We start from the raw sequence: 54,997 nt of genomic DNA, 5'->3' as shown, positions 1-54,997 counted from the left end.
CCCAGCGGTGGGACCCTGCTGATGGCTGAGGCGCGTGCACCGCGGGCATCCGCTGAAACCTTGGGGGTGCAGGTGGCCGAAGACCTTCTGGGCCAAGGTGCCGCCGCCATTCTCAAGGAAGTCTATGGTGAGGCCGGGCATCCGTGAGTTCGTGGCGCCTGTTGCTGACCCGTCCTGAAGAGGACTGCGCGGCGCTGGCCCACACGCTGGCCGCGGCCGGCATTGCCAGCGAGTGCCTGCCGTTGCTGGCGATCGAGCCGGTGCAGATGGATGCTCAGCAGCGTCAGCAGCTTGCCGGCCTAGGGCAGTACCAGGCGATGATCGTGGTCAGTAAGCCGGCCGCCAGGTTGCTGCTTGCGCAGCTTGCTCAAGCAGGGCTGCAGCCGCCCCCAGCTGGTTGGTTCACCGTAGGTCAAGCCACGGCGGCGGTGTTGCAGGCTGCGGGGCTGTCGGTGGCTTTCCCTGCACAGGGTGACGACAGCGAAGCCTTGCTCATGCTCCCGGCGTTGGACCAGGCTATCAAGGGTCCCGCACCCCGTGTCCTGATCGCCCGTGGGGTAGGAGGTCGCGAACTGCTGGCCGAGCGTCTTGCAGAGCAAGGTGCTAGTGTCGATTATCTGGAACTGTATCGTCGTTGCCTGCCGGTATACCCGGCGGGCACGCTGGTGGCTCGCATCGAAGCGGAACGCCTGAACGGCGTGGTGGTCAGCAGTGGGCAGGGTCTTGAACACCTGCAACAGTTGGCCGCTGCCGATTGGCCGCGTGTGGCTCGCTTGCCCTTGTTCGTGCCGAGCCCCAGGGTCGCCGAGCAGGCCAGGGCCGCAGGGGCACAACAGATTGTGGATTGTCGTGGCGCGAGTGCCACGGCCTTGCTGGCAGCCGTGCAGCGCAGCGCTGCACCTGCCTCTTAAGGCGCTAAGCTCAGAGCGACGCGCCCCCATGCAAAGGATGGATACGTGAGCGAAACTGTCTTGTCCCACAACGATCAGCCGTCGGCGCAGGAGCCGACGCAACCCGTCACCCCGCCACCTGCCAAACGTTCCGGCACAGGCCTGGCCTTGCTGGCATTGTTAGTGGGTGCCGCCGGGGTCGCAGTGGGCGGGTGGGGTGTTTGGCAGGTGCGGCATCTGCAAGGCAATGAGCTGAGCCAACGTCAGCACCTTGAGACGCTGAGCCAGCGTGCCGCTGCTCTGCAGCAGCGCGAGCAACAGATCAGTGCCCAGTTGGCCAGCCTGCCGGCAGCCAGCGAACTGGAAGACCGCCGCCGCCTGGTGGCGCAGTTGCAGGGTGACCAGCAGCGCCTGAGCCAGCGCCTGGAAACCGTGCTTGGCGAAAGCCGCAAGGAATGGCGCCTGGCCGAGGCCGAGCACCTGTTGCGCCTGGCTACTTTGCGGCTTTCGGCCCTGCAGGACATCACCAGCGCCAAGGCCCTGGTCGAAGGCGCAGACGAAATTCTGCGCGAGCAAAGCGACCCTGGTTCCTTTGCCGCCCGCGAACAGTTGGCGCGTAGTCTGGCAACGCTCAACAGCACCCAGCAACCGGACCGTACCGGGTTGTATCTGAAACTGGCGGCCCAGCGAGAGTTGGTGCAGCACCTCAACGCCCAGTCGCCGGAGTTCGACAGCGATGCCGATGCCCTCGGTGCCTTGACCGCCGATGGCGATGGCGCCAGCCGCCTGGCGCAGTGGTGGGCGGAGATTTCCAAGTACTTCCAGATCGATTTCAACGCCGACGACAATGTACGTCCGTTGCTGGCCGGGCAGTCGCTCAACCAGTTGCGCCTGGCCCTGAGCCTGACCATCGAGCAAGCCCAGTGGGCTGCGCTCAATGGCGACGCCAAGGTCTACACCCAAGCGCTGGATGACGCGCGCAGTGTGCTGGTGGCCAATTTCGACGCTGACAACCCGCAGAGCAAGGCCATGCTCGAAAGCCTCAATGCGCTGGCCGAGCAACCGGTGTCGGTGGTTACCCCGGACCTCAGTGAAAGCCTGGCGGCGGTGCAGGCGTATATCCAGCGCCGCCACCTGCCTGCCGAGGGCGAGGGGGGCAAGCCATGAAGCGTGTGTACCTGCTGGCCGTGCTGGCGATTGTGATCGCCGCGGCACTGGGCATCGCGGTGGCCAAACACAGCGGCTACGTGCTGGTCTCCTACGGTGGCTTCCGTTACCAGTCCGGGCTGTGGGCGGCGCTCGCGGCCCTGGTTGCCGTATTTGTACTGTTGTGGCTGCTGCGCTACCTGGTCGGGCTGGTGCTGACGTCCAGTGGCGTGGTCAACCCGTGGTCGCGACGTAACCGCAGCCGTCGCATTCGCATCGCGATCGAGCAGGGCCAACTGGACCTCGCAGAGGGCCGTTGGGCCAGCGCCCAGCGCCACTTGCACCGCGCAGCCGAGGCCGAACGCCAGCCATTGCTGTATTACCTCGGTGCCGCACGGGCGGCCAATGAACAGGGGCGTACCGAAGACAGGGACAACCTGCTCGAGCGTGCACTGGAGCGTCAGCCCCAGGCGGAATTGGCGGTCGCCCTGGCCCATGCGCAATTGCAGATGGACCGTGGCGAAAGCGACGGCGCCCTGGACGCCCTGCTGGCCATGCAGGAGCGGCACCCGCACAACAACCAGGTCTTGCGCCTGTTGCAGCGCCTGTATCTGGAGCGCGGCGACTGGTCGGAGCTGATCCGCCTGTTGCCTGATTTGCGCAAGGGCAAAGTGCTGCCGGCCGAGGAGCTCGCTGCACTGGAGCAGCGTGCCTGGGGTCAGAACCTGGGGCTTGCGGCGACCCGTGGCGACGATGAGCAAAGCGCCCGTCAGTCGTTGGAGCGGGCCTGGCAACAGCTGACTGCGGCCCAGCGTCAAGAGCCCCGGTTGGTGCTGGCTTATGCCGAACAACTGCGCCAGGTTGGCGCTCAAGGCGAGGCCGAGCAGGTATTACGTGCCGCGCTCAAGCGTGATTACGAAAGTCACCTGGCGCGGCTCTATGGCCTGGTGCGCGGCGATGATCCGGCGCGCCAACTGCAAACAGCCGAGGGCTGGCTCAAGGCGCACCCACAGGACCCGAGCCTGTTGCTGACGCTTGGGCGTCTGAGCTTGCAAAACCGCCTTTGGGGCAAGGCGCGCGATTACCTGGAAAGCAGCTTGCGCATGGAGCGCAACCCAGAGACCTGCGCTGAACTGGCCCGGCTGCTGGCTAGCCTGGGGGAGACCGAGCGCAGCAACCAACTGTTCCAGGAAGGCCTGGGCCTGCTCGATGAGCGTTTGTTGGCCCTGCCATTGCCGCAGGGCGTGCGCGCCTGAGAGATCCCATGAGCCCGCGCTGAGGGCGGGCTCATGGGGTGTTTGAGGCGTCTCGCGATCCCTGCGTTATTCTGTAATACCCTTCGCAAGATTTTTCCCACATTGCGATTGGAAATTTCTGCTACCCCTCAGTGACTTATCTCCCCTGTAGTGCCTTGAAACAAAGCACCTCTTTCCTCTACCGTTCCAAGCCACTCAATTTGCCCCGGGACCACCACCTTTCATGTTGCCGGCCCGCTTGCGCACGTTTTTTCTACCGGCCTGCCTTGCCTCGTTGGCGGTGCTGGTCGCGTCCTTTTACCTGGAGATCACCCTCGGTCTGGTGCCTTGCCCGCTGTGCTTCAGTCAGCGGTTCCTGCTGGGCGTGTATGCCATGATCTGCCTGTGTGCGGCCGTGCATGCGTCGGGCGTTGCCGCTATGCGCCAGTACGCGCGTGCTGCCCTGGGCTGTTCCGCGGCCGGGGCCCTGCTGGCGGCCAGGCATGTCTGGATACAAGGGGAGATCGCTACGAGCCAGGAGTGCCCGGTGCCTTTCTGGCATGTACTGGAACGCTCCTGGGGTGAAGCGGCCCGTCAACTCTTGCTTGGCGGCCCCGATTGCAGCTCGCTGACCTGGAGCTTTCTGGACCTGACCTTGCCCGAATGGAGCCTGTTGTCCTTCTTGCTGCTGGCAGTGCTGCCCTTGACTCGCCTGATGGCGTATCGTTTCCGCACGCTGGCCAACGCTTGATTGGGTGCGGCTGCGCTAGCCGGCACGACCAGTGGTGCTGCCCCAGGGTATTAAACACTTGTATGAACTTTGTCTGCTGCGTACCTTGAAGGGCAGCACGCACGGGAATAATCTCCCTGCACGCCTATCAAAAACACAACTGCTCGATGCCGTCCTGCTGATGTCACCTTTGTGCCGCACGATCGGGGTGCGAGGTGCAGCGGCATCTACCCAGAAGGGATGAGATCGCCATGCTCGATAGTTGTCAGAACGCCCAGGAACGCTGGGGTGGGGTTCACAAGCTGATCGACCGCTGGCTCAAGGAGCGAGAGGAGCTGGTTCAGGCTTTTCGTGCCTTGCGCGATGCCAAGCCGGCATTTGCGGACAAGGAAAAAAACCGAGATTTCTGCGCGGTGCTGGTCGATTATGTGTCGGCTTGGCATTTTGAAGTCAGCGAGCAATTGGTCAGTGAAGCCAAAGCTTTCGGTGACACGCGTGGCCTGGAGCTGGCCAAGCAAATCACTCCGCGTATCGATGCCATCACCGAAATCGCGTCGGCCTTCAATGACCATTGCGAAAAGGGCGATTGCAAGGACCCGGACCGTTTCGCCAAGAAGCTCGGCGAGCTTGGTAGTCTGCTGCATGAACGCTTCGAGCTCGAAGACTGCCTGATCGAAGTGCTGCATACCGCGCACAAGGAAGAGGGCGCGGTCGAGGCTTGAGGGTCGGCGTCAGTCGCCGACCGCCAGCAGTTCTATCTCGAACACCAGTGGCGTATAGGGCGCGATCAGGTCACCCGCGCCCTCGGCACCGTAGGCTTGTGCCGATGGGATCACCAGGCGCCATTTCGCCCCCGTTTTCATATGTGGCAACGCCACTTGCCAGCCTTCGATCACCGAGTCCAGGCTGAACCACTGTGGCTGTTGGTTCTGATCGAATACGGTGCCGTCAGGCAACTTGCCTACATAGCGTACCTGCACCTTGCTCTTGGGGTTGGGCTGCGCGCCGTTACCACTTTTCAGTTCACTGTAGAGCACGCCCTCAGGCAGCTCATGCACACCGGCTCGTGCGCGCTCGTTGGCCATGAAGCGCGCCTCGATGCCTTGCAGTTTTTCCACTTCGGCTTGCACGGCGGCGTTGTTCGCCTGTTCTTCATGCTGCTGAAGAATGGCTTGCATGCGCGCCTTGTCGAGTTTCAGCGGCTGGTTCTGGTAGGACTGGCGAAGCCCTTCAACCAAAGCCTCCAGTTGCAATCCAGGCACTTCCTCGCGCAGCCGCTCCCCCAGGCTGGCGCCCAGGCTGTAGGCCACGTCGTGATCACTGGGGGGCACCGTTTCAGGGGCGGCGAGTGCGATGGGAGCCGCCAGGCACAGGCCGATAAAAAGATAACGAGGCATGGTCAACTCCGAGCTCAAGAGCTGAGAAGTATGCCAGCCTTGTTGCATCGATTTGCGTAAATCTCGGCAACCATTTGTTGAGCAACTACACTTTCACGCAGCTGCAAGACAACAACTTTGCCCAGGCATGCAACGCGGCGCCAACGATACTGTCCACATGCCCTAGCGGCGGTAGCAGCACAAGCATAGTATTAGCCGCAATCTCGTCAGCCAGGAGGTAAACCATGTCGGCCAAGAAGAAGCCAGTAAGTACGCCGTTACACCTGCTCCAGCAACTTTCGGGCAGCTTGCTCGAACACTTGGAAGATGCTTGCTCGCAAGCGCTGGCCGATGCGGAAAAACTGCTGGCGAAGTTGGAGAAGCAGCGTGGCAAGGCTCAGGAAAAACTGCACAACGGTCGCCTGAAATTACAGGACGCGGCCAAGGCAGGTAAAACCAAGGCGCAAGGCAAAGCCCAGAAAGCCATTGGTGAACTCGAGTCGTTGCTCGACTCGCTCAAAGAGCGCCAGACGCAAACCCGTACTTATATCCAGCAACTCAAACGCGATGCTCAGGAAAGCCTGAAGCTGGCCCAGGGTGTAGGCAAGGTGCGTGAGGCTGCTGGCAAGGCCCTGGACCAACGGGCAGTTGCAGCCAAGTCGGCTAAACCAGCCGCTGCCAAAGCTGCGGCCAAACCTGCAGCAAGGTCTTCCACCAGCGCTGCGGCAAAAGCGCCTGCCAAGGCCGCTGCTGCCAAGGCACCGTCGCGCGCTGCTGCCGCCAAGCCTGCTGCCGTAAAAACCCCGGCCAAGGCTGCGGCTAAACCTGCGGCTAAAGCTGCAGCCAAGCCAGTCACTGCCAAAGCGGCTGCAGCCAAGGCGCCATCGCGCACTGCTGCGGCCAAGCCTGCTGCCACCAAGGCCCCCACCAAAGCCGCTGCTGACAAGCCTGCCAAACCCGCCACGTCCAGAGGCACTGCAGCCAAACCGGCCGCGGCCAAGGCGCCGGCTAAAACCACTGCAGCCAAGCCTGCTGCGAAAACTGCTGCCGCCAATCCTGCCGCTAAGGCCACAGCCAAGCCAGCTGCCAAGGCCCCGGCCAAGCCCGCAGCCAAACCAGCTGCCAAGAGTGCGGCCAAGCCCGCCGCTGCAAAGCCGGCCACCAGCAAACCAGCTGAAGCCAAGCCAGCGGCGCCTGCGGTGACCAACTCGGCAGGCACTGCCGCCCCGGCGACGTCCTCCGCCGCACCGGCAAGCACCTCGCCTCAGGCGCCGTCTTCGGCCTCCTGAAGCCCGGTGGCCGCGACACGCAGCTGAGTCAGCGAGTCGTGGCCATGGACCTGGTCGGGCGCCAGCCTGGCCAGCCAATCGTCCGCGGGTTCAGGCGAGCCCGTGGGCCATTGCCTTGCACATGCCTCCAGGCGTTGCAGCAAGCGCTTCTCTGCCTGTAATTCCAAGCCCTTTACGTGCTCACGCAACGCCTGCAGGTGCGGGTCATGCTGCGCGGCCGCCCGCCATTGCTGGCGCAAATGGCGTAGCGGCGTTACCACTTCAGTTTGCCAAGGCTCGGCAATTGCGCGTAAAGCGTCGATTCGCCCGGCTTCTACGGCGACACCTCGGGTTTGCAGCCAGCTTGCGCACAACAGAAGGCACACATCGCCCCCCTCGGCCTGCACGCTCAGGCAAGCCGCTTCGACGCCCGGCCGGCCATACAGGGCCAGGGCGTAATTCCACAGGTCGGTGTACATGATTCCACTTACGCTCCGGGTCGAGGAAGCTGGTAGACTCCGCGACCATCATGATCAGACTATCCAACCTCACTTTACAGCGTGGTCCGCAGCGCTTGCTAGAAGGCGCCGAGATGACCCTGCACGCCGGTCACAAGGCCGGCCTGATCGGCGCCAACGGCGCCGGAAAATCCAGCCTGTTCGCCTTGCTGCGCGGTGAGCTGTCGCCTGATGCCGGCGACTGCCAACTGCCGGGTGACTGGCGCATCGCCCACATGCGTCAGGAGGTCGATACCCTCGATCGGCTGGCCGTGGACTATGTGCTCGACGGCGACGCGCGCCTGCGCAAGGTCCAGGCCGAGCTCGCTGTGGCCGAAACCGCCCACGACGGCACTGCCCTGGCACGCCTGCACAGTGAGCTGGAAAGCGCCGACGGCTATACCGCCGATGCCCGTGCGCGCAAATTGCTGGCCGGTCTTGGTTTTACCAACGAGCAGATGGACCGCCGCGTCGGCGACTTCTCCGGTGGCTGGCGGATGCGCCTGAACCTGGCCCAGGCCCTGATGTGCCCATCCGACCTGCTGCTGCTCGACGAACCGACCAACCACCTGGACCTCGATGCGATCCTGTGGCTCGAAGACTGGCTCAAGGGCTACCCGGGCACGCTGTTGCTGATTTCCCACGACCGCGACTTCCTCGACGCCGTGGTCGACCATGTGTTGCATGTCGAGCAGCGCAAGCTGAACCTGTACAAGGGTGGCTATACCGCCTTCGAGCGCACCCGTGCCGAGCGCCTGGCGCAGCAGCAGCAAGCCTACGAGAAGCAACAGGCCCAGCGTGCGCACATGGAAAAGTACATTGCCCGCTTCAAGGCCCAAGCCACCAAGGCCCGTCAGGCGCAGAGCCGGATCAAGGCCCTGGAGCGCATGGAGGAGCTGTCGGCGGCGCACGTGGATTCGCCGTTCGACTTCGTTTTCCGTGAATCGCACAAGATTTCCAGCCCGCTGCTGAGCCTTTCCGAAGGCCGTCTGGGCTACGGCGACAAGGCGATCCTCGACAAGGTCAAGCTGCAGCTGGTGCCCGGTGCGCGCATCGGCCTGCTGGGCCCCAACGGCGCTGGCAAGTCGACCCTGATCAAGAACCTTGCCGGCGAACTGTCGCCGCTGTCGGGCCGCCTGGTGCTGGGGGAGAACCTGGCCGTCGGTTACTTCGCCCAGCATCAGTTGGACTCGCTGGACGACAAGGCCAGCCCGCTGTTGCACTTGCAGCGTATTGCGCCGGCCGAGCGCGAGCAGACCCTGCGTGATTTCCTTGGCGGTTTCGACTTCCATGGCGACCGCGTGGACGAGCCGGTGGTGAATTTCTCCGGGGGCGAAAAAGCCCGCCTGGCGCTTGCCCTGATCGCCTGGGAGCGGCCTAACCTGCTGCTGCTCGACGAGCCGACCAACCACCTGGACCTGGAAATGCGCCTGGCACTGACCATGGCGTTGCAGGAGTTCGCGGGTGCTGTGGTAGTCGTTTCCCACGACCGTCACTTGCTCAAGAGCACTACCGACGATTTCCTGCTGGTGGCCGATGGCAAGGTCGATACCTTCGATGGCGACCTGGACGACTACAGCCGCTGGCTGGTCGAGTACCGGCAGCGCAGCGCACCGGCGAGCAACGCGCCGGTCAACCCGGACAAGACCGACAAGAAGGCCCAGCGCCAGGCCGCCGCTGCCTTGCGCCAGCAGCTGGCACCGCACAAGAAGGCTGCCGACAAGCTGGAGGCCGAACTGAACCAGGTGCATGCGCAGCTGGCCGAGGTCGAAACCGCCTTGGGCGACAGCGGCCTCTATGAGGGGGCGCGCAAGGACGAGCTGCGCGACCTGCTGGCCCGCCAGAGCAAGCTGAAGCAGCGTGAAGGCGAACTCGAGGAAGACTGGATGCAGGCCCTGGAAACGTTGGAAAGCATGCAGGCCGAGCTTGAGGCGCTGTCCTGACAGCGAGGTTGAGCTAGACCGACGCAGGGTTTGCGGCTGTCAGGCTGAGCGTTTGCAACGAGCGCATGATCGAGCGACGCCCGCGCGGGCGGCGCTCGATGCACAACATATCCGACAAACCACGCTTTCCCTTCGCGCCCTACAAAATTTGCTGGTTATTTTTTCGCCAACATCTTAGCTTAACGTTTTGCAACATATGTTCGAACGAGGTGTGTGATGTCGATGGAAGTGTGGTTGGGCTTCTTTGCCGCTTGTTGGGTGATCAGCCTTTCGCCTGGGGCCGGGGCGATCGCCTCGATGTCCAGCGGCCTGCAATATGGTTTCTGGCGCGGTTACTGGAACGCCCTGGGCCTGCAGATTGGCCTGGTCGTGCAGATCGCCATCATCGCAGCGGGTGTCGGCGCCATTCTTGCGGCCTCCGCCACGGCCTTCACCCTCATCAAGTGGTTTGGCGTCGCTTACCTGGTCTACCTGGCCTACAAGCAATGGCGCGCCCTGCCGATGGACATGACTGATGAATCCACCGTGCGTCCGATCGGCAAGCCTTTGAGCCTGGTGTTCCGTGGTTTCCTGGTCAACGTCAGCAACCCCAAGGCCCTGGTGTTCATGCTTGCTGTGCTGCCACAGTTCATCAACCCGCATGCACCGCTGTTGCCGCAATACGTGGCGATCACGGTGACCATGGTCACCGTCGATATGCTGGTGATGGCGGGTTATACCGGGTTGGCTTCACGGGTGCTGCGCCTGTTGCGCACCCCCAAGCAACAGAAACGTCTGAACCGGACGTTCGCCGGCCTGTTCATCGGGGCTGCCACGTTCCTCGCGACCCTGCGCCGCGCGCCTGTCTGACCGTTTCGCGGGGGCCTCGTGCAGGCCCCTCATTTCCCCCGGTCCATCATCCCCTTGAGCAAGTCCAAGGGCATTGGGAAGACGATGGTCGAGCTCTTGTCCCCGGCAATCGACCCCAGCGTCTGCATGTAGCGCAACTGCATGGCGCCCGGCTCCTTGCTGAGCATCTGCGCGGCCTGCATCAATTTTTCCGACGCTTGCAGTTCCCCTTCGGCGTGGATGACCTTGGCCCGCCGCTCACGTTCGGCCTCGGCCTGACGGGCGATGGCGCGCACCATCGATTCGTTGAGGTCGACGTGCTTGATCTCGACGTTGGCCACCTTGATGCCCCAGGCGTCGGTTTGCGCGTCCAGCACCTGGCGGATATCCAGGTTCAACTGTTCCCGCTCGGCCAGCAGCTCGTCGAGTTCGTGCTTACCCAATACCGCGCGAAGGGTTGTCTGTGCCAGCTGGCTTGTGGCGACCAGGAAGTCTTCGACCTGGATGATCGCCTTCTGAGGGTCGAGCACACGGAAGTACAGCACCGCATTGACCTTCACTGACACGTTGTCGCGGGTTATCACATCCTGCGGTGGTATATCCAGCACCACGGTACGCAAGTCCACCCGCACCATCTGCTGGATCACGGGGATGAGCAGAATCAGCCCCGGCCCCTTGACCTGCCAGAAGCGCCCCAATTGAAACACCACCCCACGCTCGTATTCGCGCAAGATGCGAAACGCCGACAGCAACAGCACGCCCAGCAGCATCAGCAGGGCCCCGAAACCCAATTGCATGAACATCGTCATTCTCCTTGCGCTGTAGGAGCAGCAGCAGCGCTCACTTCGAGCATCACGCCATGACGCGCGGTGACCCGCACCTGCTGGCCGAGCTGCAAGGGCGTAGTGCACTGGACCTGCCATTGTTCGCCCTGGGCCTGTACTGCGCCACAGAACGGGTTGTCTGCCACCACCTGCGTGACGCTCACCAAGCTGCCCACCAAGCCGGCGTCACCGCTGACCAAGGCCCGCTTGCGAGCTTTGAGGGCCATGCCCAGCACACCCCCTATCAGCGATGCCGAGAGCACCGCCAGGCTCGCGATCAACGCCAGCGGAATGCCGAACCCGGGGGCGTCGGTGTCTATCAGGATGACCGCACCCACCACGAACGCCACGATGCCGCCAAAACCGACCACACCGAAGCTGGGCAGGAACGCCTCGGCGATCATGAAGGCGATACCGAGCATGACCAGCGCGACACCGGCAAAGCTCACCGGTAGCAACTGCAGGGCATACAGCGCCAGCAACAGGCAGATGCCACCGACCACGCCGCCCACGCCGGAACCTGGGTTGATGAACTCGAACAGCAGGCCATACACGCCGATCATGATCAGAATCAGTGCCACGCTAGGGTTGGTGATCACGGCCAGCAGGCGTGTGCGCCAGTCCGGCAGATGCTCGACCAGGTTGGCGTCACGGGTCTGCAACGGGTGCGGCTGGTCAGCGGCGATGAGGGTCTTGCCGTGGAGCTGGCGCAGCAGGTCAGGCAGGTCGTTGGCCACGTAGTCGACCACTTTTTGTTTGAGCGCTTCGCTGGCCGACAGGCTCACTGCTTCGCGTACAGCCTGTTCTGCCCAGTCGGCGTTGCGCCCGCGCAGCTGCGCCAGGCCGCGGATATAGGCGGCGGCATCGTTCACCTGCTTGCGCGCAAGGGCTTGTTCATTGCTGTCGGGGTTGGCCTTGTCATCCTTTGGTGCACCCGGTGGGCCGCCAATCTGCACGGGTGTGGCGGCGCCGAGGTTGGTCCCGGGCGCCATGGCCGCTACGTGGCTGGCATAAAGGATGTAGGTGCCAGCGCTGGCAGCACGGGCACCGCTTGGGGCAACGAAGGTCGCAACCGGCACGGGACTGGCGAGGATGACCTTGATGATCTGACGCATGGCGCTGTCCAGGCCGCCGGGGGTATCCATGCGGATCACCACCAACTGCGCGCCCTGTTCCCTGGCCTGGTCCAGGCCGCGTAGCACATAGTCGGCAGTGGCCGGCCCAATGGCATCATCGATGCTCAGCACCCAGATTGCTCCGGGCGCGGCCTGGCTGCCTGGGGCGAGGCCAAGCATCAGCACCAATAACCACCAGCGCCAGCAGCGAGCGATCACCTGTCGTCACCTTGTTCGCTTCCGTTCTCCAAGTTTAGCCCTGCCCGCCCCGGCAGGGCCTAAAATTGGAGATGGGGGCGAAACCGGAGGTGCATCATGCGAATGGCCAAGACCCTGCAGCAGCGCCTGGACCAGGCCAACTGCGACTACGACATCATTCCCCATCCCCACTCGGCGACCAGCCTGGAATCGGCGCGTACGGCTGGCGTGCCGGCCGAGCGGGTCGCCAAGTCGGTCATGCTCGACGATCGCCATGGCAACTACATCATGGCGGTGCTGCCTGCCAACCGGCACCTGGACATGAGCAAGGTGCGCATGTCTGGCGCCTGGCAACTGACCCGCGAAAGCGGCCTGCCGACCCTGTTCGGTGACTGCGAACGTGGCGCCATCCCGGCAATGGGTGACGCTTATCAGATAAAGATGCTGCTCGATTCGAGTCTTACCCGCCAAGGCGATGTCTACCTGGAGGCGGGTGACCACGATCACCTGATCCACATGAGCATGGAGCAGTACCTGAAACTTGTGCCGCAAGCGGAAGTACGCGAGCTGTGCTGATGTTCTCAAACCAATGCCGGGCTGGCGTCGTGGACGGCCCGCCCGGTACCCAGGAGGAAACATGGAAGCGCCTACCCATCACTTTTCCGAGCTGTTCAAGCAGTTGGGCTTGCCCGATGATCCTCAGAGCATCGATCAGTTCATCTCCAGCCATTCGCCGCTGAAAAACGAGATCAAGCTGGTGGACGCGCCGTTCTGGACCGACTCCCAGCGCGCTTTTCTCAAAGAAAGCATCATTGACGATTCCGATTGGGCAGTGCCCTTCGATCAACTCAACGAAGCGTTGCGCCGCCCCCGAAAATAAAGCGCCGAGCGGCACCTGACGAGTGATCGGCCGTTGCTATGCTCAGGAAAACAATAAGGGGATATGCGCGATGAAAGATCCCTACGCACCAGGTTTCTGGTGCACCGTGACCATCCTGGGCACCCTGACGGCCGGTTACTTCTACGGTATCCGCCACACACACCACATGAGCCAGGCTGTGCAGTTTCTGTACGCTGCTGCGGCAGTCGCTGCAGCGGTCGCGCTGCTGGGCCTGACGTGGATCGCGTGGCAGCAACTGCACCTGAACAAGCGCGAGGTGATCCAAGGGCGAACGTTGCTCACCATCTGGAACACCAAGGTGGCGCTACGCCGGGTAGAGACGGTATTCGACCGGTATTTCTGGGGCAGCTATTGGCATTCGGGGCGCACCTTCGAGGAAGTGATGGGCGAGCTCAGAGGTACACCCCTGGAACAAAGCCTTGATGCGCTCAAGCGCCAGTGCCGAGCCCTGGACCGCGAGGTCCACGACCATCACCATCACTGGTTGGCCAACGCCCGGGATCTGTCCAGCGTCGCCACAGCCATGGCACGCGAACGTTACCAACTCGACCTGCTCGAGCCCTCGAGCAGTGGCCATGGCAATACCGCAGTGCTCAATCGTGACCTTGAAGTGCTGGTCTACACATGGTCGGCGCGCCTGCGCAGCTTCGACCATCAGTTGGACGAACTGGAGCGCGCCTACCACTGAAGTGGGTCATTCACCGCGGATGTACTGCTCCAGCTGCACGATCAGGCTGGCCTGTTCGGCGATGGTTTCCTTGACCAGGTCGCCGATCGACAGCAGCCCGAGCAACTCGCCGTTGCTGACCACCGGCAGGTGGCGCAGGTGGCGGTTGGTCATGAGACTCATGCAGTACTCCAGATTCTGCTTGGGCTCCACCGTGACCACGGGTGCACTCATGATTTCCCGCACCGGCGTAGCCGCCGAAGACCGGCCCTTGAGCACCAGCTTACGGGCATAGTCACGCTCGCTGACGATTCCCACCACCTGGTTGTTCTCCACGACCGGCAGCGCACCGACGTTTTTCTCCGCCAGCATTTTCAGGGCTTCGAGCACCGAGTCGTCAGGGCCGATGGTGTAGACGGTCTGGTGCTGGGACTTGGTCCTGAGGATTTGTTCGACGTTCTTCATACAGGCCTCTGCGGATGGAAAAAACGGGCTCTTGGAGTAACTAAAGCATCCGGCACGCTGGGCTGCACGGCAATGCAGGAAGCGGCATCGAGTCGATTGAAAAACGTCATGGCTGAAGTCGTTACGGGGTGAAGTAATAGACAGGCTTGAGGGCGCAGGGGGGATGCCAAATCGGATGGGGTAATATGCGCGATAATCTGTGACAATACATGTCAAGTTGCCATCATTCAGTCCTCTTTCGGCAAGGAGCCGCAATGCACCGTGCGTTTCGCCTCACAGCGCTAAGCTGTGCCTTCATTACCGCTGCCGGGTGCAGCACTCAGCAGATGGACACCATTTCCAAGAAAGTCAAAGACATCGGCAGGGACTACGGCATGCCGGTGCTCTGTGGTGTCGGTGTGGTGGCCGGGGGAGCTGCCGGTTACGCCCTCAAAGGCAAGGACGGCATCTTGCCGGGTGCTGCCGTAGGTGGCGCGGTGGGTTGCGTCGTGGGTTATGCCTGGCAGTCCCGCCTGCAGGAGCTGGACCGCATCGCCAAAGAAGAAAACCTGAAGATCACCACAGAGAAGCTGACAGTGGCCTCTGCCGCCGTGGTAACTGCTGTGCCGGAGCAGGCAGGTTTGGTGACCCAGATCGAAGACAGTGGCATGTTCGCCACCGGCTCTGACCAATTGACCCCAAGCGGGAAGCGCGCCGTGGCCAAGCTGGCACAGATGTATGCCAAGCCTGCCGCCACCGATAAGCAGGCCGCTGCCAAGGAGTCGCTGGACCGTCGCCTGCTGATCGTCGGCCACAGTGATGCTGTGGGTAACGCCGAATTCAACCAGAAGCTGTCCGAGCGCCGCGCCAAGACGGTCGGCAAGGTCATGCTGCAGGCGGGCATACCTGCCCATGCGATCTACTACCAGGGGGCAGGAGCTTCGCGACCGATTGCCGACAACAGTGACCCGCTGTTGCGTGGCCAGAACCGTCGTGTGGAAATCGTCGAGCTGGCCAACGAACAGGCCTTGGTGATGCGGGCCCAGGCAGAGGCGAGCAACACCCGCTACCTGCACTATGGCACCTCGACCGCAGCCAGGTCCAAGGCTGCCGGCAGCGCTAAGGCCAGCAGCACGCCGGCACAGGCCCAGCCGACCCGGCGGGCGACCGCAATGTCCGGTACGGGCGTTGCCAAAACCCCTGGCAGCGCCAAGCCCACGAAGGCCGCAGCCGCTGCCCGGCCGCAAGTCGATTTCGCCGGCACGCCGGTGGCCAGCTACAACTGGACCATGGCCCAGAGCATCAAGCCAAAACAGAGCGGCTTTACCTTGATCAGCAGCGCTTATGCGGCGCAGATGCCGATGTCGAGCTGTGAGGCCGACAGGCCACGCACCGCCGGCGAGGTCTTGAGCATGGCCAACGACCAGCCGCTGCCAAGGCACGCGACCAAAGACTACCTGCCTGGTTATAACAACCGTGTCTGGGCCAACTTGGTCAATGGGCACCTGGTGACGGTGTCGCCGGTATCGATCCTGCGCGAGAACGCCAAGGTCGATCGCCAGCCGATCCTTCAACTGGTGGAAGATTACAAGCTGCCCACCCAGCATAAGCCACGGACGATGAAAGCCGTCGCCAACACCTATGAAGGCGAAAGCGAAGTGCTGTACCGGGTCTTCGCCCGTGATGCCAAGGCCTCGATTTCCTGCATGGATATCGTCTTCAGCAAGGGCAATGCCCAGGCCAGCCAAGGTGCCTTGTTCTATGCCGCCGGCGCTGATGCTTTCGTCGCTGCTTACACGCCGATCCCGGCCACCAAATAACCCAAGTCAAGGACGTCCTGAATGGAAGACTTTTCGCTAGCTGCACTCAAATCATTGATTCTCGCCAATCAGGTGTTCACCGCCGGCCTGCTTTCGCTGCTGGTGACTGCGCTGATCGTGCATAAATACTGGGAGGAGGTTTCCTATTTCCTCATCCGTGTCTGGCACAGCTTCCCCCTGATCGGTACGGTGGCCCGGCTGTCGCGCAAGCGGTCTTCGGTCGACAGCGATGGCTGGATCAACCACGAAGTGACCTTGTCCAAGCCGTACTACGGCCAGTACAAGAAGTACATGAAAGGCGTGAACGCCTACAATGCCTCCCTGGACTACCTCGCCAAGGCCGGTGAGGCCGGGCGCTCGCCGCGCCCGGGTTGGGTGCTGGTACTGGTGCTGATGCTGGTACTGATCGAGGCCATGGGTTTTGCCTACGTCCTGGCCGGCTGGATGAACATGGATGCCTCGACCAATGACCGCCATTGGCTGACCGCGGGCACTGCGATCCTGCTCGCCGTCGCCTCGGCGTTTTTCGCCGAAGCCGCCGGCCATACGCTGCACCACAACAGCCTGATCGCCCGTGCCCGCCACTGGTGGCAAGGTGAAGAGCCTACCAAGCGCTCGCGTTCGCTAAAGGCCGGCAAGGCGATCAACCTGGAGGATTCCTTCACCGACTCGGACAAGCCGGACTACGAGCAACTGCTGGTCCGGGTAAAGGACGTCAACTCCAACGTCTCGCGCAAGTACGTCTGGCTGGTGGTCTGCGGTGTGTTCGTGGCGGCCATGGCTGTGGGGGCGTTCGTCGTGCGCTCGGCGACCCTGGACAGCATCGAGACCGAGATGGTCAACGGTATGCGCGCAGAGTCCGCGGCGCAAAGCTCCCTTGCAGGTTCCCCGTTTGACCTGCCAGCAGAATCCCAAGCCATCAATGATGAGGCCGACAACGCCACCATCGATGACAAGATGCACGCGATCCGCCAGGCCAGCCTGACCACCTACATCATGCTGTCACTGATCTACATCGCCATTCAGGGCATCAGCATCTGGCTGGCCAGCCGTTACTACTTTGCCGGCACCCACTCGCCAACCGCCTGGCGCCTGACCCACGAGTACGCCACCGCCGAGGAAATGCTCGACGCGATGGACCAGAAACGTCATGCCATTGCCAGTCACGCCGACGACAAGCTGCGTCGCCTGCAGACGTCGCTGTCCGGCCGCGACCATACCGACGCCGCTGTGCTGCACGCGCTGGAAGGTGAAAACACCGCACATCGCAACTTCCTCGCCTACGTCGAGTACAAGGCCGGTAAGGTTTCGCCCCAGCCAGTCAAGCCAAAGCCTAGCGTTGAGGCGGCTGCACCCGCGCCTTTGGCGCAGCCTGTAGCCCCGGCTCCGGTTGCGCCGCAGCCTGCCGTGGCCGAGCCTGTCGCCGCGGCCGTTGCCGAGCCTGCCGCGCCGGTTGAAATCAAGGCTTCGGACTTCCACGACATGACTGGCCTGCCGGAAGAGAACCTGGCTGCCGCCAGCCGGGCGTTGAACGTCAGCGAGGCGACACTGCGTGACATCCGCGAGCAACAGCAGGCGCTCAAGGCGCTTGGCCTGTTCCCAGCAAAAAAGGAGGGCATGCTGTCATGAGGCTTGCCAAGGCCCTGATCCTTGCGTTGGCGTTGCCTTGTGCAGCGCTGGCGGCTGAGCGCAATGACCTGCAGAGCTGCTACACGCGCAATGGTCTGGCTGACATCAAACCTGCAGCCTCGGGGCGTGAGCTGGTGGTGATCATCGATCAGACCATCCCGATGCCTGAAGACCTGCAGCGCAGCAGCTGGGGCCATATCGACCGGTTCGTGCAGCCGGGTGATCGCGTCAGGCTCTATACGTTTTCAGCGTTCTTGCCGGGGGAATACCAGCGCCTGGTGTACGCCGGCGAACTGGACATGCCGTTGCAGGGCGATGTTCGCGACGACGTCAACATGCGCAAGCTGAGGGCCCTGGATCTGTGCCTGGCGACCCAGAAGAAAGCGTTCCAGGCCGGCTTTGGCGGGCTGTTCGTCAAAGGGCTGCGTGATGCGCGCCAGGACATTCCCAAGAGCGAAATCATGAACACCTTGCGCCGGGTAGGTGAGGACATGAGCAAAGAGCAGGGTGTCCAGGAGCGGGTGGTGTATCTGATTTCGGACATGCTCGAGCATTCTGACTACACCAGTTTCTATGCGGCCAACCAGATCAAGCAGCTCAATGTCAGCAATGAACTCAAGCTGGCACAAAGCAAAGGGCTGTATGCGGACCTGCAGGGTGCCAGGGTGTATGTTTCCGGTGCAGGCTTGGTGACCGATGCGGTGAAGCATGCCTACAGATCGGGCAAGACAATGGATGCCCTGAACGATTTCTGGGCGCAATACCTAAATGCGTCCAATGCAACGCTGGAAGGTTTCGGCACGCCCAGCCTGAGTACTGACCTTCGCTGAACGGGGCGGGGCTGTAACCAGCCCCACCCACCAACGAAAAAGCCCCGGGCGCAGGCCCAGGGCTTTTTGATATGGCGCACTCGGCGGGATTCGAACCCACGACCCCTGCCTTCGGAGGGCAGTACTCTATCCAGCTGAGCTACGAGTGCAACGCGCACGCATGATACCCATCTGATTCGGTCGCGTCCATCGCCTTGATCTTCGTCCATTTTTCCTGATCCAGGCGCACTTGCGCGACGCATACCAGATTGCGCAATTTTTGCGCAATCACCTCCGCCCGATGCCAGCTCAGCCCGCCGATACCCACTTCGATGTCCAGCAAATCATCTTGCTGGCTGACCTGCACGCTGTGCGGCGTCAGAAACTGCAGGGCGAACAGGTTGAGTACCCGGCACAGGGTGTCCGGCTCGGCTTCGGCTTGCAGGCGATAGCACACGTTGCTGTGGCTACTGCTGGCGGCCCAGACATCGGTTCGGGGCAGGGCGCGTTCGAATGGGTTCATGCTGGTCTCCGCAAAGGTGGGAGAAATTCTGGCAGGTTGATGCGGGTATTTTTTCGCTATTATTTGATGAATGGGCCAGTGCGGCGAATTGATCAATTTGAAGAATACGAGATCAGGGAATTTTTAATGCAAAGCGAACTGGATGCGTATGACCGGCGGATTCTCGAGCTTCTTCAGGAGGATGCGTCACTGTCCAGCGCGCAGATTGCCGAGCGCGTAGGGCTGTCGCAGTCACCGTGCTGGCGCCGTATTCAGCGGCTCAAGGACGAGGGGGTGATTCGTGGGCAGGTCACGCTGCTCGATCGCAAGAAGGTCGGGCTGAACACGCAGATCTTTGCCGAGGTGAAACTGAACGCCCATGGTCGCTCCAACTTCACCGAGTTCACCGAGGCGATCCGGGGCTTTCCCGAGGTGCTGGAGTGTTATGTGCTGATGGGGTCAGTAGACTTCATGTTGCGTATCGTCACGCAGGATATCGAGGCTTATGAGCGGTTCTTCTTCGAAAAGCTCTCGAACGTACCGGGGATTCAGGAGGTGAACTCCATCGTGGCGCTTTCGGAGATCAAGTCCACCACCTGCCTGCCGCTGACCCGCTGACGCTGTCGCCTGCAAGCCGGCCCCCAAACGTCAACCGAGGCCTGCGAGGCCGTGGTGACAGGGGAGCCGGCTTACCGGCGATGATGCACAAGCGGATGTCAGGCCTTGAGCAGGTGCTTCCAGCCGCGGCTCTGATCAATCGCGCGGGCCTGCTCCACGCGGGCTTCCAGCAGCTCGTCAGGCGCTTCAACCAATGGCAGTTCCGCCAGCTCATGCAGCTTTTTCAGGTCGCCATACAGGCGGTCCATCTGCGGCGCCTCGAGCACCTGGCGCGCATGGTGCAGCCAGGCCAGCAACTGCTCGATACGCGGCAGTTGTTCAGCCAGGTCTTCCGGGCGTTGGGTGTAAAGCGGTAGCTTCAGTGCACGGCCTTCCTCGCCCAGCAGGTGTGCCAGCCAGCTGGCCAGTTGCGCCTTGCCCTGGCGTTCGCCACGGCCCTTGCGCTCTGCGGTCCAGGCACGGGCCAGCAGCCAGCGTGATGTTTCCAGAGAGAATTGGCCCCAGCGGACGTCCTCGAGTTCTTCGAGGAACTGCTCTGGCGCGGCGCGACGGATGTCCTCGTCGTCATTGCCGGCCTGAACCAGCGGGCGCCAGTCTTCCAGCAGCGCGTCCAGGCTGGCGCGCAGGTCACGGGTGCTGGCACGCGGCGCGGCCTGGCCAAGGCTGGCGACCAGTGCACGCAGTTCTGCCAGGCACTGCACCCAGTCCTGCAGCAGGCGCCAGTGGCCATTGTGGCGGTATTGCTCTGCCAGGCGCTGGCTGCTGCCCAGCAGTTGCCAGGCGAGGGCCGCGAAGGCATCGTCGACCGGCATTTCAGCGTCCAGTTCGCTGCTTGGCAAACCCAGCTCGTAGCTGTCGGGCTCCAGCAGGCGGTAACCGCGCTCTGCCTTGCTGATGTCGCACGGCATCAGGGGCAGGCTGGCGGCCAGCTCAGCGGCCAGTTCCAGCAGCGCCTCGGGGGCACCTTCGCGCAGTTCCAGCTCCAGCTCGCAGATCTCTTCCTTGCGTTTGCCGGCGATCACGAAGCCCTGGTCCAGCGCTGCCTCGATCACCACTTTGCTCTTGCCGCGGCCCCAGGCGATCTCGGCGAATTCGCGGGTGAAGTCGGTGGTGAACAGCGGTTTGATGGATTTTTTGTCAAGCTCGGCCAGTTGCTCAGGCCAGCAGGTGGCGTCGAGCTTTTTCAGGTCGAGTTTGACTTTGTCCAGGTGCCACTCGTATTCGTTGCGTTCGGACAGGCCGGCGACGCTTTGGCCACGGCACTTCAAGGTCTGGATGATCACCTCGCCGTCGCGGCGCAGGCGCAGCGCGACTCGGGCAGCAGAAAGTTCGCGCTCAGGGGTGTCGAAGTACTGGTTGAGCAGCTCGCGGGTCTGCCAGCCGGACTTGTTGCGCTTTTTCAGCAGAGGGTGCTCGCGCAGTGCGGCCAGAGTGTCGCGGCTGGCGCGGAGCTTGAGTTCGGTTTCTTTGTGCATCGCAGGCTCGAAGAGGGGCGTGATTGCCGTGCAGTCTACAGCAGTGTGCCGGCAACGGTTTATTCCTTACGGCGGATGGCCCTATGATGGGCAATGCTTCCGAGGAGTTCGCGCATGCCGTTGCCAACGCTGAAAGACCAGTTTGCCGCTTTGATCGCCGCGCCCTCGGTCAGCTGCACCCAGCCTGCCCTGGACCAGTCGAACCGCCAGGTCATCGACCTGCTGGCCGGCTGGTTGGGTGACCTGGGGTTCAGCTGCGACATCCAGCAGGTCGGCCCAGGCAAGTTCAACCTGTTGGCCAGCCGTGGCAGTGGCCCGGGCGGGCTTGTGCTGGCTGGCCACAGCGACACCGTGCCGTATGACGAGCAGCTGTGGACCAGCGACCCGCTCAAGCTGACCGAGGTCGATGGCCGCTGGGTGGGCCTAGGCAGCTGCGATATGAAAGGCTTCTTCGCCCTGATCATCGAGGCGGTGATTCCATTGCTGGAGCACGACTTCAAGCAGCCGCTGCTGATCCTCGCCACCTGCGACGAAGAAAGCTCGATGTCCGGTGCCCGAGCCTTGGCTGAGGCGGGTCAGCCACTCGGCCGTGCGGCGGTCATCGGTGAGCCGACCGGCCTGCGCCCGATCCGCATGCACAAAGGTATCCTCATGGACCGCATCGACATCCTCGGGCGCAGCGGCCATTCCTCGGACCCAAGCCTTGGCCACAGCGCGCTGGAGGCCATGCACGCGGTGATGGGTGAGCTGATGGGCTTGCGCCGGCAATGGCAGGATACCTACCGCAACCCGCAATTCACCGTGCCCACGCCGACCATGAACTTTGGCTGCATTCACGGTGGCGACAACCCCAATCGTATCTGCGGGCAGTGCGCCCTGGAGTTCGACCTGCGCCCACTGCCAGGCATGGATGTAGAGCAGCTTCGTGCGGCCATCCGTGAAAAGCTCCGGCCGGTGGCCGAGCGCCATGAGGTGCGCATCGACTACGCGCCGCTGTTCCCCGAGGTGCCGCCGTTCGAGCAGGCGGCCGATGCCGAACTGGTGCAGGTGGCCGAGCGCTTGACCGGCCATCGCGCCGAAGCGGTGGCGTTCGGTACCGAAGCGCCTTATCTTCAGCAGCTGGGGTGCCAGACGATCGTGCTGGGCCCTGGCGACATTGCCTGCGCCCACCAGCCGGGCGAATACCTGGAAATGTCACGAATCGAGCCTACCGTGCGTCTATTGCGTGACCTGATCCGGCACTATTGCCTGAATTAAACGTCCACCCTGCTGATTCGTCTTTGCCTAGAGGAGACCGCGCGTGACCGCAAGCCTGTTCCGACGATGATCCTGAACGCCGTGTGATCCAACGTTCTCCGTCCACTTTATCCACAGGCCCTGTCATGCCCGATTACGTCAACTGGCTGCGTCATGCCTCCCCGTACATCAATGCCCATCGCGACTGCACCTTTGTCGTCATGCTTCCCGGCGATGGGGTAGATCACCCCAATTTCGGCAATATCGTCCATGACCTGGTGTTGCTGCACAGCCTGGGCGTGCGCCTGGTGCTGGTGCACGGTTCGCGCCCGCAGATCGAAAGCCGCCTGGCGGCCCGTGGCCTGACCCCGCACTACCACCACGGCCTGCGCATCACCGATGCCGCAACCCTGGACTGCGTGATCGACGCCGTGGGTGCCTTGCGCCTGGCCATCGAAGCGCGCCTTTCGATGGACATCGCCGCCTCGCCGATGCAGGGCTCGCGCCTGCGCGTGGCCTGCGGCAACCTGGTGACGGCCCGGCCTATCGGCGTGCTCGAAGGGGTGGACTACCACCACACCGGTGAAGTCCGGCGCATCGACCGCAAAGGCATCAGCCGCCTGCTCGACGAGCGCTCGATTGTGCTGCTGTCGCCGCTGGGCTATTCGCCGACGGGTGAAATCTTCAACCTGGCTTGCGAAGACGTGGCCACCCGCGCCGCCATCGAATTGGGTGCCGACAAGCTGTTGTTGTTCGGCGCCGAGCCCGGGCTGCTGGATGAGAGCGGCAAGTTGGTGCGTGAGTTGCGCCCGCAGCAGGTCGCACCGCACCTGGCGCGGCTGGGCAGTGATTATCAGGGCGAGTTGCTCGATGCCGCCGCCGAGGCCTGCAAGGGCGGCGTGGCACGTAGCCACATCGTCAGCTATGCCGAGGACGGCGCACTGCTCACCGAGCTGTTCACCCGCGGCGGTGGCGGCACGCTGGTGTCGCAGGAGCAGTTCGAAGTGGTGCGCGAGGCGACCATCGAGGATGTGGGTGGGCTGCTGGAGCTGATCAGCCCGTTGGAGGAGCAGGGCATTCTGGTGCGACGCTCGCGTGAAGTGCTGGAACGTGAGATCGAGCAGTTCAGCGTGGTCGAGCGCGAGGGCATGATCATCGCCTGCGCGGCGTTGTATCCGATTGCCGATTCCCAAGCCGGTGAGCTGGCGTGCCTGGCGGTGAACCCGGAGTACCGCCACGGCGGGCGCGGTGACGAGCTGCTGGAGCGGATCGAGAGCCGGGCGCGGGCGTTGGGGTTGAACACCTTGTTCGTGCTTACCACCCGGACCGCGCACTGGTTCCGCGAGCGTGGCTTTGCCCCTAGCGGGGTAGAGCGGCTGCCTTCGGCACGAGCATCGCTGTACAACTACCAGCGCAATTCGAAGATTTTCGAAAAGTCTCTGTAAACCAGGCGATCGATTGCCCTGCCAACCCATGCAAAACGCCGCCCCAGAGGGCGGCGTTTTCATTTACACGGTATGCAGATACCAGTTGTACTCGAGGTCGGAGATCGAATGCTCGAACTCCTCCAGCTCGCTCTCCTTGCACGCGACGAAGATGTCGATGTACTTCGGATCGATGTACTTGTTCAGGATCTCGCTGTCGTCCAGCTCGCGCAGGGCATCGCGCAGGTTGTTCGGCAGGCTCTGCTCCAGCTGTTCGTACGAGTTGCCTTCGATCGGCTCACCTGGCTCGACCTTGTTGGTCAGGCCATGGTGCACACCAGCCAGCACGGCGGCCATCATCAGGTACGGGTTGGCGTCGGCGCCGGCCACGCGGTGCTCAAGGCGTACGGCGTCGGGCGAGCCGGTCGGTACGCGCAGGGCCACGGTGCGGTTGTCCAGGCCCCAGCTCGGCGCGTTCGGCACGTAAAACTGAGCGCCAAAGCGACGATATGAGTTGACGTTCGGGCAAAGGAACGCCATCGACGCAGGCAGGGTCTCGAGCACACCGCCGACAGCGTGACGTAGCGCGGCGTTCTGCTCGGGATCCTCGCTGGTGAAGATGTTGTTGCCATCCTTGTCCAGCACGGAAATGTGTACATGCAGGCCGTTGCCTGCCTGGCCCGGGTAGGGCTTGGCCATGAATGTGGTGTCCATTTCATGGTCGTAGGCGATGTTCTTGATCAAGCGCTTGAGCAGCACTGCATAGTCACAGGCCTTGAGCGGGTCAGGGACGTGGTGCAGGTTGACTTCGAACTGTGCCGGGGCGCTTTCCTTGACGATGGCGTCGGCCGGAATGCCTTGTTCCTTGGCGCCTTCGAGGATGTCCTGCAGGCAATCGGCGTATTCGTCCAGGTCGTCGATCAGGTACACCTGGGTCGACTGCGGGCGCTTGCCCGAGATCGGCGAGCGCGGTGGCTGCGGGCGGCCGTTCACGTTCTCCTGGTCGATCAGGTAGAACTCCAGTTCGAACGCGGCGCAGATGGTCAGGCCCATGTCGTCGAACTTGCTCACTACCTGACGCAGCACTTCACGAGGGTCGGCGAAGAAGGGCTCGCCTTCAAGCTCGTGCATGGTCATCAGCAGCTGTGCGGTGGGGCGTTTCTGCCAGGGCTCGTTACTGAGCGTACCCGGGATCGGATAGCAGATGCGGTCAGCATCGCCGATGTCCAGGCCAAGCCCGGTGCTTTCGACGGTGGAACCGTTGATATCGAGGGCGAAGAGGGAGGCCGGCAGGTTGATGCCTTTCTCGTAAACCTTGTGGAGGCTGGTGCGCTCTATGCGCTTGCCACGCACCACACCATTCATATCTGCAATCAGAAGGTCAACGTAGAGAACCTCAGGATGTTCCTTAAGGAACGCGTTCGCTTCGTTAAGCTGAACGGCACGCGGGGGTACCGACATGATGCAACACCTTTGTTGTTAAAAATATCAATCAAGGGGGGCTTGCAGGACCAGTCAATCGAAAAGCCATACTGATGTCAAGCCAACCCCATGATGCCCTGAAATGGCACATCGACGGCAGATTTGCTGCATATCGGGGCGTGCCATTATCCGCTATTTCCCTGCCAATGGGCTATCTCCGACATGCCGTGTTTTATTTTTTACGGAGGTGTTGTGTAAAAAAATGAACAAGGCTAAGCTCGGTCTCAACCCAAAACACAATAATACGAGGGTCACATGGTCCGCTTGTCGCGACCTGAAAGCGCTGCCTGTGCAGTGCGCTCGGGTATCCCTGCCGTTTCGGCACGCATCGATCGCGCTGTGGCCGCACTGGCCGCAATAATTGACGCTTTGCGTTTCTGGACTACCCCTCGTAGCGCCGTTTCGCTTCCTTTCTTGTATTCCTGCCCTTCGAACTCATTACGGACACGCTTGTTTCCAGTGTATCCACTGTGGTCCTGCGTGGGGGTTTTTGCTTTAGCAACCCACTCCATCCAGAATCAATGCGCGGACCACATTACCTCCTGAGGTATCTATGAGTAACAACCTCGACCAGCTCACCGATTGGTTGAAAGAGCACAAGATCACCGAAGTCGAATGCCTGATCAGTGACCTGACCGGCATCACCCGCGGCAAGATCTCGCCGACCAACAAGTTCATCGCCGAAAAAGGCATGCGTCTGCCCGAGAGCGTGTTGCTGCAGACCGTGACCGGCGATTACGTCGATGACGACATCTATTACGAACTGCTCGACCCGGCCGACATCGACATGATCTGCCGGCCCGACGAAAACGCTGTGTTCCTTGTGCCGTGGGCCATCGAGCCTACCGCCCAGGTCATCCACGACACCTACGACAAGAAGGGCAACCCGGTCGAGCTGTCGCCGCGCAACGTCCTGAAGAAAGTCCTGCAGCTTTACGCCGACAAGGGCTGGCAACCGATCGTCGCGCCAGAGATGGAGTTCTACCTGACCAAGCGCAGCGAGGACCCTGACTTCCCGCTGCAGCCGCCGGTAGGTCGTTCCGGCCGCCCCGAAACCGGCCGCCAGTCGTTCTCCATCGAAGCTGCCAACGAATTCGACCCGCTGTTCGAGGACGTCTACGACTGGTGCGAGCTGCAGCAGCTGGACCTCGATACCCTGATTCACGAAGACGGCACGGCGCAGATGGAGATCAACTTCCGTCACGGCAACGCCCTGCACCTGGCCGACCAGATCCTGGTGTTCAAGCGCACCATGCGCGAAGCGGCGCTCAAGCACAATGTGGCCGCCACTTTCATGGCCAAGCCCATGACCGGCGAGCCGGGCAGTGCCATGCACCTGCACCAGAGCGTGGTCGATTCGGTCACTGGCAAGAACATCTTCAGCAATGAAGACGGCAGCATGAGCGAGCTGTTCCTGCACCACATCGGTGGCCTGCAGAAGTTCATCCCCGAGGCGCTGCCGCTGTTTGCCCCGAACGTCAACTCGTTCCGCCGCTTCCTGCCCGACACGTCGGCCCCGGTCAACGTCGAGTGGGGCGAGGAAAACCGCACCGTCGGCCTGCGCGTACCGGATGCCGGCCCGCAGAACCGTCGGGTCGAGAACCGCCTGCCGGGCGCCGATGCCAACCCTTACCTGGCCATCGCTGCTAGCCTGCTGTGCGGCTACATCGGCATGGTCGAAGGCATTGCCGCCAGCGCCCCGGTGCAGGGGCGCGGTTATGAGCGGCGCAACCTGCGCTTGCCGCTGACCATCGAGGACGCCTTGGAACGCATGGAAGTCAGCCGCGCGCTGACCCAGTACCTGGGCAAGAAATTCATCACCGGTTACGTCGCCACCAAACGCGCCGAGCATGAGAACTTCAAGCGTGTCATCAGCTCCTGGGAGCGTGAGTTCCTGCTGTTTGCTGTGTGATCAACCCCTGAGGCCGCCCGCCGGCGGCCTGTGGACCCTGGAGAAGCACATGAGCGTCAAAAACCCGCAAACCCGTGACTGGCAAACCCTGAGCGGCGAGCACCACCTTGCACCTTTCAGTGACTACAAGCAGCTGAAGGAAAAGGGGCCGCGCATCATTACCAAGGCGCAGGGTGTGCATTTGTGGGACAGCGAGGGGCACAAGATCCTCGACGGCATGGCCGGCTTGTGGTGCGTCGCGGTGGGTTATGGCCGTGAAGAGCTGGTCCAGGCTGCCGAAAAGCAGATGCGCGAACTGCCGTACTACAACCTGTTCTTCCAGACGGCCCACCCGCCTGCGCTGGAGCTGGCCAAGGCCATTACCGACCTGGCGCCCGAGGGCATGACCCATGTGTTCTTCACAGGCTCCGGCTCCGAAGGCAATGACACGGTGCTGCGCATGGTCCGCCACTACTGGGCGCTCAAGGGCAAGCCGCAGAAGCAGACCATCATCGGCCGTATCAACGGCTACCACGGCTCGACGGTTGCCGGTGCAAGCCTGGGCGGCATGAGCGGCATGCACGAACAGGGCGGCCTGCCGATCCCGGGCATCGTGCATATCCCGCAACCGTACTGGTTCGGTGAAGGCGGCGACATGAGCCCGGACGAGTTCGGGGTGTGGGCGGCCGAGCAATTGGAGAAGAAGATTCTCGAAGTCGGCGAGGACAACGTGGCGGCCTTCATTGCCGAGCCTATCCAGGGCGCCGGCGGCGTCATCATCCCGCCAGACACCTACTGGCCCAAGGTCAAACAGATCCTCGCCAAGTACGACATCCTGTTCGTCGCTGACGAAGTGATCTGCGGTTTTGGCCGCACCGGCGAGTGGTTCGGCTCTGACTACTACGGCCTCAAGCCCGACCTGATGACCATCGCCAAAGGCCTTACTTCCGGTTACATCCCCATGGGCGGTGTGATCGTGCGTGACAAGGTGGCCAAGGTGCTCAGCGAAGGCGGCGACTTCAACCACGGGTTCACCTATTCCGGGCACCCGGTGGCCGCTGCGGTTGGCCTGGAAAACCTGCGCATCCTGCGCGACGAGAAGATCGTCGAGAAGGTCCGTACGGAAGTGGCACCCTACTTGCAAAAACGTCTGCGTGAGCTGCAGGACCACCCGCTGGTGGGCGAGGTACGCGGCCTGGGCCTGCTCGGCGCGATCGAGCTGGTCAAGGACAAGGCCTCCCGCAGCCGTTACGAAGGCAAGGGGGTGGGCATGATCTGCCGCAACTTCTGCTTCGACAACGGCCTGATCATGCGCGCGGTGGGTGACACCATGATCATCGCACCACCGCTGGTGATCAGCCATGCAGAGGTAGACGAGTTGGTGGAAAAGGCACGCAAGTGCCTGGACCTGACCCTCGAAGCGATCCGTTGAGCGCCTGCTAGGCTAGCGATGTGACATTAAGTCGTTACAAGGGGCTGGTTTCCTTGAAACAGCGCCTTGTAACTTGCCAGACTAGTGGCTGTTTCAGTCGCCCGGCGCTCTGCACGGTAGGTTCTGGCTGCTGAACAGATGGCTAAATAAAAATTCTGGAGCATGACGCATGAAGAAAATGGGCAAGACGTTGTTGGCCGCCGCCCTGATGGGAGCCATGGCCACCGCTGTACAGGCTGAAGACAAGGTGCTGAACGTCTACAACTGGTCGGACTACATTGCTCCGGACACCATCGCGAAGTTCGAGAAACAGACTGGCATCAAGGTCAAGTACGACGTTTTCGACAGCAACGAAACCCTGGAAGCCAAGCTGCTGGCGGGCAAGTCCGGCTATGACGTGGTCGTACCGTCCAACAACTTCCTGGCCAAGCAGATCAAGGCAGGGGTCTACGAAGAGCTCGACCGCTCGAAGCTGCCAAACTGGAAGAACCTCGACGAAGACCTGCTCAAGGCCGTGGGTGACGCCAGCGACAAAGGCAACAAGCACGCGTTCCCATACATGTGGGGCTCGATCGGTATCGGCTACAACCCGGAGAAGGTCAAGGCTGCTTTGGGCGTCGACAAGATCGATTCGTGGGACGCCGTATTCAAGCCGGAGAACATCGCCAAGCTCAAGAGCTGCGGCGTGAGCTTCCTCGACGCACCGACCGAGATGCTGCCGGCCGCGCTGCACTACCTGGGGCTGCCTAGCGACAGCACCAAGAAAGAAGACCTGAAGAAGGCCGAGGACCTGTTCCTGAAGATCCGTCCTTCGATCACCTACTTCCACTCGTCCAAATACATCGGCGACATGGCCAACGGCAACATCTGCGTGGCCGTTGGTTACTCGGGTGACCTGGAGCAATCCAAGGCGCGCGCGCATGAAGCCGGCGACAAGGTCAAGGTCGACTACATCATTCCGAAAGAAGGCGCCGGTACCTTCTACGACATGGTCGCCATGCCCAAGGATGCCGAGCACAAGGAAGCCGCCTACAAGTTCATGGACTTCCTGATGCAACCGGAAATCATGGCCGAGATCACCAACGCCGTACGCTTCCCGAACGGCAACGCTGCTGCGACCCCGTTGGTGGACAAGGACATCACCAGCGACCCGAGCATCTATCCGCCTGCCGACGTGAAAAAGCACCTGTACGCGATCGCCGCGCCAGAAGCTGCTGCCCAGCGCCTGATCACTCGCAGCTGGACCAAGATCAAGTCGGGCAAATAAGCCTGACTGCAACAGCTCTGGGCCGGGGTTTTCCGGCCCAGAGCCGGTGAATGGCAATTGATGATTGCGGCATCGTGGCTGCGAAGGTAAGTTGCGCGCCGGTTTTGCGTGCGTGGCAGCGCTGCGCCGTTACCAAGGCACTGATTGTGAGGACCACCCACTTGTCTATTTCTGTATTACGCAAAGCCTTGATGGCTGGAGCGGGCCTGACGCTGGCATGCAGCGTCCAAGCGGCGCCTACGGTGCACTTCTACAACTGGTCCGACTACATCGGCCCGACCACGCTCGAAGACTTCGAGAAAACCACGGGTATCAAACCTGTGCAGGACGTGTTCGACTCCAACGAAACCCTGGAAGGCAAGCTACTGGCCGGCAACACCGGTTATGACGTGGTAGTGCCGTCCAACCATTTCCTCGGCAAGCAGATCAAGGCGGGCGCGTTTCAGAAGCTCGACAAGAAACTGCTGCCCAATTATTCCAACCTGGACCCGGCGTTGATGAAGCGTCTGGAAAAGAACGACCCAGGTAACCAGTACGCCGTGCCTTACCTGTGGGGTACCAATGGCATCGGCTACAACGTCGACAAGGTCAAGGCGGCCCTGGGCGTGGACACCATCGATTCCTGGGCCGTGCTGTTCGAGCCCGAGAACATGAAGAAGCTGTCCAAGTGTGGCGTGGCGTTCCTCGACTCGGCGGATGAAATGCTGCCAGCGGTGCTCAACTACATGGGGCTGGACCCCAACAGCACCAACCCCAAGGACTACGCCAAGGCCGAGCAGAAGCTGCTGGCCGTACGCCCGTACGTGACCTACTTCCACTCCTCCAAGTACATCACGGACCTCGCCAACGGCAACATCTGCGTCGCAGCAGGTTTCTCCGGTGATGTGTTCCAGGCCAAGGCCCGCGCTGAAGAAGCGAAGAAGGGCGTGAACCTGGCCTACTCGATTCCCAAGGAAGGCGGCAACCTCTGGTTCGATGTGCTGGCGATCCCCAAGGACGCCAGGAACGTCAAAGAGGCCCACGCCTTCATCAACTATTTGCTGAAACCTGAGGTTATCGCCCAGGTCAGTGATTACGTCGGTTACGCCAACCCGAACCCCAAGGCTGGCGCCCTGATGGACCAGGCCGTGAGGACTGACGCCGCGGTTTACCCACCGCAGGAAGTGCTGGACAAGATGTTCGTCAACAGTGAGTTGCCACCCAAGGTGCAACGTTTGATGACCCGCAGCTGGACCAAGGTCAAGTCGGGCAAGTAAAAATCCAGGCCCGCCGCCAAAGCAGGGGCGGGCACACAAATCTTGTTGGGAGTTTCACTCATGGCAGTTGCCTCCGGTGCCTATAAGAAAGCCCTCGAGGGTGGCCAGCAACCCAAGCAGGTGTTGGTCAAGATCGACCGGGTCACAAAAAAATTCGACGAAACGGTAGCGGTGGACGATGTGTCGCTGGAGATCCGCAAAGGCGAAATCTTCGCCCTGCTCGGTGGCTCCGGTTCGGGCAAGTCGACCTTGCTGCGCATGCTGGCCGGTTTCGAGCGGCCGACTGACGGGCGCATTTTCCTCGATGGCGTAGACATCACCGACATGCCGCCCTACGAGCGGCCGATCAACATGATGTTCCAGTCCTACGCGCTGTTCCCGCACATGACCGTGGCGCAGAACATCGCCTTCGGCTTGCAGCAGGACCGGATGCCCAAGGCCGAGATCGACGCCCGCGTGGCCGAGATGCTCAAGCTGGTGCACATGACCCAGTACGCCAAGCGCAAGCCGCACCAGCTCTCCGGTGGTCAGCGTCAGCGTGTGGCCTTGGCCCGCTCGCTGGCCAAGCGCCCCAAGCTGTTGCTGCTCGATGAGCCCATGGGTGCGCTGGACAAGAAACTGCGCTCGCAGATGCAGCTGGAACTGGTCGAGATCATCGAGCGCGTGGGCGTGACCTGCGTGATGGTGACCCACGATCAAGAAGAGGCCATGACCATGGCCCAGCGCATCGCCATCATGCACCTGGGCTGGATTGCCCAGATCGGTTCGCCTGTGGATATCTATGAAACGCCCACCAGCCGCCTGGTGTGCGAGTTCATCGGTAACGTCAACCTGTTCGAGGCCGAAGTGATCGACGATGCCGAAGGCCATGCGCTGATCGCCTCGCCGGAACTCGAGCGCAAGATCTACGTTGGCCACGGTGTGTCCACTTCGGTCGAAGACAAGCACATTACCTACGCCCTGCGCCCGGAAAAAATGCTGGTCACAACCGAACAGCCGGACTTCGAGCACAACTGGTCGCGCGGCAAGGTCCATGACATCGCCTACCTGGGCGGCCACTCGGTGTTCTACGTCGAGCTGCCCAGCGGCAAGGTGGTCCAGTCTTTCGTCGCCAACGCCGAGCGCCAGGGCACCCGCCCGACCTGGGGCGATGAAGTGTACGTGTGGTGGGAAGACGACAGCGGCGTGGTACTGCGGTCATGAAACTGCGCAAGCTCAAGCGAGCCTTCCAGCGCCTTATCCCCGAGGGGCGGCACCTGGTGATCGGCGTGCCGTTCATCTGGCTGTTCCTGTTCTTCATGCTGCCGTTCTTCATCGTGCTGAAGATCAGCTTTGCCGAAGCCGACGTGGCGATCCCGCCGTATACCGAGATCTATAGCTACGTCGAAGACAAGGTGCAGCTGGTAATCAACCTGGCCAACTATGGCCTGTTGACCGACGATGAGCTGTACATCTCGGCTTATCTGGGCTCGTTGAAGATGGCCTTCATCAGCACCGTGCTGTGCCTGCTGATCGGCTATCCGATGGCCTACGCGATCGCCAACGCACGCAAGGAAACCCAGACCGTGCTGTTGCTGCTGATCATGATGCCGACCTGGACCGCGATCCTGATCCGCGTCTATGCCTGGATGGGCATCCTCAGCAACAACGGCCTGCTCAACGGGTTCTTGATGTGGACCGGGCTGATCGACCAGCCGCTGCAGATCCTCAACACCAACCTGGCGGTGTATATCGGCGTGGTCTATTCGTACCTGCCGTTCATGATCCTGCCGCTGTTCGCCAACCTGGTAAAGCACGATCAGAGCCTGCTCGAAGCCGCATCGGACCTGGGTTCGAGCACCTTCAACAGCTTCTGGAAGATCACCGTGCCGCTCTCGAAAAACGGCATTATCGCCGGCTGCATGCTGGTGTTCATCCCGGTGGTGGGCGAGTTCGTCATTCCCGAACTGCTGGGCGGCCCGGAAACCCTGATGATCGGTAAGGTGCTGTGGCAAGAGTTCTTCAACAACCGTGACTGGCCGGTGGCATCTGCCCTGGCGGTGGTGATGCTGTTGATCCTGATCGTACCGATCCTGCTGTTCAACCGCAGCCAGGCCAAAGAGATGGAGGGCAGGGCATGAAGCGCTTCAGTTTCTCCAAGCTGATGCTGGTGCTCGGCTTGTTGTTCATCTACCTGCCGATGCTGATCCTGGTGATCTATTCGTTCAACGCCTCCAAGCTGGTAACGGTGTGGGGTGGCTGGTCGGTCAAGTGGTACGTCGGCCTGCTCGACAACACTCAGCTCATGGGTTCGGTGATGCGCTCACTGGAGATCGCCTGCTACACGGCGGTGGCGGCGGTGGCTTTGGGTACCCTGGCAGCCTTCGTGCTGACCCGGGTCACCCGCTTCAAGGGTCGCACGCTGTTCGGTGGCCTGGTCACTGCACCGCTGGTGATGCCTGAAGTGATCACAGGCCTTTCGCTGTTGCTGCTGTTCGTGGCCATGGCGCAGACGATCGGCTGGCCGCAGGAGCGTGGCGTGGTCACCATCTGGATCGCCCACACCACGTTCTGTGCGGCCTATGTGGCAGTGGTGGTGTCGGCGCGCCTGCGAGAGCTGGACCTGTCGATCGAAGAAGCGGCCATGGACCTGGGTGCCAAGCCGTGGAAGGTGTTCTTCCTGATCACCATCCCGATGATTGCGCCGTCGCTGGCGGCGGGTGGCATGATGTCGTTCGCCCTGTCGCTGGATGACCTGGTACTGGCGAGCTTCGTTTCCGGGCCTGGTTCGACCACCTTGCCGATGGAAGTATTCTCCGCTGTGCGCCTGGGCGTGAAGCCGGAGATCAACGCCGTGGCCAGCCTGATCCTGCTGTCGGTGTCGTTGGTGACCTTCATGGTCTGGTACTTCAGCCGCCGCGCCGAAGAGCACCGCCGCAAGGCGATTCAGCAGGCGATCGAAGAGGGGGCTGCTGCCAACGTTTCGCAGCCGCAGATCAAGCGCCCGACGGCCACCGCTGCGTCGGCCTGAGTGCGCTAGCTACGGCCGGGCCCGCTTCCAAAGGACGTTGCACGCCGCAAGGGCTGCATCAGTCCAGTGGGAGCGGGCTTGCTTCAGGGCCCGCCTCCCCGCCATGGCCGCCCAACTGACCCTGGTCAGTGTTTTTTCTGAACCCTGATCTACGCTAACAGTCGCATCCCACGAATCATTTGCGCGCAAGCTAGGAGCCTGCATGAGGGTGACGCGTTCACTGTTGGTTGTAGGCTTGGGGCTGCTAGGCCTGCTGACAGGTTGCAGCAAGGAAGAGGCTCCCGAGGTTTTGCCACGGGTGGGGGTAGTGCAAGTCCAACCCACTGACTTCGCCGCCAGGGTCACCTTGACCGGTGATGTGCAGGCGCGTGTGCAGACCGATCTTTCGTTTCGCGTGGGTGGCAAGATCATCTCGCGCAGCGTTGACGTGGGCGATCACGTGAAGGCCAACCAGGTGCTGGCCCGGCTGGACCCCAAAGACCTGCAGAACAATGTCGATTCGGCCAAGGCCGAGGTGTTCGCCGCTCAGGCGCGCGTCACCCAGACCAGCGCGGCCTTCGTCCGCCAGCAAAAGCTCTTGCCCAAGGGCTACACCAGCCAGAGCGAATACGACGCCGCCGAAGCATCGCTGCGCAGCAACCAGAGCGCGCTCAAGGCGGCACAGGCGCAACTGGCCAATGCCCAGGAGCAACTGAGCTATACCGCCTTGGTGTCAGAGGCCGATGGGGTGATCACCGAGCGCCAGGCCGAGGTCGGTCAGGTGGTCCAGGCGACCATGCCGATATTCAGCCTTGCGCGTGATGGCGACCGCGATGCTGTCTTCAATGTCTACGAGTCCCTGCTGGTGGCGCCGCCGAGCGATGCCGGTGTAATGGTCAGCCTGCTCGACGACCCCAAGGTCCAGGCACAAGGCTTTGTCCGGGAAATTACCCCGACCGTATCGGCGCAGAGCGGCACGGTCCAGGTCAAGGTGGGCCTGCGTGATGTGCCTGCGGCCATGCTCCTGGGTTCACCGGTTACCGCCACGGCCAACACGCAAGGGCGGCCGAGCATCGAATTGCCCTGGTCGGCACTGACCAAGGCGTTGCATGAGCCTGCGGTGTGGGTGGTTGGCGAAGGCGACAAGGTTGAGCTGCGCAAAGTCCAGGTAGCCCGCTACCTCACCGGCAAGGTTGTCATCGCCCAAGGCATACAAGGCGGGGAGACGGTAGTCGTCAGCGGTGGCCAGTTGCTGCATCCCGGTATGCAGGTCGAGAAAATCGATGCTAAGGACGGAGGCGCCGCGCCATGAACAAAGTACTGTTGCTGTGTGCGGCAGGCTTGCTGTTGACGGCCTGTGGCAGTGAGGAAGAACAACCTGAAGCCGTGCGCCCTGTGCTGTCGACCGTGGTCGAGGCCCAGGCGCAATCGCAGCTTGGCCGCTTCGCCGGCACCATCCAGGCACGCTATGAAAGCACCCTGGGCTTCCGGGTGGCCGGGCGCATTGCCCGGCGCTGGCTGGATGTGGGGGCCCAGGTAAAGCCGGGCGACACGCTTGCCACCCTTGACCCCACCGACCAGCAGAACCAGCTGCGCGCTGCCGAAGGCGACCTGGCCAGGGTCCAGGCGCAATGGATCAACGCCCAGGCCAATGCCCGCCGGCAACAGCAGCTGTATGACCGCGGCGTCGGCGCCCAGGCCCAGTTGGACATTGCCCAGACCGACCTGAAAACCACCGGCGCGAGCCTGGAGCAAGCGCGCTCGGCGGTCAGCCAGGCGCGTGACCAGCTCGATTACAGCACCTTGCGCAGCGACCATTCGGCGGTGATCACGGCGTGGCAGGCAGAGGCCGGGCAGACGGTTACCGCCGGTCAGGCGGTGGTCACGCTGGCGCGACCAGACATCAAGGAAGCGGTGATCGACCTGCCCATCGGCATTGCCGAGCAGCTGACCAAGGACCTGACGTTCACGGTTGCCTCGCAACTGGACAACAGCATCAATACCACCGCCACGCTGCGTGAACTGGAACCCCAGGCCGATGCCGCGACGCGCACCCGGCGTGCCCGTCTGACCCTTGCCAGCACTCCCGATGCCTTCCACCTGGGCACCGCGATCAGCGTCACCTTGACCTCGGCGATCACCCCGCGCAGCGAACTGCCGCTGAGCGCGCTGCTCGAGCGTGATGGCAAGACTCAGGTATGGGTCATCGACCCGCAGCAAAAAACCGTCGCTACCCGTGACGTCGCCCTGCTGGAGCGCTCCGCCGACACTATCGTGCTGGCCTCTGGAGTGCAGCCTGGTGAGCGGGTGGTCACTGCCGGTGTCAACAGCCTCAAGCCTGGCCAGAAGGTCACCTTCGACGAGGAAGCGCAATGAAAGGAAGCTTCAACCTGTCCGACTGGGCGTTGCGCCATCAATCTTTCGTCTGGTACCTGATGTTCGTCGGCCTGCTGATGGGGATTTTTTCCTACTTCAACCTTGGCCGCGAAGAAGACCCGTCGTTCACCATCAAAACCATGGTGATCCAGACCCGCTGGCCGGGCGCGACCCAGGATGAAACCCTGTACCAGGTCACCGACCGCATCGAGAAAAAGCTCGAGGAGCTGGACTCCCTCGACTACACCAAGAGCTATACCCGCCCGGGTGAGTCGACCGTCTACGTCTACCTGCGAGACACCACCAAAGCCGCCGACATCCCGCAAATCTGGTACCAGGTGCGCAAGAAGATCCAGGACATTCGCGGCGAATTCCCCCAAGGTATCCAGGGCCCAGGGTTCAACGACGAGTTCGGCGATGTCTTCGGCTCGATCTACGCGTTCACCGCAGATGGCTTGACCTTGCGCCAGTTGCGCGATTACGTGGAGCAGGCCCGTGCCGAGGTGCGCGAGGTCCCCAATATCGGCAAGATCGAGCTGGTCGGCACCCAGGATGAGGTGCTCTACCTGAACTTTTCCACGCGCAAACTGGCCGCGCTGGGCATTGACCAGCGCCAGGTCATGCAGGCCCTGCAGCAACAGAACGCGGTAACGCCGGCCGGGGTGATCGAAGCAGGCCCAGAGCGGATCTCGGTGCGCACCACTGGGCAATTCGCCTCAGAGAAAGACCTGCAAACGGTCAACCTGCGCATCAATGACCGCTTCTTCCGCCTGGCCGATATCGCCGATATCGAGCGCGGCTATGTCGACCCGCCGTCACCGATGTTCCGTTACAACGGCCAGACCGCGATTGGCCTGGCCATCGGCATGAAGGCCGGCGGCAACATCCAGGTATTCGGCGCCGCACTCAAGAAGAAGATGGACAGCATCGTCAACGACCTGCCCGTTGGCGTAGGCGTTCATACCGTGTCCGACCAGGCGGTGGTGGTGAAAGAGGCGGTTGGGGGCTTCACCAGCGCGCTGTTCGAGGCCGTGGTAATTGTACTGGCAGTGAGTTTCGTCAGCCTTGGCGTGCGAGCAGGGCTGGTGGTGGCCTGCTCGATCCCGCTGGTGCTGGCCATGGTCTTCGTGTTCATGGAGTACAGCGGCATCACCATGCAGCGGATCTCGCTCGGCGCGCTGATCATCGCGCTGGGCCTGCTGGTGGATGATGCGATGATCACCGTCGAGGTCATGGTTACACGCCTTGAGATGGGCGAGAGCAAGGAACAGGCTGCGACCTTCGCCTATACCTCGACCGCGTTCCCGATGCTCACCGGTACCCTTGTGACCGTCGCCGGCTTCGTGCCGATCGGCCTCAATGCCAGTTCTGCAGGCGAGTACACCTATACCCTGTTCGCGGTGATTGCCGTGGCGCTTATCGTGTCCTGGGTGGTGGCGGTGTTCTTCGCGCCCGTGCTTGGCGTGCATATTCTCAAGAGCGACAAGCTCAAGGGCCATGAGGCGGAACCCGGCCGCGTCGGGCGAGCGTTCGAAGGTGGGTTGCTGTGGTGCATGCGTCACCGCTGGCTGACCATCGTCGGCACCATCCTGCTGTTCGCACTGGCGCTGTTCAGCATGCGCTTTGTGCAGAACCAGTTCTTCCCGTCCTCGGACCGTCCGGAAATCCTCGTCGACCTCAACCTGCCGCAGAATGCCTCGATAGAGGAGACGCGCAAGGTGGTCGATCGCCTGGAGGCAAAGATCAAGGATGACCCTGACATGGTGCGCTGGAGCACCTACATCGGCCAGGGCGCCATCCGTTTCTATTTGCCGCTGGATCAGCAACTGCAGAACCCGTACTACGCCCAGCTGGTCATCGTCAGCAAAGGCTTGGAGGAGCGTGCAGGCATGATGGCGCGCCTGCAGAAGCTGTTGCACGAAGAGTTCGTCGGCATCGGCACCAACGTGCAGTCGCTGGAAATGGGCCCGCCGGTAGGGCGGCCGATCCAGTATCGGGTCAGCGGCAAGGACATCGACCAGGTGCGCAAGCATGCGATCGACCTCGCCACCCTGCTCAATACCAATGAGCACATCGGCGAGATGATTTACGACTGGAACGAGCCGGGTAAGGTGCTGCGCATAGAAATCGCCCAGGACAAGGCGCGCCAGCTCGGGCTGTCGTCCGAGGACGTGGCCAATGTGATGAACAGCATCGTCAGCGGCGCGCCGGTCACCGAGGTCAACGACAACATCTACCTGGTGGACGTGATCGCCCGTGCGGTGGACAGCGAGAGGGGCTCCCCAGACACCCTGCAGAACCTGCAGATCGTCACGCCCAGCGGCACGTCGATACCTTTGCTGGCGTTCGCCACGGTGCGCTACGAGCTGGAGCAGCCGCTGGTATGGCGCCGCGACCGCAAACCTACCATCACCATCAAGGCATCGGTCAACGGCGACATCCAGCCTACCGACCTGGTCGCGCAGCTCAAGCCGAAGATCGACGAGTTCGCCAGCCAGTTGCCTGTCGGTTACGAGGTGGCCACAGGTGGTACGGTGGAGGAGAGCAGCAAGGCACAAGGGCCGATTGCCAAGGTCATCCCGCTGATGCTGTTCCTCATGGCGACGTTCCTGATGATCCAGCTGCACAGTGTGCAGAAGCTGTTTCTGGTGGTCAGCGTGGCGCCGCTGGGGTTGATCGGTGTGGTCGTGGCACTGGTGCCGACGGGCACGCCCATGGGCTTTGTGGCGATTCTCGGGATACTCGCGCTGGCGGGGATCATCATTCGTAACTCGGTCATTCTGGTGACCCAGATCGATGAGTTCGAAGCGCAGGGCTACTCACCCTGGGATGCGGTGCTCGAAGCCACCAACCACCGTCGCAGGCCGATCTTGCTGACTGCTGCAGCGGCCAGCCTGGGCATGATCCCGATCGCTCGCGAGGTGTTCTGGGGGCCGATGGCCTACGCCATGATTGGCGGCATCATCAGCGCAACGCTGCTGACGCTGCTGTTCCTGCCGGCGCTTTACGTGGCCTGGTACAAGATCCGCGAGCCACAGCACAGCGAAGAACCTGCGGCGTGACTTTTGTGGGGGCTGGGTACGACAGCCCCCATGAACGCTTCGAACTGCTAATCAAAAATGGTTATATAAAAATTCTTAAAGAGTATTTTTAAGAATAACTACGCCTGTCTACTATCGCTCCCAAGCCAGGCGCCAATCCCCTTCAAACATGTCTGCCCGGCACCTCACTCACAGGAGAGCGAGCATGAGTGCATCAGTGCGCAGCATCGACGGTCAGGACGAAGCCACCATTTTGCGTGAGATCCAGAGCGCCTTGCGCGATCTGCGTTTCGGTGCGGTGGAAATCACCGTGCACAACGCCCAGGTCGTGCAGATCGAGCGTAAGGAGAAGTTCCGCCTGCAACAGCCCGGCAACAAACCCAGCTGATCACGCACCTCACGCAAAATTAGAAAAATGCCAATCGGGAGCTTCACCATGTCCATCCGCCGTTATGCACTCGCCGCTTTGGCCAGTGCTGTTTTTGCCGGTTCCGCCATCGCCAAGGACTACGAACTGCTGAACGTTTCCTACGACCCGACCCGTGAGCTGTATCAGCAATACAATGCTGAATTCATCAAGCATTGGCAGCAGTCGCACCCGGACGACAAAGTGAAGATCCAGCAGTCCCATGGCGGCTCGGGCAAACAGGCCCGCGCGGTAATCGACGGCCTGCGCGCCGACGTGGTGACCCTGGCCCTGGCGGGTGACATCGACGAGATCGCCAAGCTGGGCAAGGCCTTGCCGGAGGACTGGCAGAAGCGCCTGCCGGACGCCAGCACCCCGTACACCTCGACCATCGTGTTCCTGGTGCGCAAGGGCAACCCGAAAGGCATCAAGGACTGGGGTGACCTGATCAAGAAGGACGTTTCGGTCATTACCCCCAACCCTAAAACCTCCGGTGGCGCTCGCTGGAACTTCCTCGCTGCCTGGGCCTACGGCCTGAAGCAAGGTGGCAGCGAAGCCAAAGCCAAGGACTACGTGCAGGAGCTGTTCAAGCACGTGCCGATTCTGGATACCGGCGCCCGTGGCTCGACCATCACGTTCGTCAACAACGGCCAGGGTGATGTGCTGCTGGCCTGGGAAAACGAAGCTTTTCTGGCGCTGAAGGAGGACGGCGGGGCCGACAAGTTCGAAATCGTCGTGCCTTCGCTGTCGATCCTGGCAGAACCCCCTGTGGCGGTGGTCGACAAGAACGCTCAGAAGAAGGGTAATGAACAGATCGCCGAGGCGTACCTCAAGCACCTGTACAGCCCGGCTGGCCAGAAAATCGCTGCCGAAAACTTCTACCGCCCACGTGACGCGAAGGTCGCAGCCGAATTCGGCAAGCAATTCCCTAAACTGGATCTGGTAACCATCGACAAGGACTTCGGTGGCTGGAAGACGGCACAGCCCAAATTCTTCAATGATGGCGGTGTGTTCGACCAGATCTATCAGGCGCAATAAGCGGCCATGGAACAGCGGGGCCGCCTTGCGGCCCAGGATTCACAAGCCTGCACCCGCCTGGCATGACTGCCGGGCTTGGTGCGTTCAACCAGGGATCTTTATGTCACGTCGCATTTCCCCTGTCATACCCGGCTTCGGGCTGACACTGGGCTACACCTTGGTGTATCTCAGCCTGATTGTGCTGATACCGCTGGCCGCCATGTTCGTGCATGCCGCGCAGCTTACCTGGGAGCAGTTCTGGAACATCATCAGTGCGCCGCGTGTGATCGCCGCGCTCAAGCTGAGTTTCGGCACCGCCCTGTTCGCGGCCATCATCAATGGTGTCATCGGTACCCTGCTGGCTTGGGTGCTGGTGCGCTATACCTTTCCTGGGCGCAAGATCATCGATGCGATGATCGACCTGCCGTTCGCTCTGCCCACTGCCGTTGCTGGTATCGCCCTGACCGCGCTTTATGCCCCGGCAGGCTGGGTCGGTCAGTTCGCCACCGACCTGGGCTTCAAGATCGCCTACACCCCTCTGGGCATCACCCTGGCGCTGACCTTCGTCACCCTGCCGTTCGTGGTGCGTACCGTGCAACCGGTGCTGGCGGACATCCCGCGGGAAGTCGAAGAGGCTGCTGCCTGCCTGGGCGCCAAACCACTGCAGGTGTTCCGCCACGTACTGGCACCGGCCCTGCTGCCGGCCTGGCTCACCGGGTTTGCCCTGGCCTTTGCCCGTGGTGTGGGCGAGTACGGTTCGGTGATCTTTATTGCCGGCAACATGCCGATGAAGACCGAGATTCTGCCGCTGCTGATCATGGTCAAGCTCGACCAATACGACTACACCGGCGCGACTGCCATCGGCGTGCTGATGCTGGTGGTTTCCTTCATCCTGCTGCTGCTGATCAACCTGCTGCAGCGCCGCATTGAAACCCCTTGAAGGAGGCCGGCATGTCCAGTTCATCCCTGACTACCGCCGACGCCAATGCCGCACGGCGTGGCAGCGCCACCTCGCGGCGCATCCTGATCGGCCTCGGCTGGCTGGTGTTCGCACTGTTTCTGCTGCTGCCACTGGTGATCGTGGTGTCGCAGGCGCTGAAGAACGGTTTCGGCACCTTCTTCGAGGCGATCTTCGAGCCTGATGCCTTGTCGGCGCTGAAGTTGACGCTGCTCGCGGTCGTCATCTCGGTGCCGCTGAACCTGGTATTCGGCGTCAGCGCCGCCTGGTGCGTGAGCAAGTACACCTTCCGTGGCAAGAGCATCCTGGTCACCCTGATCGACCTGCCGTTCTCGGTATCGCCGGTCATCGCCGGCCTGGTCTACGTGTTGATGTTCGGCGCCCAAGGCTTGTTCGGGCCTTGGCTGCAGGATCACGACATTCAGATCGTCTTCGCTTTGCCGGGCATCGTGTTGGCGACCATCTTCGTCACCGTGCCCTTCGTTGCCCGTGAGCTGATCCCGCTGATGCAGGAGCAAGGCACCCAGGAAGAGGAGGCTGCGCGCCTGCTCGGCGCCAACGGCTGGCAGATGTTCTGGCACGTGACCCTGCCGAACATCAAGTGGGGCCTGATCTACGGTGTGGTGCTTTGTACCGCGCGGGCCATGGGCGAATTCGGTGCGGTATCTGTGGTCTCGGGCCATATCCGTGGCGTCACCAATACCTTGCCGCTGCACGTGGAGATCCTCTACAACGAGTACAACCACGTCGCGGCCTTCAGTGTGGCCAGCCTGTTGCTGATCCTGGCGCTCTTCATCCTGCTGCTCAAGCAGTGGAGCGAGAACCGTATTAACCGCCTGCGCCATAGCGCAGCGGAGGAATAAGTCATGTCGATCGAAGTTCGTAACGTCAGCAAGCGCTTCAACAGCTTCCAGGCCCTGGACAACATCAACCTGGATATCCACAGCGGTGAGCTGGTGGCCCTGCTCGGCCCCTCAGGCTGTGGCAAGACCACCCTGCTGCGCATCATCGCCGGCCTGGAAACGCCGGACGACGGCAATATCGTGTTCCATGGCGAAGACGTATCCGGCCACGATGTACGCGATCGCAACGTCGGTTTCGTGTTCCAGCACTACGCGCTGTTCCGCCACATGAGCGTGTTCGACAACGTTGCCTTCGGCCTGCGCATGAAGCCCAAGGGCGAGCGCCCGAGCGAGAGCAAGATTGCCGAGAAGGTGCATGAACTGCTGAACATGGTGCAGCTGGACTGGCTGGCGGACCGCTACCCCGAACAGCTGTCCGGTGGCCAGCGCCAGCGTATCGCCCTGGCCCGCGCATTGGCGGTGGAGCCCAAGGTGCTGCTGCTCGATGAACCGTTCGGTGCCCTCGATGCCAAGGTGCGCAAGGAATTGCGCCGCTGGCTGGCGCGTTTGCACGAGGACATCAATCTGACTTCGGTATTCGTGACCCACGACCAGGAAGAGGCCATGGAAGTGGCCGATCGCATCGTGGTGATGAACAAGGGGGTGATCGAGCAGATCGGCTCCCCAGGGGAAGTGTATGAAACACCGGCCAACGACTTCGTCTACCACTTCCTCGGCGACTCCAACCGCCTGGCGTTGAGCGAGGGTCATCATGTGCTGTTCCGGCCACACGAGGTGTCGCTGTCGCGCCATGAAACAGAAGGGCACCACGCCGCCGAGGTGCGTGATATCCGGCCATTGGGCGCGACTACCCGGGTGACCTTGAAGGTGGAAGGGCAAAGCGAGCTGATCGAGGCCGAGGTGGTCAAGGATCACGACAGCCTGACCGGCCTGGCGCGAGGTGAAACACTGTTCTTCAGGCCGAAGGTCTGGCAGAAGGTGGCGGATATCTGAGCCGCGTAAACGATTTGGGGCCGCAGAGCGGCCCCAATAACGCTGAAAGGTTGGCATTCTCGTATTGATTTTTGGTTATTAGCAAATGCCGACTTATTCCTTTACCAATATAAGCGCCTCCCTATACTTTGCCTCTCAGCACACAAATTCACAGGAGGCGCCCCCATGCGCAATGAGTCCATTCGCTACCTGATTGTGCCGGGTTGGCAAGGCTCGCCAGACAATCATTGGCAGAGTCACTGGCAGCGCACCTTGCCCAACAGCGCGCGGGTCGAGCAGCAGGACTGGCTTACCCCACAGCGCCAGGACTGGGTGCAGGCGTTGGAGCAGGCAATCGCTGCCGAACCCTCGCCAGTGATACTCGTTGCCCATAGCCTGGGCTGCATCACGGTCGTCCATTGGGCTGCCCAGGCCACGCCGGCCTTGCTGCGGCGCGTGCGCGGCGCGCTGTTGGTTGCCCCGGCGGATGTCGAGCGGCCGACCTGCTCGCCCGCCCTGCGCAACTTCGCGCCAATGCCGCTGCAGGCCCTGCCGTTTCCAAGCCAGGTGATCAGCTCGGACAACGACCCGGCCGTGAGCGTGCCGCGCGCCCTGTACCTGGCGCAGGCTTGGGGCGCAGAAGCGGGGTTGCTGAGCAATGCAGGGCATATCAACGTCAAATCCGGGCATGAGCGCTGGGAGCAGGGTTTTGCCTACCTGTATCGCTTGCAAAGCCGTGTGGAACAGCGCGCGCTGCGCCGCGCCTGACCGGCACCCCTGTCTATCGTTTGCCTGACGCCCAGCCCGCAGAGGCCTGGGCGGGAGTTAGTCATGACTTTTCAAAACCCGTTTGGCCAGCCGCTGCTGACTTTTCCTGAACTGGACAAGAGCCCGCTCAGCATTCGTGCCAAGGCGCTGGTGTTCATCGACCCACGCTCGCAGCAGGTGCGTCAGGCGCTGGAATACCTGGCACCGCAAGCCCTGCCGGTGCTGATCCGCGGTGAGACGGGGACCGGCAAGGAGTTGCTGGCACGGCAAATTCACCGGGCCAGTGATCGTGCTGGGCTCTTCGTCTCGGTAAACTGCGCGGCCATCAGCCCTACCTACGCCGATGCCGAGCTGTTCGGCTACAGTGCTGGCACCCATGGTGGCACCGCCAGCAGCCGGGCGGGCTGGTTCGGCTCGGCCAACGGCGGCACGCTGTACCTGGACGAAATCGCCGACTTGCCGTTGGCGATCCAAAGCAAGCTGCTGGCCGCGCTGGAAAACCGCGAGGTCACCCGCGTCGGCGCGCATCAGCCGCAGCCGGTGGACGTGCGATTGGTGGCTGCGACCAGCATTGACCTGGCGCGGGTTGTAAAAGCGGGCAGATTCAACGGACGCTTGTACCAGTACTTGCGCGAGGGCGCGCTGGAGCTTCCTCCGTTGCGTGAGCGCTGCGGCGATATCCTGCCGTTGGCTGAGTATTTCGTGGGCATCTACTGTGCACGCCTGCAGCGCCCGGTGCCGTTGATCAGCGAAGCGGCCCAGCAGGTGCTCGAAGCCCACGCATGGCCCGGCAATACCCGCGAACTGGAGAACATCATCCACTTCGCCCTGCTGGTCAATGACAGTGAACAGATCCACCCAGAGGACCTCGACCTGCCGAACACCGCACGCTAGACGTCGCTCATAAGCAAAGTGGGTAATGGCATTCTGCTTTTGGAATAAGCAGCTAATTAAAAGGTATTGTTGCGGAATAAAAATTCTCGGTATCTTGCGCTCCACGCCCGCTGATGAAACGGTTGGGCACCTGACTTCGCCATCACCGATGGCCCAGAGACAAAACAAGGACCACCATGAAGAAGACCCTGCTGACCACCGCCCTGGCCGCTGCCCTGTCGTTCTCCGGCCTGGCTGCCGCCGCCGAAAAACTGGTGGTTGCCGCTACCCCTGTGCCCCACGCCGAAATTCTGGAGCTGATCAAGCCGACCTTGGCCAAGGAAGGCGTGGACCTGCAGATCAAGGTCTTCACTGACTACGTACAACCCAACGTACAGGTAGATCAGAAGCGTCTGGACGCTAACTACTTCCAGACCCTGCCTTACCTGAAGAGCTTCAACGAAGGTAAAGGTACCCATCTGGAAACCGTGATCGGCGTGCACGTCGAGCCGTTCGGTGGCTACTCGAAGAAGATCAAGAACCTGTCCGAACTCAAGGATGGCGCTACCGTTGCCATTCCTAACGAAGGCAGCAACAGTGGCCGCGCCCTGATCCTGCTGCAGAAGGCTGGCCTGATCACCCTGAAAGATCCTAAAAACGCCCTGGCCACTCCGAAAGACATTGCCGAGAACCCGAAGAACCTGAAGTTCAAGGAACTTGAGTCGGCCATGCTGGCGCGTGTGCTGGACCAGGTGGACCTGGACATGATCAACACCAACTACGCCCTGGAAGCTGGCCTGAACCCGGCCAAAGATGCGTTGGTGATCGAGGGTAGCGATTCGCCGTACGTGAACTTCCTGGTGGCCCGCCCGGACAACAAGAACAGCGAGGCGATGCAGAAGCTGGCCAAGGCCCTGACCAGCCCTGAGGTCAAGGCATTCATCGCCAAGAAGTACAGCGGTGCGGTGCTGCCGGCGTTCTGATACGCCTGCTTACCCCTTGTACGAAAAACGCCGACGCATTTGCGTCGGCGTTTTTTTTGCGGTGGCCCAACGCTCAGCGTTGGCTACCCAGTGCCCGGCTCAATGCCAGCAGCCACAGCAGTTGTTCGTTGGCGTCAGTCGGGCAGGGGCTTTTCATCGTTATCGTCCTTGTAGTGTGATGGCCATGCGGATCGCAATCTGAAGCTCTTGGAGAAGCCGACCCGAAGAAAAGTTTCCATCACTCTGTCGGCACCAGACGCAAGGTAGTGTGAGCCGGTATCACCCCCATCTGGGCGCGCTGATATTGCCCCTCGATATAGCCTTCAGCCTGGTCCGAATAGTGGCGGTCAAACGGCACGCCACTTTGCCCGACCGGGTTGCTGGTCAAGGCCTGGCCAACGTCGGCGAAGTCGATCAGCCGTCGTGTCGAAGGCCCATACGTCACCGGCCACGGCGCCGGCCCGATTTTCGCTGACAGGTTATTGGGCACTTCATGGGTGCCCGGTGCGGCAAATGGGCCGACGTTGAACAGCAGGTTCAACGGTTTTTTAACACCCAGTGGATGGTTGTGCGTCAGGGTATGCGCCTTGCCCCATTGCCAGCTGGCTGGGTCTTTGCCAAAGGTTTCACGCAGGTGCGCGAGGGTTTGCTGCCAGGCGATGCGCACGATGGCGGTGCGGTCGGTACGTTGGTTGGCGCCGCGCGTGTCCCACCACGGTGATTGCGCGTCCGCTGCCAAGCGTGGCAGGGCAGAGTCGATGGTCCGGGTACTGATGAGCACCGGGAACCAGGTGTCGCCCAGCTCGTCATGCAGCGCGGCATGGGCCAACTGGTAGAGAAACTGGTTGAACAGCGTGGCGCTGGTCGAGTCCAGCGGGTGATCTCCGCGCCAAGCGGCCAGTTGCTCGACCAGCTCCTTTTCCTCCTCGCCCTGGGCGATGTCGCGCAGGGTCGCGAGCAGGGGCGCCAGGGTGCGTGGGCCGTAGTCGTTGGCGGTGTCCAGTTGCAGCGCCTGGCTGTTCTGGATATCCCACTTCACCTGCGGGTTGGCCAGGTGGCGCTCCAGCTGACGGCCCCGGTCTGGCAAGTTGTAATAGCCCGGTATCGGTACCGCCGCTGGCGGCTGGTAATTGGCTGAAACGATGTAACCGCTGGCCGGGTTTTCCTGCTGTGGATTGACGCTGAATGGATAGAAACCCAGCTTGTCGGCCTGGGCGCTCGCGCCATCGAGGATGAACGACGGGTTGACGCCATCCGGGCGGATCGGCAGTTGCGCCGCCGCCCACCAACCAATGTCGCCACCTGCACTGGCCCAGACGAAGTTGAGCCCAGGCGCCTGAACCATGGCCGCCGCCTCGCGCATCTTGGCAAGGGAGTCGGCACGGTTGAGCTGATAGAAGCCTTCGAGGATCGGATTCTCGGTTTCCAGAAAGGCCCACCACATGGCAATTGGCGTCGTGCCGGCGGTCGCGCCCAGCACGTCGTTGACGATCGGCCCGTGGGGTGAGCGGCGCAGGCTGATGACGACCGGCTGCTCGCCTTTGACGGCGATTTTCTCCTCAGTCTTTTCCAGTGTTCGCCATTGGCCGTTGACCATGACCTGATCGCTGTCTGCCGGGTTGGTCTTTTCCGCAATCAGGTCGACGTCGTCGTTCTGGAACATGGTCAGGCTCCAGCCGAAGTCGCGATTGTGACCGAGCAGCGCGAACGGGTTCAGCGCCTGGAAGTAGCCGTACAGGTTGAACCCTGGCGCCGACAGCTCGGCCTCGTACCAGACGGCCGGCACCGCGAAGCTGATGTGCGGATCGCCGGCCAGCAGTGGCTTGCCGCTGCGGGTACGGCCGCCGGCCACTGCCCAGGCATTGCTGCCTTCGAATTGGGGAATGCCGGCATCGCCAAGGGCTTCGTGGCTGAGGCGGGCGAGGGCTTCAAGGCCCTGCCAATCGGCCGTCGCCAGCGGGGTGCCCAACGCGCCGTCAGGTTGCCAGTCGAGGTCGAACATCTTCAGGTACTGCGGCCCGAGCTGGTCGCGGATATAGGTCAAGGCAGGCTCGGTGCGGAACGCGGCGGCAAAACTGTAGGCCAGGTAGCCGGCGATGCTCAGGGTATCCTCAGCGGTGAACGGCCTGGGCGTGATGCCGATCAGGTCGAACTCCATGGGCTTGGGGTGGCTCGCTTGCCAGGCGTTGATGCCATCGAGGTAGGCTTGCAGGGCCTTGTACGCGGGGGACTGGCGGTCCAGCCGCTGCACCATCAGCGCCGCTTGATCACGGATGCGCAGGCTGCGGAACAGGGTATCGGTGGGCAGCAGCTTTTCGCCCAACACCTCGGCCAGCTCTCCGCGGGCCAGGCGGCGCATGATTTCCATCTGGAACAATCGGTCCTGGGCATGCACGTAGCCAAGGGCGCGGTACAGGTCTGCTTCGTTCTGCGCCTGCAGGTGCGGCACGCCGCGGGTGTCATAGCGCACACTGACCGGGGCCTGCAGGCCGGCGATCGCTACCTCGCCGTCACGCTGCGGCAGTTTGCCGTGCACGTACCAGTAACCGGCACCGGTGGCCATGGCCACTACCACGGCTAACAGGGTCAGGCTGCGCTTCATCGAGGCTCCTTGTGCATTCGAGCGGAAATTGTGGTCCGATCTTCGGCGGATTTGCGCAAAGAGCATAGCCCTCTAGAGGAGTTTCCATGTTTCTCAGCGAAAAACAGAAAATGCTTAGTGGTCAGCTCTACCATGCCGGCTGCCCCGAGTTGCAGGCCGAGCAAATCGCCACCAAGCACTGGATGCAGCGCTACAACACCAGCGTCGACCTGCTTAACGAAGCCCGCAACGGCTTGCTTGCCGAGCACTTCGGCCATGTGGGCGAAGGCACGGTCATTCGCCCACCGTTCTATTGCGACTACGGCTACAACATCAGCGTCGGCCGCAATACCTTCATGAATTTCAACTGCGTGATCCTGGACGTGCTGCCGGTACGTATCGGCGATGATTGCCAGATCGGCCCGGCGGTGCAGATCTACACCGCCGATCACCCGCTCGATCCTGAAATTCGGCGTACCGGGCTGGAGAGCGGAAGGCCAGTGACCATCGGCAACAATGTGTGGATTGGTGGCGCGGCGATCATCCTGCCGGGGGTGAGCATTGGCGACAATGCCGTGGTCGGTGCAGGTAGCGTGGTGACCCGCGATGTGCCCGCGGGTGTGACGGTGGTGGGGAACCCGGCGCGGGTGCGAGGGTGATATGAAAAGCCCTGCGGTGTTGCCGCGGGGCTTGGTGTCAGGCAGGTTTGAAGCCGGGTTTGCCGTTGGCGGCGCGCCATTCTTTTATACGGTTTACGATGCCTCGAGGGCTCTTGTCCGAGTTTGCTGGAGGCCTAGTAAGGACGTCTGCTCCATCTGGGTGCTCTGTGATTTTCCTAAAGTTGAAAACAATCATGTCTCGAAAACTTTCCAACTCAGCGCCGCGACGGCCTGCGCGATTCTCGTATAGCTCTGTTATGAGTGTGAGGAATTCATCTTCTGTGTAATCCTCCAATTTTTCCTTGAGGGTCATTGATTGCTCTCCTTGTGGTGATCAATATGAACTCGAGGCGTCATGAGCAATAGATTGTCCAAATCATACACAGCGCCACCGTTTGCGATTTCATGCTTGTGATGGGTCTCTATTTTTGTCCGTCTTTCAACCCAATGGCTCTCGGGTGCGAATGGATATCTATCGGACACCCGCTATCTACCAGGGGCAATAGCACCCTACGGCCAAGGTATCGGTGGCCTGCACGGGGCGTGATGCGAGCAACGCCTTGATGATCGGTTCGATGAAGCTGTTGCTGGCATTGCACACTGCGCCTTCGCTGTAAGGGCCGAAATAGGCGAGGTTGCCCTGGTGGTCCCAGATGGCCACGGCGGGGGAGGCGGGCAGGTGTTCGCTGCCTGGCACGTTGGCGATGGGCTGCAGGCTGTTCAGGTTGGCGGGCAACAGGCCGTGGCTGCCGGGCTTTTGCAGCACGTGGAAGGCCACGTCCTGGCTGGCGAACTGGCTGACCAGGTCGCCCAGGTGCTGCTGGTTGCTGACGTTGCACGGGCAGGCAGGGTCCCAGAAATGCACCACGCGGATCGGGCCGGGGCCGGCCAGCTCGGCGGGGAGCTGCAGCTGGCTGCCATTGAACAGCGTGACCTGGTTGCCGAACGGGCGCAGGTAGCGGGCCTGGAAGGTGGTGTAGGCCTGCCAGAGGATGACGGCGCCAACCAACAAGGCAAATACCGTGCACAGCGGTTTGATGATTCGGCTATTCATGACCAGTCGGTGGACCTTTGTGGGAGCGGGCCAGCATTCAGGCTTTGTGCAAGACAGGGGTTGCTCAAAGGTGAGCAAGCTTGCCACGACGCCGCCCAGAGCTGAAGATTCCAGATCAATACTTGCATCAATGTGGATGTACCCGATGCCCGCTGCTTTTCACCCTGACCGCCTGCGCGCCAGCCTCGCGCCCCTTGGCAAACGCCAACCTTTATCCGTGCAGGCGCAGGATTATCAGCGCTTCTACGGCCTGAATCTGTCGACGCAGAGCTGGCTGGGCGGTTTTCAGGCTGCGGGTTTCGAGCTGGTGGGGCAAGTCTGGCTGCCGGCTCAGCCTGTGGCGACAGTGTTTCTGTTGCATGGCTACTACGATCACATGGGCCTCTATCGCCATGTGATCGAATGGGCAATCAAGCAGGGTTATGCCGTTATCAGCTGCGACCTGCCTGGCCATGGCCTGTCCAGTGGTGAGCGCGCCAGCATCACTGATTTCGCCCTCTACCAACAGGTGCTCGATGCCCTGTTCGAGCAGGCGCGCGGCCTTGATTTGCCGCACCCCTGGCACCTGTGCGGGCAGAGCACGGGCGGCGCCATCGCCGTCGATCACCTGTTGCATCAGGGGCTACAGAGCCCGGTTGATGGCCAGGTCATTCTGCTTGCGCCGCTCGTGCGCCCACGCGCGTGGCTGTGGTCGAAACTCAGTTATCGAGTGTTGCGCCACTTCGTCAATGGCATTGAGCGGCGCTTCAGCGAGAACAGCAATGACCCGACGTTCCTGCCGTTCCTGGAGGCCGACCCGCTTCAGCCTCGGCGCCTGCCGACAGCCTGGGTCGGCGCGTTGATGGCCTGGGTCAAGCGGATCGAGGCTGCACCCTGCAGTGCGCGGCGACCATTGATCGTGCAGGGGCAGGCTGACGGCACAGTGGACTGGCCCTACAACCTCGAAGTGCTCAAGGCCAAGTTCGCCGAGCCCCAGATACTGCTGCTGCCCGAAGCCCGTCACCACCTGGCCAACGAACTGCCGGCCATCCGCCAGCGCTATTTCGACTTCATCGACCAGCGCCTGGGCTGATCACTTGAGGTTCGCGCCGCTCTGGCCGACTGCCAGGCCGGCGCGCACAGCTGCCACGGCGGCTTGGTAGTACGCTTTGCCTTCGGGTGACTCGGCGAAGGTGGCGAACTCTTCCAGCTCGGCGTCGGACAGGTCGCGGTACACGTATAGCAACGTGTTGTTGAGGTCTTCGCCAATCTGGTTCATCAGCCGCTGGCGCTGGCCTTCGAGCAGGCCTTGGGCCTGGCCACCGCCGAACAGGCCGGGGATCATCGAACTGAGGCTGTCGGCCGCTACGCCGGCGATCGCCAGGCTAACCTCGGCACCGGCTTCGCGGGCCGGGAGCGCCTGAGCCAGGTGCCCGATGATCAGCAGACGGTCATCACTGGCCTGGATTTTCGGCAAGCCCTTGGCGTGCTTGGCCAGTTGGTCCTTGCGCGTGGCCAGCAGTTCGGCAGCTACGATCTTGCGCCCCAGCGGTGACTGGAAAAAGGCCAGTGCCGGCGCAGGGTCGGGCAGCGCGCTGCGCAATTGTGCCTGGGCACGGCGGTCCATGGCCTCAGCCTGGAAGCGCTGATTGCTGTTGCTGACCAGCGCCTGGTAAACCGCAGGCGGCAGGCTGTTGCGGTAGCGCTGCTGGGCGGCGCTCACGGCATCATTGAAGTGGGCGCGCTGGTCGGGCCAGCCGGCGGCCTTGTAGAGCTGATCGAGGCTGTCTGCCCAGACAGGCACGGTGCAGATCATCAGCAAAATCAGGGAAAACAGACGGCGCATTCAGGACTCCTGTCGGCAGATGGCTATTGTCCTTGGCTCGGCGCCGGTTTGTCGAGATAGGGGCGTGTTTCTCGGCCAAGTGGCGCTGTGCGAGGGCATGGCTAATGGATATGATGCGCGCCATGCATATCTCCCCTGAAAACCCGATGCTTGCAGCCGTCGTTGACGATCTGGCCACCCGTGGCTGGTCGCAGCAGGCCCTTTTCCTGCCCGCTGAGCTGGTCGGCGCGCTTGCGGCCGAGTGTCGTCGGCGTGATGCCGAAGGCCAGCTCAACCCTGCTGGGGTGGGGCGCGGTGTGGCCCAGGAGGTGCGCGAGGCGATCCGCGGGGACCAGATCCAGTGGATCGACCCGGGTCAGGCCCAGGCCTGCGATCAGTACCTTGAAGCGATGGACCAGCTGCGTCTGGCCATCAACCAGGGCCTGTTCCTGGGCCTTGAAGACTTCGAGTGTCACTTCGCCCTGTACCCGGCAGGTGCGTTCTACCGTCGCCACCTTGACCGTTTTCGCGACGACGACCGGCGCATGGTTTCGGCCGTGCTTTACCTCAATGAAAACTGGCAGCCGCAGGATGGTGGCCAGTTGCGCATGTTCCTGGCTGACGCTGTCGAGCATGATGTGCTGCCCGTGGCCGGTTGCCTGGTGGTGTTTCTATCGGGTGAAGTGCCTCATGAAGTCTTGCCTGCGGGGCGTGAGCGGCTTTCGTTGACGGGGTGGTTCCGGCGCCGTGGTAATGACCCGTTCTGACCCGCCCAAGGTGCTGGTCAGCGCCTGCCTGCTGGGGCAACCGGTGCGCTATGACGGGCGCGCCAGCGGCCATCCTGATCTGTTGCAGCGCTGGCAGGCTGAAGGGCGTGTGGTGCCGTTGTGCCCGGAGGTGGCGGGTGGCCTGCCCACACCGCGCCCGCCCGCGGAGATACCGGGCGGGCAGGGCGGCGAGGTGCTCGATGGCGCCACGCAGGTGCTGACGATCGATGGCGAGGACGTAAGCGCGGCCTTTCTTGCCGGTGCCCGGCAGGCGCTGGCGCTGGTGCGTCGGCATGGCATCCGGGTGGCGGTGCTCAAGGCGGGCAGCCCTTCGTGTGGCAACCGCTTGACCTACGATGGCACGTTCGCTGGGGTGAAAGTGCCAGGGCAGGGGGTGACCACCGCACTGCTGCGGCGGGAGGGCGTGCTGGTGTTCAGTGAACTGGAGTTGGAAGAGGCCCAGCGAGCGCTGGCTGGGCTGTCAGCGTAGTTGGGTGCTGGCCCGTTCGCGAGGGTTACCCGCGAATGGCTGTGCAGGCAATAACGGACTTACTCTCCGGTAGCCGTCTGCTGCACACCCTTGAACCACTTCTGCTCAAGCTCCGCTGTTCGGCCGCTGTCCTTGAGGCGCTGCAGCGCGTTGTTCACCGCGCTCTCGAACGCCGGGTTGTCTTTCTGGAACGGGATGACCAGTTTCCTCTCGCCAAAAGGCTGGCTCAGGTCAAACGGTGTGTCGGCCTTGGGGGCATTTTCCGCTGGGGTCAGGGTGATGTCGTATTTGCCCGTTTCAACACCGGGAAGTATCTCGGCCTCAGGTGTTTCAATGAACTCGACACGCAGGTCCAGTTGTTTGGCCAGCTCTTGGCCGAACTCGATCTCAAAGCCGGTCAGGTGCTCGTTTTCCTTGAAGGCATACGGCGAGTTGTCGGCCTGTACGGCAATGCGCAGTTCGCCCCGGTCGGCGATTTCGTCTATCAGCTCGGCTTGAGCCAATGGCGTGATCAGTACTGCCAGCAGTACACCCAGCGTCGAACGCATCTAATGCCCCTTTTCTTTGGCAAATGAATAACTTTCGCCACGACTTTCTTCCTCGTCGTGGTCGAGCGCAGCCTATGACCTTGAAGCCTTGGCGATGTTTAACCCTAACTGAAATTTTTCTCTTTGTGGGCTATGGTGGACTTCCGCCGCCGTTCGTTTGCAGGTGGCGGTCAATGAGTGAATCACAGGAGAAGTGAATGAACAGCCTATTTTCGCGTGCTGCCGTAGCCGGTCTGCTGATGGGGGCCTCGGTACTGGCCAGCGCTGCGGATGCGCTGAAGAGCCAGGAGCCGCCCAAGGATGCCAAGGTCTTCATCGTTTCCCCCGCTGATGGTGCAACGGTCGACAAGACCTTCACCGTCAAGTTTGGCATCGAAGGCATGGGGCTCAAACCTGCGGGTGACCAGACCCCGCACACCGGTCACCACCACCTGCTGGTGGATGTGGACAAGGAGCCTGCAGCCGATCAGCCACTGCCGACCAGCTTGATGCCTGAAGGCGGTGCAGCGCTGCCAGCCGGCCCACAGGTGCTGCACTTCGGCAAGGCCCAGACCGAGACCACCCTTACCCTGACGCCGGGCAAGCACACCCTGCAGTTGGTGCTGGGTGACCGGTATCACGTACCGTTCAAGCCAAGCGTTGAGTCGAAGAAGATCACGGTCGAAGTGAAGTAAGCCGACGCCGCTGGCATCGCTAAGGGGGGCGGGCTTGTTGGCCGAACTATAAAGGTGGCCATCAAGTTCGAGGCCCCTCGGCTAAGCGGTTGGGGCCGCTTTGCGGCCCATCGCCGGCAAGCCGGCTCCCACAGAATGGACTGCCCCCCAAAAGTTGGACAGCTTTAGGCTGCAGCCCGAGTCCTGTACTCCACAGGGCTCAGGCCATTGAGCCTGAGCTTGATGCGATCATGGTTGTAGTAGTGAATGTACTCATCCAGACCCGCTCTCA

At 62.0% G+C, this 54,997-nt stretch carries 56 protein-coding genes and 1 tRNA gene (1 of these 57 cut by a window edge); 41 read left to right on the top strand and 16 right to left on the bottom strand.

What is annotated here, in order from left to right:
* The 6 genes from hemC to rsd form a co-directional block, all read left to right on the top strand.
* Positions 1-147, top strand: partial view of a hydroxymethylbilane synthase gene (gene hemC, locus ACIPZH_RS23530; RefSeq protein WP_400638042.1) — the final stretch only. Its footprint begins 795 nt before the window's first position; only the last 147 of its 942 coding nucleotides appear in the window; its start codon lies beyond the left edge, outside the window; it ends in the stop codon at positions 145-147.
* On the top strand, positions 144-911 hold the full coding sequence (locus ACIPZH_RS23525) for a uroporphyrinogen-III synthase (RefSeq protein WP_400638040.1): 768 nt from the start codon (positions 144-146) through the stop codon (positions 909-911). Before hemC ends, ACIPZH_RS23525 begins: the two co-directional genes overlap by 4 nt.
* A gap of 45 nt (positions 912-956) precedes the next feature.
* Entirely contained in the window at positions 957-2,057 is a 1,101-nt protein-coding gene (locus ACIPZH_RS23520; RefSeq protein WP_400638039.1) for a uroporphyrinogen-III C-methyltransferase, read from the top strand.
* Positions 2,054-3,292, top strand: a complete 1,239-nt coding sequence (locus ACIPZH_RS23515; protein ID WP_400638038.1) for a heme biosynthesis protein HemY — start codon at positions 2,054-2,056, stop codon at positions 3,290-3,292. The genes ACIPZH_RS23520 and ACIPZH_RS23515 overlap by 4 nt, the downstream gene beginning before the upstream one ends.
* Positions 3,293-3,515: 223 nt before the next feature.
* On the top strand, positions 3,516-4,022 hold the full coding sequence (locus ACIPZH_RS23510; RefSeq protein WP_400638037.1) for a disulfide bond formation protein B: 507 nt from the start codon (positions 3,516-3,518) through the stop codon (positions 4,020-4,022).
* Positions 4,023-4,252: 230 nt separating this feature from the next.
* Positions 4,253-4,723, top strand: a complete 471-nt coding sequence (rsd, locus tag ACIPZH_RS23505) for a sigma D regulator (protein WP_241804999.1) — start codon at positions 4,253-4,255, stop codon at positions 4,721-4,723.
* Positions 4,724-4,732: 9 nt separating this feature from the next.
* Here the strand turns inward: rsd and ACIPZH_RS23500 are convergent, their stop codons facing one another.
* Positions 4,733-5,398, bottom strand: a complete 666-nt coding sequence (locus tag ACIPZH_RS23500; RefSeq protein ID WP_400638036.1) for an FKBP-type peptidyl-prolyl cis-trans isomerase — start codon at positions 5,396-5,398, stop codon at positions 4,733-4,735.
* Between the two features lie 224 nt (positions 5,399-5,622).
* Here ACIPZH_RS23500 and ACIPZH_RS23495 point away from each other — a divergent pair, with 224 nt between their 5' ends.
* Positions 5,623-6,666 carry an AlgP family protein gene (locus tag ACIPZH_RS23495; RefSeq protein ID WP_400638035.1) on the top strand — a complete coding sequence of 348 codons (1,044 nt, stop codon included), beginning with the start codon at positions 5,623-5,625 and terminating at the stop codon, positions 6,664-6,666.
* Here ACIPZH_RS23495 and ACIPZH_RS23490 read toward each other — a convergent pair.
* Positions 6,642-7,124, bottom strand: a complete 483-nt coding sequence (locus ACIPZH_RS23490; protein WP_400638034.1) for a TIGR02444 family protein — start codon at positions 7,122-7,124, stop codon at positions 6,642-6,644. The genes ACIPZH_RS23495 and ACIPZH_RS23490 overlap by 25 nt on opposite strands.
* Before the next feature lie 50 nt (positions 7,125-7,174).
* Between ACIPZH_RS23490 and ACIPZH_RS23485 the strand changes: the two genes are divergently transcribed.
* Together ACIPZH_RS23485 and ACIPZH_RS23480 are read left to right on the top strand one after the other, a co-directional pair.
* On the top strand, positions 7,175-9,085 hold the full coding sequence (locus ACIPZH_RS23485; RefSeq protein ID WP_241805003.1) for an ATP-binding cassette domain-containing protein: 1,911 nt from the start codon (positions 7,175-7,177) through the stop codon (positions 9,083-9,085).
* 216 nt (positions 9,086-9,301) lie between these two features.
* Positions 9,302-9,934 (top strand): LysE family transporter, encoded by a 633-nt coding sequence (locus tag ACIPZH_RS23480; RefSeq protein ID WP_241805004.1) that lies wholly within the window; start codon positions 9,302-9,304, stop codon positions 9,932-9,934.
* Positions 9,935-9,963: 29 nt separating this feature from the next.
* On the opposite strand, the gene ACIPZH_RS23475 is transcribed toward ACIPZH_RS23480, so the two are convergent.
* The gene (locus tag ACIPZH_RS23475; RefSeq protein WP_400624432.1) at positions 9,964-10,716 is read right to left on the bottom strand and encodes a slipin family protein; all 753 of its coding nucleotides are present in this window, start codon (positions 10,714-10,716) and stop codon (positions 9,964-9,966) included.
* Between the two features lie 2 nt (positions 10,717-10,718).
* A complete protein-coding gene (locus ACIPZH_RS23470; RefSeq protein WP_400638033.1) occupies positions 10,719-12,071 on the bottom strand; it encodes a nodulation protein NfeD in 1,353 nt (450 codons plus the stop codon).
* Between the two features lie 96 nt (positions 12,072-12,167).
* Here ACIPZH_RS23470 and ACIPZH_RS23465 point away from each other — a divergent pair, with 96 nt between their 5' ends.
* The 3 genes from ACIPZH_RS23465 (at position 12,168) to ACIPZH_RS23455 (ending at position 13,639) form a co-directional block, all read left to right on the top strand.
* The gene (locus ACIPZH_RS23465; protein WP_400638032.1) at positions 12,168-12,626 is read left to right on the top strand and encodes an aminoacyl-tRNA deacylase; all 459 of its coding nucleotides are present in this window, start codon (positions 12,168-12,170) and stop codon (positions 12,624-12,626) included.
* A gap of 61 nt (positions 12,627-12,687) precedes the next feature.
* A complete protein-coding gene (locus tag ACIPZH_RS23460) occupies positions 12,688-12,930 on the top strand; it encodes a DUF2789 domain-containing protein (RefSeq protein WP_267820157.1) in 243 nt (80 codons plus the stop codon).
* 70 nt (positions 12,931-13,000) lie between these two features.
* Positions 13,001-13,639, top strand: coding sequence for an NADH:ubiquinone oxidoreductase subunit N (locus tag ACIPZH_RS23455; protein ID WP_241805008.1), 639 nt, complete (start codon positions 13,001-13,003; stop codon positions 13,637-13,639).
* Between the two features lie 6 nt (positions 13,640-13,645).
* Here ACIPZH_RS23455 and ACIPZH_RS23450 read toward each other — a convergent pair whose 3' ends face one another.
* The gene (locus tag ACIPZH_RS23450; protein ID WP_400638030.1) at positions 13,646-14,083 is read right to left on the bottom strand and encodes a CBS domain-containing protein; all 438 of its coding nucleotides are present in this window, start codon (positions 14,081-14,083) and stop codon (positions 13,646-13,648) included.
* A 254-nt stretch (positions 14,084-14,337) separates the two neighbouring features.
* Between ACIPZH_RS23450 and ACIPZH_RS23445 the strand changes: the two genes are divergently transcribed.
* The 3 genes from ACIPZH_RS23445 to ACIPZH_RS23435 are packed head-to-tail and all read left to right on the top strand — an operon-like array spanning position 14,338 to position 18,341.
* The gene (locus ACIPZH_RS23445) at positions 14,338-15,882 is read left to right on the top strand and encodes an OmpA family protein (protein WP_400638029.1); all 1,545 of its coding nucleotides are present in this window, start codon (positions 14,338-14,340) and stop codon (positions 15,880-15,882) included.
* 21 nt (positions 15,883-15,903) lie between these two features.
* The gene (locus ACIPZH_RS23440) at positions 15,904-17,511 is read left to right on the top strand and encodes a hypothetical protein (RefSeq protein WP_400638027.1); all 1,608 of its coding nucleotides are present in this window, start codon (positions 15,904-15,906) and stop codon (positions 17,509-17,511) included.
* Entirely contained in the window at positions 17,508-18,341 is an 834-nt protein-coding gene (locus tag ACIPZH_RS23435; protein WP_241805012.1) for a hypothetical protein, read from the top strand. The genes ACIPZH_RS23440 and ACIPZH_RS23435 overlap by 4 nt, the downstream gene beginning before the upstream one ends.
* Positions 18,342-18,413: 72 nt before the next feature.
* On the opposite strand, the gene ACIPZH_RS23430 is transcribed toward ACIPZH_RS23435, so the two are convergent.
* Positions 18,414-18,490: transfer RNA gene (locus tag ACIPZH_RS23430), tRNA-Arg, on the bottom strand.
* The gene (locus tag ACIPZH_RS23425) at positions 18,481-18,843 is read right to left on the bottom strand and encodes a hypothetical protein (protein ID WP_400624442.1); all 363 of its coding nucleotides are present in this window, start codon (positions 18,841-18,843) and stop codon (positions 18,481-18,483) included. The genes ACIPZH_RS23430 and ACIPZH_RS23425 overlap by 10 nt, the downstream gene beginning before the upstream one ends.
* A 126-nt stretch (positions 18,844-18,969) precedes the next feature.
* Between ACIPZH_RS23425 and ACIPZH_RS23420 the strand changes: the two genes are divergently transcribed.
* The gene (locus ACIPZH_RS23420; RefSeq protein ID WP_267820170.1) at positions 18,970-19,440 is read left to right on the top strand and encodes an Lrp/AsnC family transcriptional regulator; all 471 of its coding nucleotides are present in this window, start codon (positions 18,970-18,972) and stop codon (positions 19,438-19,440) included.
* 98 nt (positions 19,441-19,538) lie between these two features.
* Here ACIPZH_RS23420 and ACIPZH_RS23415 read toward each other — a convergent pair whose 3' ends face one another.
* Complete coding sequence (locus ACIPZH_RS23415) at positions 19,539-20,915, bottom strand: inorganic triphosphatase (RefSeq protein ID WP_400638026.1); 1,377 nt, start codon at positions 20,913-20,915, stop codon at positions 19,539-19,541.
* Positions 20,916-21,029: 114 nt separating this feature from the next.
* Between ACIPZH_RS23415 and argE the strand changes: the two genes are divergently transcribed.
* On the top strand, positions 21,030-22,172 hold the full coding sequence (gene argE / locus ACIPZH_RS23410; protein ID WP_241805016.1) for an acetylornithine deacetylase: 1,143 nt from the start codon (positions 21,030-21,032) through the stop codon (positions 22,170-22,172).
* A gap of 125 nt (positions 22,173-22,297) precedes the next feature.
* On the top strand, positions 22,298-23,596 hold the full coding sequence (gene argA, locus ACIPZH_RS23405) for an amino-acid N-acetyltransferase (protein ID WP_267820176.1): 1,299 nt from the start codon (positions 22,298-22,300) through the stop codon (positions 23,594-23,596).
* Between the two features lie 63 nt (positions 23,597-23,659).
* On the opposite strand, the gene ACIPZH_RS23400 is transcribed toward argA, so the two are convergent.
* Positions 23,660-25,036, bottom strand: coding sequence for a glutamine synthetase family protein (locus ACIPZH_RS23400; protein WP_241805017.1), 1,377 nt, complete (start codon positions 25,034-25,036; stop codon positions 23,660-23,662).
* Between the two features lie 574 nt (positions 25,037-25,610).
* Between ACIPZH_RS23400 and ACIPZH_RS23395 the strand changes: the two genes are divergently transcribed.
* The 18 genes from ACIPZH_RS23395 (at position 25,611) to ACIPZH_RS23310 (ending at position 46,149) form a co-directional block, all read left to right on the top strand.
* A complete protein-coding gene (locus ACIPZH_RS23395; protein WP_012312227.1) occupies positions 25,611-26,969 on the top strand; it encodes a glutamine synthetase family protein in 1,359 nt (452 codons plus the stop codon).
* A gap of 49 nt (positions 26,970-27,018) precedes the next feature.
* Positions 27,019-28,380 (top strand): aspartate aminotransferase family protein, encoded by a 1,362-nt coding sequence (locus ACIPZH_RS23390; protein WP_241805018.1) that lies wholly within the window; start codon positions 27,019-27,021, stop codon positions 28,378-28,380.
* A 169-nt stretch (positions 28,381-28,549) separates the two neighbouring features.
* On the top strand, positions 28,550-29,647 hold the full coding sequence (locus ACIPZH_RS23385) for a polyamine ABC transporter substrate-binding protein (protein ID WP_241805019.1): 1,098 nt from the start codon (positions 28,550-28,552) through the stop codon (positions 29,645-29,647).
* Between the two features lie 161 nt (positions 29,648-29,808).
* Positions 29,809-30,903 (top strand): polyamine ABC transporter substrate-binding protein, encoded by a 1,095-nt coding sequence (locus ACIPZH_RS23380; protein WP_400624455.1) that lies wholly within the window; start codon positions 29,809-29,811, stop codon positions 30,901-30,903.
* Positions 30,904-30,963: 60 nt separating this feature from the next.
* Positions 30,964-32,106: a polyamine ABC transporter ATP-binding protein gene (gene potA, locus ACIPZH_RS23375; protein ID WP_241805021.1), complete on the top strand. Its 1,143-nt coding sequence runs from the start codon at positions 30,964-30,966 to the stop codon at positions 32,104-32,106.
* A 35-nt stretch (positions 32,107-32,141) separates the two neighbouring features.
* The gene (locus ACIPZH_RS23370) at positions 32,142-33,023 is read left to right on the top strand and encodes an ABC transporter permease subunit (RefSeq protein ID WP_241805185.1); all 882 of its coding nucleotides are present in this window, start codon (positions 32,142-32,144) and stop codon (positions 33,021-33,023) included.
* The gene (locus ACIPZH_RS23365; protein ID WP_241805022.1) at positions 33,020-33,913 is read left to right on the top strand and encodes an ABC transporter permease subunit; all 894 of its coding nucleotides are present in this window, start codon (positions 33,020-33,022) and stop codon (positions 33,911-33,913) included. The genes ACIPZH_RS23370 and ACIPZH_RS23365 overlap by 4 nt, the downstream gene beginning before the upstream one ends.
* Before the next feature lie 202 nt (positions 33,914-34,115).
* Positions 34,116-35,204 (top strand): efflux RND transporter periplasmic adaptor subunit, encoded by a 1,089-nt coding sequence (locus ACIPZH_RS23360; protein WP_400638024.1) that lies wholly within the window; start codon positions 34,116-34,118, stop codon positions 35,202-35,204.
* Positions 35,201-36,268 carry an efflux RND transporter periplasmic adaptor subunit gene (locus tag ACIPZH_RS23355; RefSeq protein ID WP_400638023.1) on the top strand — a complete coding sequence of 356 codons (1,068 nt, stop codon included), beginning with the start codon at positions 35,201-35,203 and terminating at the stop codon, positions 36,266-36,268. Before ACIPZH_RS23360 ends, ACIPZH_RS23355 begins: the two co-directional genes overlap by 4 nt.
* Complete coding sequence (locus tag ACIPZH_RS23350) at positions 36,265-39,330, top strand: efflux RND transporter permease subunit (protein WP_400638022.1); 3,066 nt, start codon at positions 36,265-36,267, stop codon at positions 39,328-39,330. Before ACIPZH_RS23355 ends, ACIPZH_RS23350 begins: the two co-directional genes overlap by 4 nt.
* A gap of 184 nt (positions 39,331-39,514) precedes the next feature.
* The gene (gene oscA, locus ACIPZH_RS23345; RefSeq protein WP_119688096.1) at positions 39,515-39,697 is read left to right on the top strand and encodes a sulfur starvation response protein OscA; all 183 of its coding nucleotides are present in this window, start codon (positions 39,515-39,517) and stop codon (positions 39,695-39,697) included.
* Positions 39,698-39,745: 48 nt separating this feature from the next.
* Positions 39,746-40,753, top strand: a complete 1,008-nt coding sequence (locus ACIPZH_RS23340) for a sulfate ABC transporter substrate-binding protein (RefSeq protein WP_400638021.1) — start codon at positions 39,746-39,748, stop codon at positions 40,751-40,753.
* A gap of 100 nt (positions 40,754-40,853) precedes the next feature.
* Positions 40,854-41,672 carry a sulfate ABC transporter permease subunit CysT gene (cysT, locus tag ACIPZH_RS23335; RefSeq protein ID WP_161871732.1) on the top strand — a complete coding sequence of 273 codons (819 nt, stop codon included), beginning with the start codon at positions 40,854-40,856 and terminating at the stop codon, positions 41,670-41,672.
* 11 nt (positions 41,673-41,683) lie between these two features.
* Positions 41,684-42,553 carry a sulfate ABC transporter permease subunit CysW gene (cysW, locus tag ACIPZH_RS23330; protein WP_241805027.1) on the top strand — a complete coding sequence of 290 codons (870 nt, stop codon included), beginning with the start codon at positions 41,684-41,686 and terminating at the stop codon, positions 42,551-42,553.
* A gap of 3 nt (positions 42,554-42,556) precedes the next feature.
* Entirely contained in the window at positions 42,557-43,546 is a 990-nt protein-coding gene (locus ACIPZH_RS23325; RefSeq protein ID WP_267820205.1) for a sulfate/molybdate ABC transporter ATP-binding protein, read from the top strand.
* A 165-nt stretch (positions 43,547-43,711) separates the two neighbouring features.
* Positions 43,712-44,293 (top strand): alpha/beta hydrolase, encoded by a 582-nt coding sequence (locus ACIPZH_RS23320; protein ID WP_400638020.1) that lies wholly within the window; start codon positions 43,712-43,714, stop codon positions 44,291-44,293.
* A gap of 63 nt (positions 44,294-44,356) precedes the next feature.
* Complete coding sequence (locus ACIPZH_RS23315) at positions 44,357-45,187, top strand: sigma 54-interacting transcriptional regulator (RefSeq protein WP_400638018.1); 831 nt, start codon at positions 44,357-44,359, stop codon at positions 45,185-45,187.
* Between the two features lie 176 nt (positions 45,188-45,363).
* Positions 45,364-46,149 (top strand): MetQ/NlpA family ABC transporter substrate-binding protein, encoded by a 786-nt coding sequence (locus ACIPZH_RS23310; RefSeq protein WP_241805030.1) that lies wholly within the window; start codon positions 45,364-45,366, stop codon positions 46,147-46,149.
* A 238-nt stretch (positions 46,150-46,387) separates the two neighbouring features.
* On the opposite strand, the gene ACIPZH_RS23305 is transcribed toward ACIPZH_RS23310, so the two are convergent.
* Positions 46,388-48,751, bottom strand: a complete 2,364-nt coding sequence (locus ACIPZH_RS23305; RefSeq protein WP_400638017.1) for a penicillin acylase family protein — start codon at positions 48,749-48,751, stop codon at positions 46,388-46,390.
* An 86-nt stretch (positions 48,752-48,837) separates the two neighbouring features.
* Here ACIPZH_RS23305 and ACIPZH_RS23300 point away from each other — a divergent pair, with 86 nt between their 5' ends.
* Positions 48,838-49,389, top strand: a complete 552-nt coding sequence (locus ACIPZH_RS23300; RefSeq protein ID WP_241805032.1) for a sugar O-acetyltransferase — start codon at positions 48,838-48,840, stop codon at positions 49,387-49,389.
* 37 nt (positions 49,390-49,426) lie between these two features.
* On the opposite strand, the gene ACIPZH_RS23295 is transcribed toward ACIPZH_RS23300, so the two are convergent.
* From ACIPZH_RS23295 to ACIPZH_RS23285, 3 genes are read right to left on the bottom strand one after another with little or no spacing between them, the layout of a single operon-like run.
* Positions 49,427-49,702, bottom strand: coding sequence for a bacteriocin immunity protein (locus ACIPZH_RS23295; protein ID WP_400638015.1), 276 nt, complete (start codon positions 49,700-49,702; stop codon positions 49,427-49,429).
* Positions 49,699-49,872, bottom strand: coding sequence for a hypothetical protein (locus ACIPZH_RS23290; RefSeq protein ID WP_400638014.1), 174 nt, complete (start codon positions 49,870-49,872; stop codon positions 49,699-49,701). Before ACIPZH_RS23290 ends, ACIPZH_RS23295 begins: the two co-directional genes overlap by 4 nt.
* A 7-nt stretch (positions 49,873-49,879) precedes the next feature.
* Positions 49,880-50,443, bottom strand: a complete 564-nt coding sequence (locus ACIPZH_RS23285) for a DUF6436 domain-containing protein (RefSeq protein WP_400638012.1) — start codon at positions 50,441-50,443, stop codon at positions 49,880-49,882.
* 145 nt (positions 50,444-50,588) lie between these two features.
* Between ACIPZH_RS23285 and ACIPZH_RS23280 the strand changes: the two genes are divergently transcribed.
* Complete coding sequence (locus ACIPZH_RS23280) at positions 50,589-51,515, top strand: alpha/beta hydrolase (protein ID WP_400638010.1); 927 nt, start codon at positions 50,589-50,591, stop codon at positions 51,513-51,515.
* Here ACIPZH_RS23280 and ACIPZH_RS23275 read toward each other — a convergent pair whose 3' ends face one another.
* Positions 51,516-52,268, bottom strand: coding sequence for a DUF2059 domain-containing protein (locus ACIPZH_RS23275; protein WP_400624478.1), 753 nt, complete (start codon positions 52,266-52,268; stop codon positions 51,516-51,518). It lies immediately after the preceding gene.
* 113 nt (positions 52,269-52,381) lie between these two features.
* Here ACIPZH_RS23275 and ACIPZH_RS23270 point away from each other — a divergent pair, with 113 nt between their 5' ends.
* Positions 52,382-53,014 carry a 2OG-Fe(II) oxygenase gene (locus ACIPZH_RS23270; protein ID WP_241805186.1) on the top strand — a complete coding sequence of 211 codons (633 nt, stop codon included), beginning with the start codon at positions 52,382-52,384 and terminating at the stop codon, positions 53,012-53,014.
* Positions 53,001-53,504 (top strand): DUF523 domain-containing protein, encoded by a 504-nt coding sequence (locus ACIPZH_RS23265; protein ID WP_400624480.1) that lies wholly within the window; start codon positions 53,001-53,003, stop codon positions 53,502-53,504. The genes ACIPZH_RS23270 and ACIPZH_RS23265 overlap by 14 nt, the downstream gene beginning before the upstream one ends.
* 59 nt (positions 53,505-53,563) lie before the next feature.
* Here ACIPZH_RS23265 and ACIPZH_RS23260 read toward each other — a convergent pair whose 3' ends face one another.
* Entirely contained in the window at positions 53,564-54,052 is a 489-nt protein-coding gene (locus ACIPZH_RS23260; protein WP_267820234.1) for an ABC transporter substrate-binding protein, read from the bottom strand.
* A gap of 197 nt (positions 54,053-54,249) precedes the next feature.
* Between ACIPZH_RS23260 and ACIPZH_RS23255 the strand changes: the two genes are divergently transcribed.
* Positions 54,250-54,726 (top strand): DUF4399 domain-containing protein, encoded by a 477-nt coding sequence (locus ACIPZH_RS23255; RefSeq protein WP_241805040.1) that lies wholly within the window; start codon positions 54,250-54,252, stop codon positions 54,724-54,726.
* 164 nt (positions 54,727-54,890) lie between these two features.
* Here the strand turns inward: ACIPZH_RS23255 and ACIPZH_RS23250 are convergent.
* Positions 54,891-54,997 (bottom strand): IS3 family transposase (locus tag ACIPZH_RS23250; RefSeq protein WP_400630341.1); only part of this gene is annotated, 107 nt, incomplete at its 5' end.

Origin of the sequence: Pseudomonas sp. NPDC089758, assembly GCF_044748705.1 — a bacterium.
In the GTDB taxonomy this organism is placed as follows: domain Bacteria; phylum Pseudomonadota; class Gammaproteobacteria; order Pseudomonadales; family Pseudomonadaceae; genus Aquipseudomonas; species Aquipseudomonas putida_X.
This window is presented reverse-complemented; position numbering and strand designations above follow the sequence as displayed.

Bases quoted from the DNA above. Each gene is read 5' to 3' on its own strand.
- ACIPZH_RS23515 (WP_400638038.1), top strand. From the start codon at position 2,054: ATGAAGCGTGTGTACCTGCTGGCCGTGCTGGCGATTGTGATCGCCGCG.
- ACIPZH_RS23510 (WP_400638037.1), top strand. From the start codon at position 3,516: ATGTTGCCGGCCCGCTTGCGCACGTTTTTTCTACCGGCCTGCCTTGCC.
- rsd (WP_241804999.1), top strand. From the start codon at position 4,253: ATGCTCGATAGTTGTCAGAACGCCCAGGAACGCTGGGGTGGGGTTCAC.
- ACIPZH_RS23500 (WP_400638036.1), bottom strand. From the start codon at position 5,398: ATGCCTCGTTATCTTTTTATCGGCCTGTGCCTGGCGGCTCCCATCGCA.
- ACIPZH_RS23495 (WP_400638035.1), top strand. From the start codon at position 5,623: ATGTCGGCCAAGAAGAAGCCAGTAAGTACGCCGTTACACCTGCTCCAG.
- ACIPZH_RS23490 (WP_400638034.1), bottom strand. From the start codon at position 7,124: ATGTACACCGACCTGTGGAATTACGCCCTGGCCCTGTATGGCCGGCCG.
- ACIPZH_RS23485 (WP_241805003.1), top strand. From the start codon at position 7,175: ATGATCAGACTATCCAACCTCACTTTACAGCGTGGTCCGCAGCGCTTG.
- ACIPZH_RS23480 (WP_241805004.1), top strand. From the start codon at position 9,302: ATGTCGATGGAAGTGTGGTTGGGCTTCTTTGCCGCTTGTTGGGTGATC.
- ACIPZH_RS23475 (WP_400624432.1), bottom strand. From the start codon at position 10,716: ATGTTCATGCAATTGGGTTTCGGGGCCCTGCTGATGCTGCTGGGCGTG.
- ACIPZH_RS23465 (WP_400638032.1), top strand. From the start codon at position 12,168: ATGCGAATGGCCAAGACCCTGCAGCAGCGCCTGGACCAGGCCAACTGC.
- ACIPZH_RS23460 (WP_267820157.1), top strand. From the start codon at position 12,688: ATGGAAGCGCCTACCCATCACTTTTCCGAGCTGTTCAAGCAGTTGGGC.
- ACIPZH_RS23455 (WP_241805008.1), top strand. From the start codon at position 13,001: ATGAAAGATCCCTACGCACCAGGTTTCTGGTGCACCGTGACCATCCTG.
- ACIPZH_RS23450 (WP_400638030.1), bottom strand. From the start codon at position 14,083: ATGAAGAACGTCGAACAAATCCTCAGGACCAAGTCCCAGCACCAGACC.
- ACIPZH_RS23445 (WP_400638029.1), top strand. From the start codon at position 14,338: ATGCACCGTGCGTTTCGCCTCACAGCGCTAAGCTGTGCCTTCATTACC.
- ACIPZH_RS23440 (WP_400638027.1), top strand. From the start codon at position 15,904: ATGGAAGACTTTTCGCTAGCTGCACTCAAATCATTGATTCTCGCCAAT.
- ACIPZH_RS23435 (WP_241805012.1), top strand. From the start codon at position 17,508: ATGAGGCTTGCCAAGGCCCTGATCCTTGCGTTGGCGTTGCCTTGTGCA.
- ACIPZH_RS23425 (WP_400624442.1), bottom strand. From the start codon at position 18,843: ATGAACCCATTCGAACGCGCCCTGCCCCGAACCGATGTCTGGGCCGCC.
- ACIPZH_RS23420 (WP_267820170.1), top strand. From the start codon at position 18,970: ATGCAAAGCGAACTGGATGCGTATGACCGGCGGATTCTCGAGCTTCTT.
- ACIPZH_RS23415 (WP_400638026.1), bottom strand. From the start codon at position 20,915: ATGCACAAAGAAACCGAACTCAAGCTCCGCGCCAGCCGCGACACTCTG.
- argE (WP_241805016.1), top strand. From the start codon at position 21,030: ATGCCGTTGCCAACGCTGAAAGACCAGTTTGCCGCTTTGATCGCCGCG.
- argA (WP_267820176.1), top strand. From the start codon at position 22,298: ATGCCCGATTACGTCAACTGGCTGCGTCATGCCTCCCCGTACATCAAT.
- ACIPZH_RS23400 (WP_241805017.1), bottom strand. From the start codon at position 25,036: ATGTCGGTACCCCCGCGTGCCGTTCAGCTTAACGAAGCGAACGCGTTC.
- ACIPZH_RS23395 (WP_012312227.1), top strand. From the start codon at position 25,611: ATGAGTAACAACCTCGACCAGCTCACCGATTGGTTGAAAGAGCACAAG.
- ACIPZH_RS23390 (WP_241805018.1), top strand. From the start codon at position 27,019: ATGAGCGTCAAAAACCCGCAAACCCGTGACTGGCAAACCCTGAGCGGC.
- ACIPZH_RS23385 (WP_241805019.1), top strand. From the start codon at position 28,550: ATGAAGAAAATGGGCAAGACGTTGTTGGCCGCCGCCCTGATGGGAGCC.
- potA (WP_241805021.1), top strand. From the start codon at position 30,964: ATGGCAGTTGCCTCCGGTGCCTATAAGAAAGCCCTCGAGGGTGGCCAG.
- ACIPZH_RS23365 (WP_241805022.1), top strand. From the start codon at position 33,020: ATGAAGCGCTTCAGTTTCTCCAAGCTGATGCTGGTGCTCGGCTTGTTG.
- ACIPZH_RS23360 (WP_400638024.1), top strand. From the start codon at position 34,116: ATGAGGGTGACGCGTTCACTGTTGGTTGTAGGCTTGGGGCTGCTAGGC.
- ACIPZH_RS23355 (WP_400638023.1), top strand. From the start codon at position 35,201: ATGAACAAAGTACTGTTGCTGTGTGCGGCAGGCTTGCTGTTGACGGCC.
- ACIPZH_RS23350 (WP_400638022.1), top strand. From the start codon at position 36,265: ATGAAAGGAAGCTTCAACCTGTCCGACTGGGCGTTGCGCCATCAATCT.
- oscA (WP_119688096.1), top strand. From the start codon at position 39,515: ATGAGTGCATCAGTGCGCAGCATCGACGGTCAGGACGAAGCCACCATT.
- ACIPZH_RS23340 (WP_400638021.1), top strand. From the start codon at position 39,746: ATGTCCATCCGCCGTTATGCACTCGCCGCTTTGGCCAGTGCTGTTTTT.
- cysT (WP_161871732.1), top strand. From the start codon at position 40,854: ATGTCACGTCGCATTTCCCCTGTCATACCCGGCTTCGGGCTGACACTG.
- cysW (WP_241805027.1), top strand. From the start codon at position 41,684: ATGTCCAGTTCATCCCTGACTACCGCCGACGCCAATGCCGCACGGCGT.
- ACIPZH_RS23325 (WP_267820205.1), top strand. From the start codon at position 42,557: ATGTCGATCGAAGTTCGTAACGTCAGCAAGCGCTTCAACAGCTTCCAG.
- ACIPZH_RS23320 (WP_400638020.1), top strand. From the start codon at position 43,712: ATGCGCAATGAGTCCATTCGCTACCTGATTGTGCCGGGTTGGCAAGGC.
- ACIPZH_RS23315 (WP_400638018.1), top strand. From the start codon at position 44,357: ATGACTTTTCAAAACCCGTTTGGCCAGCCGCTGCTGACTTTTCCTGAA.
- ACIPZH_RS23310 (WP_241805030.1), top strand. From the start codon at position 45,364: ATGAAGAAGACCCTGCTGACCACCGCCCTGGCCGCTGCCCTGTCGTTC.
- ACIPZH_RS23305 (WP_400638017.1), bottom strand. From the start codon at position 48,751: ATGAAGCGCAGCCTGACCCTGTTAGCCGTGGTAGTGGCCATGGCCACC.
- ACIPZH_RS23300 (WP_241805032.1), top strand. From the start codon at position 48,838: ATGTTTCTCAGCGAAAAACAGAAAATGCTTAGTGGTCAGCTCTACCAT.
- ACIPZH_RS23295 (WP_400638015.1), bottom strand. From the start codon at position 49,702: ATGACCCTCAAGGAAAAATTGGAGGATTACACAGAAGATGAATTCCTC.
- ACIPZH_RS23285 (WP_400638012.1), bottom strand. From the start codon at position 50,443: ATGAATAGCCGAATCATCAAACCGCTGTGCACGGTATTTGCCTTGTTG.
- ACIPZH_RS23280 (WP_400638010.1), top strand. From the start codon at position 50,589: ATGCCCGCTGCTTTTCACCCTGACCGCCTGCGCGCCAGCCTCGCGCCC.
- ACIPZH_RS23275 (WP_400624478.1), bottom strand. From the start codon at position 52,268: ATGCGCCGTCTGTTTTCCCTGATTTTGCTGATGATCTGCACCGTGCCT.
- ACIPZH_RS23270 (WP_241805186.1), top strand. From the start codon at position 52,382: ATGCGCGCCATGCATATCTCCCCTGAAAACCCGATGCTTGCAGCCGTC.
- ACIPZH_RS23265 (WP_400624480.1), top strand. From the start codon at position 53,001: ATGACCCGTTCTGACCCGCCCAAGGTGCTGGTCAGCGCCTGCCTGCTG.
- ACIPZH_RS23260 (WP_267820234.1), bottom strand. From the start codon at position 54,052: ATGCGTTCGACGCTGGGTGTACTGCTGGCAGTACTGATCACGCCATTG.
- ACIPZH_RS23255 (WP_241805040.1), top strand. From the start codon at position 54,250: ATGAACAGCCTATTTTCGCGTGCTGCCGTAGCCGGTCTGCTGATGGGG.